The organism is Mycobacterium sp. DL99, from assembly GCF_004762045.1.
Taxonomy (GTDB): Bacteria; Actinomycetota; Actinomycetes; order Mycobacteriales; family Mycobacteriaceae; genus Mycobacterium.
The window spans coordinates 4,201,941-4,257,169 of record NZ_SJOM01000007.1 but is presented as its reverse complement, the minus strand read 5'-3'; the positions used below and the strand labels follow the sequence as shown (position 1 = coordinate 4,257,169).

Annotated in this window: 57 protein-coding genes (1 of these 57 only partly in view); 38 read left to right on the top strand and 19 right to left on the bottom strand. The window is 67.2% G+C overall.

Features of this window, described 5'->3' with window-relative positions:
* The 3 genes in view from EYZ64_RS20825 to EYZ64_RS20815 are tightly spaced (at most 56 nt apart) and all read left to right on the top strand, a layout consistent with a single transcriptional unit that may run on beyond the window.
* A protein-coding gene (locus EYZ64_RS20825) for a DegV family protein (RefSeq protein WP_135456287.1) crosses the window boundary here: on the top strand, nucleotides 1–759 show its 3' portion. Its footprint begins 84 nt before the window's first position; the window shows 759 of its 843 coding nt (coding positions 85–843); the start codon falls outside the window, past its left edge; its stop codon occupies nucleotides 757–759.
* Nucleotides 760–815: 56 nt separating this feature from the next.
* Nucleotides 816–1,142: an ArsR/SmtB family transcription factor gene (locus EYZ64_RS20820; protein ID WP_135456285.1), complete on the top strand. Its 327-nt coding sequence runs from the start codon at nucleotides 816–818 to the stop codon at nucleotides 1,140–1,142.
* Complete coding sequence (locus EYZ64_RS20815; RefSeq protein WP_135456284.1) at nucleotides 1,142–1,630, top strand: SRPBCC family protein; 489 nt, start codon at nucleotides 1,142–1,144, stop codon at nucleotides 1,628–1,630. The genes EYZ64_RS20820 and EYZ64_RS20815 overlap by 1 nt, the downstream gene beginning before the upstream one ends.
* A gap of 130 nt (nucleotides 1,631–1,760) precedes the next feature.
* Here the strand turns inward: EYZ64_RS20815 and EYZ64_RS20810 are convergent, their stop codons facing one another.
* Nucleotides 1,761–2,813 (bottom strand): NAD(P)H-dependent amine dehydrogenase family protein, encoded by a 1,053-nt coding sequence (locus tag EYZ64_RS20810; RefSeq protein ID WP_135456282.1) that lies wholly within the window; start codon nucleotides 2,811–2,813, stop codon nucleotides 1,761–1,763.
* 170 nt (nucleotides 2,814–2,983) lie between these two features.
* On the opposite strand from EYZ64_RS20810, the gene EYZ64_RS20805 reads away from it, so the two are divergent.
* From EYZ64_RS20805 to holA, 4 genes are all read left to right on the top strand, one after another.
* Nucleotides 2,984–3,778 carry an SPFH domain-containing protein gene (locus tag EYZ64_RS20805; protein ID WP_135456279.1) on the top strand — a complete coding sequence of 265 codons (795 nt, stop codon included), beginning with the start codon at nucleotides 2,984–2,986 and terminating at the stop codon, nucleotides 3,776–3,778.
* A gap of 87 nt (nucleotides 3,779–3,865) precedes the next feature.
* Nucleotides 3,866–4,702, top strand: a complete 837-nt coding sequence (locus tag EYZ64_RS20800; protein WP_135456278.1) for a ComEA family DNA-binding protein — start codon at nucleotides 3,866–3,868, stop codon at nucleotides 4,700–4,702.
* A gap of 46 nt (nucleotides 4,703–4,748) precedes the next feature.
* Entirely contained in the window at nucleotides 4,749–6,281 is a 1,533-nt protein-coding gene (locus EYZ64_RS20795; RefSeq protein ID WP_167858158.1) for a ComEC/Rec2 family competence protein, read from the top strand.
* 25 nt (nucleotides 6,282–6,306) lie between these two features.
* A complete protein-coding gene (gene holA, locus EYZ64_RS20790; RefSeq protein ID WP_450072210.1) occupies nucleotides 6,307–7,257 on the top strand; it encodes a DNA polymerase III subunit delta in 951 nt (316 codons plus the stop codon).
* Nucleotides 7,258–7,290: 33 nt separating this feature from the next.
* On the opposite strand, the gene rpsT is transcribed toward holA, so the two are convergent.
* Nucleotides 7,291–7,551, bottom strand: a complete 261-nt coding sequence (gene rpsT / locus EYZ64_RS20785) for a 30S ribosomal protein S20 (RefSeq protein ID WP_135456272.1) — start codon at nucleotides 7,549–7,551, stop codon at nucleotides 7,291–7,293.
* Between the two features lie 396 nt (nucleotides 7,552–7,947).
* On the opposite strand from rpsT, the gene EYZ64_RS20780 reads away from it, so the two are divergent.
* The 3 genes from EYZ64_RS20780 to EYZ64_RS20770 are packed head-to-tail and all read left to right on the top strand — an operon-like array spanning nucleotide 7,948 to nucleotide 11,278.
* Nucleotides 7,948–9,450: a circularly permuted type 2 ATP-grasp protein gene (locus tag EYZ64_RS20780; protein ID WP_286175312.1), complete on the top strand. Its 1,503-nt coding sequence runs from the start codon at nucleotides 7,948–7,950 to the stop codon at nucleotides 9,448–9,450.
* Nucleotides 9,451–9,463: 13 nt separating this feature from the next.
* Nucleotides 9,464–10,438, top strand: coding sequence for an alpha-E domain-containing protein (locus tag EYZ64_RS20775; protein WP_135456269.1), 975 nt, complete (start codon nucleotides 9,464–9,466; stop codon nucleotides 10,436–10,438).
* Complete coding sequence (locus tag EYZ64_RS20770; protein ID WP_135456268.1) at nucleotides 10,439–11,278, top strand: transglutaminase family protein; 840 nt, start codon at nucleotides 10,439–10,441, stop codon at nucleotides 11,276–11,278. It abuts the gene before it with no gap.
* Here EYZ64_RS20770 and EYZ64_RS20765 read toward each other — a convergent pair.
* Complete coding sequence (locus tag EYZ64_RS20765; RefSeq protein WP_135456266.1) at nucleotides 11,262–11,759, bottom strand: MarR family winged helix-turn-helix transcriptional regulator; 498 nt, start codon at nucleotides 11,757–11,759, stop codon at nucleotides 11,262–11,264. The two genes, EYZ64_RS20770 and EYZ64_RS20765, sit on opposite strands and share 17 nt — an antisense overlap.
* Before the next feature lie 87 nt (nucleotides 11,760–11,846).
* Here EYZ64_RS20765 and EYZ64_RS20760 point away from each other — a divergent pair, with 87 nt between their 5' ends.
* A complete protein-coding gene (locus tag EYZ64_RS20760; protein WP_210115544.1) occupies nucleotides 11,847–12,554 on the top strand; it encodes a hypothetical protein in 708 nt (235 codons plus the stop codon).
* Nucleotides 12,551–13,432 (top strand): TIGR03560 family F420-dependent LLM class oxidoreductase, encoded by an 882-nt coding sequence (locus tag EYZ64_RS20755; RefSeq protein WP_135456263.1) that lies wholly within the window; start codon nucleotides 12,551–12,553, stop codon nucleotides 13,430–13,432. Before EYZ64_RS20760 ends, EYZ64_RS20755 begins: the two co-directional genes overlap by 4 nt.
* Here the strand turns inward: EYZ64_RS20755 and EYZ64_RS20750 are convergent.
* Entirely contained in the window at nucleotides 13,399–14,259 is an 861-nt protein-coding gene (locus EYZ64_RS20750; protein WP_135456261.1) for a ribonuclease Z, read from the bottom strand. The two genes, EYZ64_RS20755 and EYZ64_RS20750, sit on opposite strands and share 34 nt — an antisense overlap.
* Nucleotides 14,260–14,362: 103 nt before the next feature.
* Between EYZ64_RS20750 and EYZ64_RS20745 the strand changes: the two genes are divergently transcribed.
* The 6 genes from EYZ64_RS20745 (at nucleotide 14,363) to EYZ64_RS20720 (ending at nucleotide 19,524) form a co-directional block, all read left to right on the top strand.
* The gene (locus tag EYZ64_RS20745; protein WP_090432202.1) at nucleotides 14,363–14,794 is read left to right on the top strand and encodes a CBS domain-containing protein; all 432 of its coding nucleotides are present in this window, start codon (nucleotides 14,363–14,365) and stop codon (nucleotides 14,792–14,794) included.
* Nucleotides 14,795–14,854: 60 nt separating this feature from the next.
* Nucleotides 14,855–15,463, top strand: coding sequence for a GNAT family N-acetyltransferase (locus EYZ64_RS20740; RefSeq protein WP_167857904.1), 609 nt, complete (start codon nucleotides 14,855–14,857; stop codon nucleotides 15,461–15,463).
* 191 nt (nucleotides 15,464–15,654) lie between these two features.
* On the top strand, nucleotides 15,655–16,692 hold the full coding sequence (locus tag EYZ64_RS20735; protein ID WP_135456260.1) for an ABC transporter substrate-binding protein: 1,038 nt from the start codon (nucleotides 15,655–15,657) through the stop codon (nucleotides 16,690–16,692).
* A 44-nt stretch (nucleotides 16,693–16,736) separates the two neighbouring features.
* Complete coding sequence (locus tag EYZ64_RS20730) at nucleotides 16,737–17,711, top strand: ABC transporter substrate-binding protein (protein WP_286175311.1); 975 nt, start codon at nucleotides 16,737–16,739, stop codon at nucleotides 17,709–17,711.
* Nucleotides 17,708–18,733, top strand: coding sequence for a FecCD family ABC transporter permease (locus tag EYZ64_RS20725; protein WP_167857903.1), 1,026 nt, complete (start codon nucleotides 17,708–17,710; stop codon nucleotides 18,731–18,733). Before EYZ64_RS20730 ends, EYZ64_RS20725 begins: the two co-directional genes overlap by 4 nt.
* Complete coding sequence (locus EYZ64_RS20720; protein ID WP_135456257.1) at nucleotides 18,730–19,524, top strand: ABC transporter ATP-binding protein; 795 nt, start codon at nucleotides 18,730–18,732, stop codon at nucleotides 19,522–19,524. The genes EYZ64_RS20725 and EYZ64_RS20720 overlap by 4 nt, the downstream gene beginning before the upstream one ends.
* Here the strand turns inward: EYZ64_RS20720 and EYZ64_RS20715 are convergent.
* Nucleotides 19,506–20,141: a type II toxin-antitoxin system PemK/MazF family toxin gene (locus EYZ64_RS20715; RefSeq protein WP_090432194.1), complete on the bottom strand. Its 636-nt coding sequence runs from the start codon at nucleotides 20,139–20,141 to the stop codon at nucleotides 19,506–19,508. The two genes, EYZ64_RS20720 and EYZ64_RS20715, sit on opposite strands and share 19 nt — an antisense overlap.
* A gap of 79 nt (nucleotides 20,142–20,220) precedes the next feature.
* Between EYZ64_RS20715 and lepA the strand changes: the two genes are divergently transcribed.
* The 7 genes from lepA (at nucleotide 20,221) to EYZ64_RS20680 (ending at nucleotide 29,398) form a co-directional block, all read left to right on the top strand.
* Nucleotides 20,221–22,095 (top strand): translation elongation factor 4, encoded by a 1,875-nt coding sequence (lepA, locus tag EYZ64_RS20710; protein ID WP_044522964.1) that lies wholly within the window; start codon nucleotides 20,221–20,223, stop codon nucleotides 22,093–22,095.
* A complete protein-coding gene (locus EYZ64_RS20705; RefSeq protein WP_135456255.1) occupies nucleotides 22,092–22,811 on the top strand; it encodes a sensor domain-containing protein in 720 nt (239 codons plus the stop codon). Before lepA ends, EYZ64_RS20705 begins: the two co-directional genes overlap by 4 nt.
* A gap of 66 nt (nucleotides 22,812–22,877) precedes the next feature.
* Nucleotides 22,878–24,182 carry an NtaA/DmoA family FMN-dependent monooxygenase gene (locus tag EYZ64_RS20700; protein WP_135456253.1) on the top strand — a complete coding sequence of 435 codons (1,305 nt, stop codon included), beginning with the start codon at nucleotides 22,878–22,880 and terminating at the stop codon, nucleotides 24,180–24,182.
* The gene (locus EYZ64_RS20695) at nucleotides 24,179–25,561 is read left to right on the top strand and encodes an LLM class flavin-dependent oxidoreductase (protein ID WP_135456251.1); all 1,383 of its coding nucleotides are present in this window, start codon (nucleotides 24,179–24,181) and stop codon (nucleotides 25,559–25,561) included. The genes EYZ64_RS20700 and EYZ64_RS20695 overlap by 4 nt, the downstream gene beginning before the upstream one ends.
* A gap of 127 nt (nucleotides 25,562–25,688) precedes the next feature.
* Nucleotides 25,689–27,164: an APC family permease gene (locus EYZ64_RS20690; RefSeq protein WP_135456249.1), complete on the top strand. Its 1,476-nt coding sequence runs from the start codon at nucleotides 25,689–25,691 to the stop codon at nucleotides 27,162–27,164.
* The gene (locus tag EYZ64_RS20685; protein WP_135456247.1) at nucleotides 27,161–28,162 is read left to right on the top strand and encodes a GNAT family N-acetyltransferase; all 1,002 of its coding nucleotides are present in this window, start codon (nucleotides 27,161–27,163) and stop codon (nucleotides 28,160–28,162) included. Before EYZ64_RS20690 ends, EYZ64_RS20685 begins: the two co-directional genes overlap by 4 nt.
* Nucleotides 28,163–29,398, top strand: coding sequence for an acyl-CoA dehydrogenase family protein (locus EYZ64_RS20680; protein WP_135456244.1), 1,236 nt, complete (start codon nucleotides 28,163–28,165; stop codon nucleotides 29,396–29,398).
* A gap of 11 nt (nucleotides 29,399–29,409) precedes the next feature.
* Here the strand turns inward: EYZ64_RS20680 and EYZ64_RS20675 are convergent, their stop codons facing one another.
* The gene (locus tag EYZ64_RS20675) at nucleotides 29,410–30,324 is read right to left on the bottom strand and encodes a zinc-binding dehydrogenase (protein WP_135456242.1); all 915 of its coding nucleotides are present in this window, start codon (nucleotides 30,322–30,324) and stop codon (nucleotides 29,410–29,412) included.
* 54 nt (nucleotides 30,325–30,378) lie between these two features.
* Here EYZ64_RS20675 and EYZ64_RS20670 point away from each other — a divergent pair, with 54 nt between their 5' ends.
* A complete protein-coding gene (locus EYZ64_RS20670) occupies nucleotides 30,379–30,936 on the top strand; it encodes a class I SAM-dependent methyltransferase (protein WP_135456240.1) in 558 nt (185 codons plus the stop codon).
* Here EYZ64_RS20670 and EYZ64_RS20665 read toward each other — a convergent pair.
* Nucleotides 30,920–31,201 carry an ANTAR domain-containing protein gene (locus EYZ64_RS20665; protein WP_135456238.1) on the bottom strand — a complete coding sequence of 94 codons (282 nt, stop codon included), beginning with the start codon at nucleotides 31,199–31,201 and terminating at the stop codon, nucleotides 30,920–30,922. The genes EYZ64_RS20670 and EYZ64_RS20665 overlap by 17 nt on opposite strands.
* Nucleotides 31,202–31,403: 202 nt before the next feature.
* On the opposite strand from EYZ64_RS20665, the gene EYZ64_RS20660 reads away from it, so the two are divergent.
* The gene (locus tag EYZ64_RS20660; protein ID WP_167857902.1) at nucleotides 31,404–31,994 is read left to right on the top strand and encodes a sensor domain-containing protein; all 591 of its coding nucleotides are present in this window, start codon (nucleotides 31,404–31,406) and stop codon (nucleotides 31,992–31,994) included.
* Between the two features lie 5 nt (nucleotides 31,995–31,999).
* Here EYZ64_RS20660 and EYZ64_RS20655 read toward each other — a convergent pair whose 3' ends face one another.
* Both EYZ64_RS20655 and EYZ64_RS20650 read right to left on the bottom strand, forming a co-directional pair.
* Nucleotides 32,000–33,859, bottom strand: a complete 1,860-nt coding sequence (locus EYZ64_RS20655) for a family 2A encapsulin nanocompartment cargo protein cysteine desulfurase (RefSeq protein WP_167857901.1) — start codon at nucleotides 33,857–33,859, stop codon at nucleotides 32,000–32,002.
* Nucleotides 33,846–34,769: a family 2A encapsulin nanocompartment shell protein gene (locus EYZ64_RS20650; protein ID WP_135456235.1), complete on the bottom strand. Its 924-nt coding sequence runs from the start codon at nucleotides 34,767–34,769 to the stop codon at nucleotides 33,846–33,848. The genes EYZ64_RS20655 and EYZ64_RS20650 overlap by 14 nt, the downstream gene beginning before the upstream one ends.
* Before the next feature lie 304 nt (nucleotides 34,770–35,073).
* On the opposite strand from EYZ64_RS20650, the gene EYZ64_RS20645 reads away from it, so the two are divergent.
* The 4 genes from EYZ64_RS20645 to EYZ64_RS20630 all read left to right on the top strand — a co-directional run bounded on the left by EYZ64_RS20645 (nucleotide 35,074) and on the right by EYZ64_RS20630 (nucleotide 38,967).
* Nucleotides 35,074–36,378, top strand: coding sequence for a thioester domain-containing protein (locus EYZ64_RS20645; RefSeq protein WP_135456234.1), 1,305 nt, complete (start codon nucleotides 35,074–35,076; stop codon nucleotides 36,376–36,378).
* Between the two features lie 626 nt (nucleotides 36,379–37,004).
* Complete coding sequence (locus tag EYZ64_RS20640; RefSeq protein WP_210115543.1) at nucleotides 37,005–37,529, top strand: ArsR/SmtB family transcription factor; 525 nt, start codon at nucleotides 37,005–37,007, stop codon at nucleotides 37,527–37,529.
* A complete protein-coding gene (locus EYZ64_RS20635) occupies nucleotides 37,526–38,587 on the top strand; it encodes a serine hydrolase domain-containing protein (RefSeq protein ID WP_135456231.1) in 1,062 nt (353 codons plus the stop codon). Before EYZ64_RS20640 ends, EYZ64_RS20635 begins: the two co-directional genes overlap by 4 nt.
* On the top strand, nucleotides 38,584–38,967 hold the full coding sequence (locus EYZ64_RS20630; RefSeq protein WP_135456229.1) for a hypothetical protein: 384 nt from the start codon (nucleotides 38,584–38,586) through the stop codon (nucleotides 38,965–38,967). The genes EYZ64_RS20635 and EYZ64_RS20630 overlap by 4 nt, the downstream gene beginning before the upstream one ends.
* A 175-nt stretch (nucleotides 38,968–39,142) precedes the next feature.
* On the opposite strand, the gene EYZ64_RS20625 is transcribed toward EYZ64_RS20630, so the two are convergent.
* The gene (locus EYZ64_RS20625; RefSeq protein ID WP_135456227.1) at nucleotides 39,143–41,173 is read right to left on the bottom strand and encodes a glycoside hydrolase family 15 protein; all 2,031 of its coding nucleotides are present in this window, start codon (nucleotides 41,171–41,173) and stop codon (nucleotides 39,143–39,145) included.
* Nucleotides 41,174–41,277: 104 nt separating this feature from the next.
* On the opposite strand from EYZ64_RS20625, the gene EYZ64_RS20620 reads away from it, so the two are divergent.
* The 6 genes from EYZ64_RS20620 to EYZ64_RS20600 all read left to right on the top strand — a co-directional run bounded on the left by EYZ64_RS20620 (nucleotide 41,278) and on the right by EYZ64_RS20600 (nucleotide 45,701).
* Nucleotides 41,278–41,481, top strand: a complete 204-nt coding sequence (locus tag EYZ64_RS20620) for a hypothetical protein (RefSeq protein WP_135456225.1) — start codon at nucleotides 41,278–41,280, stop codon at nucleotides 41,479–41,481.
* A gap of 139 nt (nucleotides 41,482–41,620) precedes the next feature.
* Nucleotides 41,621–41,713 (top strand): Ms4533A family Cys-rich leader peptide, encoded by a 93-nt coding sequence (locus tag EYZ64_RS32690; protein WP_353588723.1) that lies wholly within the window; start codon nucleotides 41,621–41,623, stop codon nucleotides 41,711–41,713.
* A gap of 131 nt (nucleotides 41,714–41,844) precedes the next feature.
* Nucleotides 41,845–42,915 carry a sulfate ABC transporter substrate-binding protein gene (locus tag EYZ64_RS20615; protein ID WP_135456223.1) on the top strand — a complete coding sequence of 357 codons (1,071 nt, stop codon included), beginning with the start codon at nucleotides 41,845–41,847 and terminating at the stop codon, nucleotides 42,913–42,915.
* The gene (cysT, locus tag EYZ64_RS20610; RefSeq protein WP_135456221.1) at nucleotides 42,912–43,775 is read left to right on the top strand and encodes a sulfate ABC transporter permease subunit CysT; all 864 of its coding nucleotides are present in this window, start codon (nucleotides 42,912–42,914) and stop codon (nucleotides 43,773–43,775) included. The genes EYZ64_RS20615 and cysT overlap by 4 nt, the downstream gene beginning before the upstream one ends.
* Nucleotides 43,772–44,593: a sulfate ABC transporter permease subunit CysW gene (cysW, locus tag EYZ64_RS20605; RefSeq protein WP_135456219.1), complete on the top strand. Its 822-nt coding sequence runs from the start codon at nucleotides 43,772–43,774 to the stop codon at nucleotides 44,591–44,593. Before cysT ends, cysW begins: the two co-directional genes overlap by 4 nt.
* Before the next feature lie 22 nt (nucleotides 44,594–44,615).
* On the top strand, nucleotides 44,616–45,701 hold the full coding sequence (locus EYZ64_RS20600; protein WP_286175074.1) for a sulfate/molybdate ABC transporter ATP-binding protein: 1,086 nt from the start codon (nucleotides 44,616–44,618) through the stop codon (nucleotides 45,699–45,701).
* 19 nt (nucleotides 45,702–45,720) lie between these two features.
* On the opposite strand, the gene EYZ64_RS20595 is transcribed toward EYZ64_RS20600, so the two are convergent.
* The 9 genes from EYZ64_RS20595 to EYZ64_RS32685 all read right to left on the bottom strand — a co-directional run bounded on the left by EYZ64_RS20595 (nucleotide 45,721) and on the right by EYZ64_RS32685 (nucleotide 53,636).
* Nucleotides 45,721–45,981: a metal-sensitive transcriptional regulator gene (locus EYZ64_RS20595; RefSeq protein ID WP_135456218.1), complete on the bottom strand. Its 261-nt coding sequence runs from the start codon at nucleotides 45,979–45,981 to the stop codon at nucleotides 45,721–45,723.
* A 64-nt stretch (nucleotides 45,982–46,045) separates the two neighbouring features.
* Nucleotides 46,046–46,906 (bottom strand): sulfite exporter TauE/SafE family protein, encoded by an 861-nt coding sequence (locus EYZ64_RS20590; RefSeq protein ID WP_135456215.1) that lies wholly within the window; start codon nucleotides 46,904–46,906, stop codon nucleotides 46,046–46,048.
* The gene (locus tag EYZ64_RS20585) at nucleotides 46,903–47,499 is read right to left on the bottom strand and encodes a rhodanese-like domain-containing protein (protein WP_167857900.1); all 597 of its coding nucleotides are present in this window, start codon (nucleotides 47,497–47,499) and stop codon (nucleotides 46,903–46,905) included. Before EYZ64_RS20585 ends, EYZ64_RS20590 begins: the two co-directional genes overlap by 4 nt.
* The gene (locus tag EYZ64_RS20580) at nucleotides 47,499–48,710 is read right to left on the bottom strand and encodes an NAD(P)/FAD-dependent oxidoreductase (protein ID WP_135456211.1); all 1,212 of its coding nucleotides are present in this window, start codon (nucleotides 48,708–48,710) and stop codon (nucleotides 47,499–47,501) included. Before EYZ64_RS20580 ends, EYZ64_RS20585 begins: the two co-directional genes overlap by 1 nt.
* Nucleotides 48,711–48,774: 64 nt before the next feature.
* Nucleotides 48,775–50,154: an MBL fold metallo-hydrolase gene (locus EYZ64_RS20575; RefSeq protein WP_135456210.1), complete on the bottom strand. Its 1,380-nt coding sequence runs from the start codon at nucleotides 50,152–50,154 to the stop codon at nucleotides 48,775–48,777.
* Between the two features lie 144 nt (nucleotides 50,155–50,298).
* Entirely contained in the window at nucleotides 50,299–51,012 is a 714-nt protein-coding gene (locus EYZ64_RS20570) for a sirohydrochlorin chelatase (protein WP_135456208.1), read from the bottom strand.
* Nucleotides 51,013–51,019: 7 nt separating this feature from the next.
* Nucleotides 51,020–51,733 (bottom strand): phosphoadenylyl-sulfate reductase, encoded by a 714-nt coding sequence (locus tag EYZ64_RS20565; protein ID WP_135456206.1) that lies wholly within the window; start codon nucleotides 51,731–51,733, stop codon nucleotides 51,020–51,022.
* A complete protein-coding gene (locus EYZ64_RS20560; RefSeq protein WP_135456204.1) occupies nucleotides 51,730–53,406 on the bottom strand; it encodes a nitrite/sulfite reductase in 1,677 nt (558 codons plus the stop codon). Before EYZ64_RS20560 ends, EYZ64_RS20565 begins: the two co-directional genes overlap by 4 nt.
* Nucleotides 53,407–53,531: 125 nt before the next feature.
* A complete protein-coding gene (locus EYZ64_RS32685) occupies nucleotides 53,532–53,636 on the bottom strand; it encodes an Ms4527A family Cys-rich leader peptide (RefSeq protein ID WP_353653686.1) in 105 nt (34 codons plus the stop codon).
* A gap of 248 nt (nucleotides 53,637–53,884) precedes the next feature.
* On the opposite strand from EYZ64_RS32685, the gene hemW reads away from it, so the two are divergent.
* Complete coding sequence (gene hemW, locus EYZ64_RS20555) at nucleotides 53,885–55,084, top strand: radical SAM family heme chaperone HemW (RefSeq protein WP_135456202.1); 1,200 nt, start codon at nucleotides 53,885–53,887, stop codon at nucleotides 55,082–55,084.
* The last annotated feature ends 145 nt before the right edge of the window (nucleotides 55,085–55,229 follow it).

Sequence of the window (55,229 nt, the reverse complement as noted above, 5' to 3'; positions counted from 1 at the left end):
CACATCCTCGACGACGGCAATGACTGGCGCGAAGGTCTTGATCCGATGCCGTCGGGCATCTATGAGCGGGCGCGGGTCACCACGTCGGGGGCCTCGCCGGCTGACCTCGCCGACACCTATCGGCAGGCGCTGGCCGACAGCGGCGGTGATGGTGTTGTCGCAGTGCATATTTCGGCCGCGCTCTCGAGTACCTACAGCACGGCTGCTGCTGTGGCCCGCGAGATCGGGCAGGCCGTCCGGGTGGTGAACTCCCGAGCGGCAGCAATGGGGGTGGGCTTCGTCGCTCTGGCCGCCGCCGAATCAGCCCGTGGCGGAGGAACACTCGACGCTGTCGAGGCCGCGGCTCGTGCCGCGGTACCGCGAGGGCAGGCGTTCATCGTCGTGCACCGTCTCGACAACCTGCGGCGCAGTGGCCGGATCGGTGCGGCGGCATCGTGGCTGGGCACCGCGCTGTCGCTCAAACCGCTGCTGCGCCTGGATGTCGATGGCCGGTTGGTGCTCTCGCAACGTATCCGGACGATTTCGAAAGCACATGCGGCACTTGTCGATCAGATCGTCGACGCGGCGGGCGACCGCGCTGTGAGCGTCGTGGTCCACCATGTCGACAACCCGGACGGGGCCGAGGAGATCGCCGCGGCGCTCACCGGCCGCCTGCCGCACCTGCGGTCGCTGTCGGTGACCGACATGGGCGCGGTGCTGGCCGTTCATGTGGGTGGTGGCGCGGTCGGTGCGTGCGTATCGGTCGACGAGCCCGAGTGAACCGGTAGTCCAAACTACCGTTGACCGTGAATATCGGTAAGTCTACACTTACCGATATGGCATCTGCTGCCTCGGTGCTCGATGCGCTCGGGGACCACACCCGTCGGTCCATTCTCGAGATCCTCCTCGAGGGGCCGATGGCGGTTGGGGTGCTTGCCGACCAGCTACCGGTCTCCCGACCTGCTGTCTCCCAGCATCTGCGGGTACTCAAGGATGCCGAGCTGGTGTTGGAGTCTGTCGTGGGCGCCCGGCGGCTATACCGAATAGACCCGGGCGGATTAGCGGTGGTGCGCAATTACCTGGACCGGTTCTGGGAAACCACGCTCGACAATTTCGCACTGCTGGCCGAGGCCGAGGCCGAGAAGAGCCGGGAGGAGAACTGATGGACACCCAATCAGCTGCTGAGTCACAGGTAGTGCGGTCGGTGACCGTGCCGTTGAGTCGCCAGCGAACATTCGAACTGTTTGCCACCCGCATGGGCGAGTACTGGCCGCGTGAGCATTCCATCGCGACCGTGCCACGAGAAGACATGGTGATCGAGCCGCGGGTGGGTGGCCGCTGTTTCGAGCTCGGCGAGGACGGCAGCGAATGTGACTGGGGTCGGGTCGCGGTGTGGGAGCCGCCGAGTCGTCTGGTGCTGCTGTGGCAGATAAACGCGGACTGGAAGTTCGATCCCGACTTCGAAACCGAGGTCGAAGTGACCTTCAGCGAGCTGGAACCGGGGCGCACCCGACTCGATCTGACACACCGGAACCTCGACCGCTACGGAGACCGTGCCGCGGAAATCCGGTCAGCACTGGACTCGCCCGATGGCTGGACCGCGATCCTCGACGCTTTCGTTCGGTGCGCCATCGGCGCTGCACCACAATGACTTTCGGTGCCGGCGGCGCGGTCGGTGCCCGGATTGCCGTGGAGGACGGGCAACGGAACGGCCCGACTCTGTGCGGGGTATGCCACGGCTCGCGCAGCGGCTGCGCCCCTGAAAACCATGGGCGCGCGTTCTAGCCGGCGAAGCGGCCGGTGATCGGCGGCAGGTCCTTGAGCGTGACGATCCCAGGTGCGGCGGCAACGACCGCGGGCACCGCATTGGTGACCGGCAGCGCGGTGTAGATCATGCCCAGCCCGTTGAGGCTGACTTCGCTCCAGTCCTTCGACGGCAGGCAGTAAACGACGGTGCGCATGTTGGGGACGCCGAACACCTGGATCACGTGACCGTGCGCCACCGGCTTCGGTGGGGTGACGTGATTTCCCATGATCCAGTTGAACCCGACGCTGACGACGTTCTTGTCGCCCACCCAGCCGCGGTGGTAGCCGTACACGCTGGCCACCGTGCCTTTGGGGATCTGCATGAAACCGAGATCGCTGTCGTCGGTGGCGGCGGTGAACTCCACGTCGAAGGTGATCCGGTCCAGCTTGGCGCCGATGGCGTCGGCCATCATCGCCGCCGACTCGGCGAACACTTCGCTTTCCAGGCGGACGTTCTCAGCCAGCCCCGGGGTGGCGGGGTCCTGGCCGAAACCCATCGCAGCCATGGTTCCGGCCGATTCGTACACCCCGCAGTCGACCGATTCGGTGATACGGATTTCGTCGACGCTCTCGCATGCGCTGGACAGCACCATGCCCATCATGTTGGTCAGGCCGGGGTGTGCGCCGCTGCCGAAGATCGTGGAATTACCTGCCTCACACGCCTTCTGGATGCGTGCCAGGTCCTCGGGGGTCTGCTTGCCGCCGGTGATCCAGGCCGCGGTGGAACACACGTTCACCCCCGCTTCCAGCAGCGCGACGAGTTCGTCGACGCTGGGCCAGATGGGGTTGTAGCAACAGGCATCGGGCTTGAGCGCGATCAGTTCGTCGATGTCGTTGGTGGCTTTGATGCCGGTGGGTTCCGGCCAGCCGGCGAGTTCCGCGGCGTCGACTCCGACCTTTTCGGCGCCGTACGCGTACACGCCGACCAGTTCCATGTCGTCGCGGCCGATGATCGCGTGCAGCGAGCGTCGTCCGATGTTGCCGGTGGTCCATTGGATGACCCGAATCGGCTTACCCGCTGCGGTCATGATCGCCTCCCTCGCTGAGCCCTGCGCTGGACTCTAGACACTATCGGGGACTTGTTCACCACCGGTAGGCACACCGCCCGGTCGCGGTTCTGGCGGGAGGCGGACCGCCGTCGCACAATCGAAGTACGGGGCACGCTCGCCCCGGCGAAGCCATGAATCGAGGTCGGATCATGGACATGCTCTACGTGGTCGCGTCAATGGGTGCCGGCGCCATCGCCCTGTTCTGGCTCGGCGTGAGCAACATCCGCGTGGTCAGACAGTACGAGCGGGGCGTCGTGTTCCGGTTGGGCCGGGTCCGGGACAACGTCAGGCAACCCGGTCTGACGATGCTGATTCCGGTCGCCGACCGGTTGCAGAAGGTCAACATGCAGATCATCACGATGCCGATCCCCGCCCAGGATGGCATCACCCGCGACAACGTCACCGTGCGCGTCGACGCGGTCATCTACTTCAAGGTGATCGACCCGGTGCGGGCCGTGGTCGACGTCCAGGACTACATGTCGGCGATCGGCCAGGTGGCCCAGACCTCGCTGCGGTCGATCATCGGCAAGAGCAATCTGGACGACCTCCTGTCCAACCGGGAGCGGCTCAATCAAGGCCTGGAACTGCTCATCGACAACCCTGCGGTGGGCTGGGGGATACACATCGACCGGGTCGAGATCAAAGATGTCGTACTGCCGGATTCGATGAAGCGGTCGATCGCGCGTCAGGCCGAGGCCGAGCGGGAACGGCGGGCCCGCGTCATCACCGCGGACGGCGAACTTCAGGCGTCAGAAAAGCTCGCCGCGGCTGCCGATGTGATGGCGGCTGAGCCGGCGGCCCTGCAACTGCGGCTGCTGGAAACGGTCGTCGAAGTGGCCGCGGAGAAGAACTCCACTGTGGTGCTGCCGTTCCCGGTGGAACTGCTGCGCTTCCTGGAGCGGGCCACGCCGCCTCCGTCCCCCAACGGTGCAGCGGGTAGGTAATTCACAGCGCGAGATTCATCCACAGCCGGCCGGTGCCGAAGGTTCGGAAGCCTGGAACCGTCGTGAACGGCACCTACCGTCGCGGGCATGGGTACCGATTTGGCGGTGGAGCGGCTCCGTCGCCTGCGTGGCGGCCGACCGGACGACGGGGATGATCGCGACGCCGAGGGCGAGGACAGGTCAGACCGGGACACCGCGTCTGAGAATGCGCTGTCGAGATGGCTGCCCGATACGTCCCCGGGGGACGGGCCCGGGTGGTTGGCCGGGGTGCGCGCCGATCCCGGCCGCGCCGGGGCGCTGGCGCTGGCCGGCGTCGGGGTACTGGCGATCCTGATCACTGTCTTCGCCCTGATCCGCCAGCGGCCACCACCGGTCGCCTCGGCGAATCTTCCACCGGTACAGATGGTTTCGTCAGCTGCCCCGACACCGCCGGGCAACGCCCCCGGAGGGCCGGTGGTGGTCAGCGTGGTCGGCCTGGTGCACAAACCGGGCCTGGTGACCCTGCAGTCCGGGGCGAGGATCGCCGACGCGCTGGAGGCCGCCGGCGGGCCGCTCGACGGAGCCGACCTGATCGGGTTGAACATGGCCCGCCGGGTCGGTGACGGTGAACAGATCGTGGTCGGCATCGACGCGCCACCTGGTCAACCGGCGACCATGGGCAGCTCGGTCGCGGGTGAGGCTCCGGTGTCCGCTTCGCGTGGTGCCCCCGCTCCTGCGTCCGGCGCGCCGTCGGGGCCCGTGGACCTCAACACCGCCACCGTCGAGGACCTTGACGCGCTGCCCGGCGTCGGCCCGGTGACCGCCGAGGCGATCGTGGCCTGGCGGGCTGCGCACGGCCGGTTCGACAGTGTCGATCAGCTCGGCGACGTCGACGGGATCGGGCCGGCGCGGCTGGAGAAACTGCGTGGGCTGGTCCGGGCGTAATGGTCAGAGCAGGGATGGTTCCGGCAGTGACGGCCCGGTCGGCGATGTGTGGGCCGAGGGGCAGTGCCTGGATCTGCGGATCGTCCCGGCCGCCCTGACCGCGTGGTCGGTCTCGGCGGCCGGAATCGTCTGGCACCCCGGTGCCGCGGTCGTGGTGGGCCTCGGCGCGGTGGGGTTGACCTGGCTGGCCGCGCGATGGGGCGGCAGGCATGACCCGGCGGCCGCTCAGCCGATCGCGGCCGCGGTTGTGGCTGTCGCGGCCGTGGCGGCCGGGTTCGCCATGGCGGTCGGACTACATGTGCATCAGGTCGAGCATCACCCGATCGGCCGGCTCTACGGCGCGGCCGTGACGGTCGAGGTGGTTCCCGGGGAGACCCCGCGGGTGATCAAAGGGGGTCGGCTGATGTTCCGCGCCGCGCTGCGTGAGGTTGACCAGGTCCCGATGTCGGGTCGGGTCCTGGTGTTCGCCCCATCGTCGTTCGGTCAGGCCGGCCCGGGGATTCCGGTGCGGTTCCGGGCCACTGTGAGACGCCAGGACCGCAAGGATCTGAGTGTGGCGGTGCTGGCGGCATCGGGTCAGCTGTCGCTGGGGGAGGCTTCAGCCGTGCAACGTGTTGCGGCGCAGACGCGTTCGCGCTTCGCGGAGGCGGCACGTGCGGTGCTGCCCGCCGACCAGGCCGCCATGCTGCCTGCGCTGGTGCTCGGGGACACCTCGGCGGTCACCGGTACGACCACCGCGCAGTTCCGCACAGCGGGTCTCACACATCTGACCGCGGTGTCGGGGGCCAACGTGACGATCGTGTGCGGCGCGCTGTTGCTGAGCGCCGCACTGGTCGGGCCGAGGGTGGCAGCGGTCCTGGCCGGGGCCGGTCTGGTCGGCTTCGTCATCGTCGTGCAGCCCTCGGCCAGTGTGTTGCGGGCCGCGGTGATGGGCGCGGTGACGCTGCTCGCGGTGTTGACCCACCGGCGGCGGCAAGCGGTGCCTGCACTGGCAGCCAGCGTGATCGCGTTGATGATCGCAGCCCCCGAACTCGCGGTCGACGTCGGGTTTGCGCTGTCGGTGTGCGCCACGGCGGGCATCGTCGTCCTGGCTCCGGTGTGGTCGCGCCGGCTGCAGGACCGGGGTTGGCCGCGCCCGGTGGCGGCGGCGGTCAGCGTCGCGGTGGTGGCCCAATTGGTCACGGCCCCGCTGGTGGCCGGGATCTCGGGAACCGTCAGCCTGGTGGCGGTGGGCGCCAACCTCGCGGTGGCCGGGGTGATTCCGCCGATCACGATTCTCGGCACGGCGGCCGCGGTGTGTGCGGATATCTGGCCGGGCGGGGCGCAGCTGCTGATCCGGTTCACCGGGCCCGAGCTGTGGTGGCTGCTGTCGGTGGCGCGGTGGGCGTCGGCGTGGCCGGCGGCCGCGCTGCCGTCGCCCTCGGGCCTGGCCGGTGTGGTGTCGGTGGCCCTCGGCGGTGTGGCATTGACGGTGCTGTGGCGGCTGCCCTTGGTGCGCCGCGGGCTGGCCGTGTTGGTGTTCGGCCTGCTGGCCTGGACGCTGGCGGGCCAGGTGGTCGGAGCTGTCGGGTCGGCGTGACACGATCATCGGTGTGACTCAACAGATCGACGGTCTGCACCTGGTTCTCGGCGATGAGGAACTGCTGGTCGAACGAGCGGTAGGGGCGGTGCTGCGGGCGCTGCGCCAGCAGGCGGGATCTGACGACGTCCCGGTGGACCGAATGCGGGCCGGCGAGGTCAGCACCAGCGAGCTCGCCGAGCTGCTGAGCCCGTCGTTGTTCGCCGAGGAGCGTCTGGTGGTGCTGGAGGCGGCCGCCGAGGCGGGTAAGGATGCCGTGGCCCTGATCGCCTCGGCCGCAGCCGATCTGCCGCCCGGCACGGTGCTGCTGGTCATCCACTCCGGTGGCGGGCGGGCCAAGGCGCTGGCTGATCAGCTGAAAAAGATTGGTGCACAAGTGCATCCGTGCGCGAAGATCACCAAGCCCGCCGAGCGCGCGGATTTCGTGCGTGCCGAGTTCCGCGCACTGCGGGTCAAGGTCTCCGATGACACGGTCACCGCGGTGCTCGACGCGGTCGGATCGAACATCCGGGAGCTCGCCGCGGTGTGCTCACAGTTGGTGGCCGACACCGCCGGCCAGGTCGACGCGGTCGCGGTGCGTCGCTATCACAGCGGCAAGGCCGAGGTGAAGGGCTTCGACATCGCCGACAAGGCGGTCACCGGAGATGTCGCGGGGGCCGCCGAGGCGTTGCGGTGGGCGATGCTGGCCGGTGAGCCGCACGTGGTGTTGGCCGACGCGCTGGCCGAGGCGGTGCACACGATCGCGCGGGTGGGGCCGCTGTCGGGGGATCCGTACCGGCTTGCCGGTGAACTGGGGATGCCGCCGTGGCGGGTGCAGAAGGCGCAGAAGCAGGCGCGCCGATGGTCGCGCGACTCGGTGGCCGAGGCCATGCGGGTGGTCGCCACCCTCAATGCAGACGTAAAGGGCGCAGCGGCAGATGCCGACTACGCCCTTGAGACAGCGGTACGCCGGGTGGCGGAACTCGCCACCCGGTGAACCGGGAAAACTACTTCGGGTGGAACCGGGGGATCAGAGCTTGTTCAGCGCCAGGGCCAGAGCCGACTTCTTGTTGGCGGCCTGGTTGGCGTGGATGACGCCCTTGCTGGCGGCCTTGTCGAGCTTGCGGCTGGTGGTCGCCAGCAACTCGGCGGCCTTGTCCTTCTCGCCCGCCTCGACGGCCTCGCGGAAGCTGCGCACAGCCGTACGCAGCGACGACTTCACGGACTGGTTACGCAGCCGACGACGCTCGTTGGTGAGGATGCGCTTTTCCTGCGACTTGATGTTGGCCACGTAAAAATTCCTTCGTAATTCTCTAGCTGGGGTTACCGAAGTCTGGGTGCGCACACCCGCACTGCGGGCAGCGACTGTTCAGGGTACCAGCGAGACGTCTGAACTCCCAAAGCGGTGCAGCCGAAACGTCAGGCGCCGATGCGCCGTTTTTCGACTCCAATACCACCTCATCCGCCCTTTGGCCTGCTGAAACGGGCTCGATCATTGACCCGGCGAAACCCGGCCAGGTGCGGCAGCATGATGAGGGTGAGCCTGAGAACTGTCCGTACGCAAGGGGCCGAGTCGAACGGGTCGAGGCGGGCCGGCCAACGTGCCGGGTCGGCGCGACGCGTCAAACATCAGGGCATCTTCGACGGCTACAACCAGCTGGGCCGTTACTCGGAGGCATACGACGAGATGTTCGACGCCGCCGGCAACGTCCGCGGCCCGTACAAGGGCATCTTCGCCGAGCTTGCTCCGTCGGACGCGTCGGAGCTGCGGTCGCGGTCGGACGCGCTGGGCCGGGCGTTCATCGATCAGGGCATCACGTTCTCGCTGTCCGGCCAGGAACGGCCGTTCCCGCTGGACCTGGTGCCGCGGGTGATCTCGGCGGCGGAATGGTCCCGGCTGGAACGTGGCATCACCCAGCGGGTCAAGGCACTCGAGATGTATCTGGACGACATCTACGGAGAACAGGAGATCCTGCGCGACGGCGTCATACCCCGCCGACTGGTCACCTCGTGCGAGCACTTCCACCGTGAGGCCGCCGGCATCGTCCCGCCCAATGGGGTGCGCATCCACGTCGCGGGTATCGACCTGATCCGCGACGACAAGGGCGACTTCCGGGTGCTCGAGGACAACCTGCGATCGCCGTCGGGGGTGTCCTACGTGATGGAGAACCGGCGCACCATGGCGCGCGTCTTCCCGAACCTGTTCGCCACCCATCGGGTGCGTGCCGTCGGCGACTACTCCTCGCACCTGCTGCGGGCGCTGCGCAACGCCGCGCCCACCAACGTCGCCGACCCCACCGTCGTGGTGCTCACACCGGGCGTCTACAACTCCGCCTACTTCGAACACTCGCTGCTGGCTCGGCAGATGGGCGTCGAACTGGTCGAGGGCCGCGATCTGTTCTGCCGCGACAACGCCGTCTACATGCGCACCACCGAAGGCGAGCGCCAGGTCGACGTGATCTACCGCCGCATCGACGACACATTCCTGGACCCGATGCAGTTCCGCCCGGACTCGGTCCTCGGGGTGGCCGGGCTGCTCAACGCCGCCCGCGCGGGCAACGTGGTGATCTCCAGTGCGGTGGGGAACGGGGTCGGTGACGACAAACTCGTCTATACCTACGTGCCGACCATCATCGAGTACTACCTGGGCGAGAAGCCGATCCTGGCCAACGTCGACACCTACCGCTGTTGGCTGGACACCGAACGCGAGGAAGTGCTCGACCGCATCGCCGAGCTCGTCATCAAACCGGTCGAGGGCTCGGGCGGCTACGGCATCGTGTTCGGCCCGGACGCCTCGGAGAAGGAGTTGGCGGTGACCGCCAAGAAGATCCGCGCCGACCCGCGCGGTTGGATCGCCCAGCCGGTGATGCAGCTGTCCACGGTCCCCACCCAGATCGACAACAAGCTGGCGCCGCGGCACGTGGACCTGCGGCCGTTCGCGGTCAACGACGGCAACGACGTCTGGGTGTTGCCCGGCGGGCTGACCCGGGTGGCGCTGCCGGAAGGGTCCCTGGTGGTGAACTCCAGCCAGGGCGGCGGATCGAAGGACACCTGGGTGCTGGCGTCGCGGACATCGGCGGCGGATCGCGAGCTGGCCGCGGCCGAGGTGGTGCGGTCGCTGCCCAAATCCGCCAAGGGGCCAAAAGCCAATGGCGCGCCTGATGGTTCGTCGTCGCAACAACAGCAGTAGGGGGTGGGATTAGATGCTGGCGCGAAATGCCGAGTCGCTGTACTGGATCGGACGTTATGTGGAACGGGCCGACGACACCGCACGGATCCTCGACGTCACGGTCCATCAGTTGTTGGAGGACTCCAGCATCGACCCGGATGTCGCGTCGCGGACGCTGCTGCGGGTGCTCGGTATCGAACCGCCCACGCGGCGCCTGGACGTGTGGTCATTGACCGACATCGTGGCGTTCAGCCGTGGCAGCGGCGGCAATTCGATCGTCGACTCGATATCGGCTGCGCGCGAGAACGCCCGCGGCGCCCGCGAAGTCACGTCGACGGAGATCTGGGAGTGTCTCAACACCACCTACAACGCGCTGGCCGAGCGGGAGCGTGCGGCCAAACGTCTGGGCCCCCATGAGTTCCTGTCGTATGTCGAGGGGCGCGCGGCGATGTTCGCCGGGCTGGCCGATTCGACGTTGAGCCGCGACGACGGTTACCGCTTCATGGTGTTGGGCCGCGCGATCGAACGGGTCGACATGACCGTGCGGTTGTTGCTGTCGCGGGTCGGGGACAGCGGGTCGTCGCCGGCCTGGGTCACGTTGTTGCGCTCGGCCGGGGCCCACGACACGTACCTGCGTACCTACCGCGGCGTGCTCGAGGCCGGCCGGGTGGTCGAGTTCATGCTGCTGGACCGGCTGTTCCCGCGGTCGATCTTCTATTCGCTGCGGTTGGCCGAACACAGTCTCGACGAGCTGCTCAACCGGCCGCACAGCCGGCTCGGGGCCACCGCCGAGGCGCAACGGCTGTTGGGCCGGGCTCGCAGCGAGCTGGAGTTCCTGCAGCCGGGCGCGGTGCTGGAATCCCTGGACGCCCGGCTGGCCGGGCTGCAGAAGACCTGCCGGGACGTCGGAGAAGCGTTGGCGCTGCAGTACTTCCACTCCGCGCCGTGGGTGGCCTGGACCGATGCCGGGCACCGGGATGCGGTTGTCATCGAGGAGGGTGAGGTCTAGATGTGGCGGCTACGGGTGGTGCACTCCACGGGATACGCCTACAAGTCGGCGGTGACCGCGTCCTTCAACGAGGCACGGCTGACGCCGCGTTCGGACTCGCGCCAGAACGTGATCCTGAACCGGGTCGAGACCATCCCGGCCACGCGGTCCTATCGGTATGTCGACTACTGGGGCACGGCGGTGACGGCATTCGATCTGCACGCCCCGCACACCGAGCTGGAGGTGTCGGGGTCCTCGGTGGTCGAGACCGAGGTCGCCGAGAAGCCCGAGGAGCTGGTGAGCTGGGATGATCTGCGTTCGGAGGCGGTGATCGACCGGTTCGACGAGGTGCTCAGCCCGACGCACTACACCCCGCGCAGCAGGCGCATCGCGCGCGTGGGGCAGCGGATCGCCAAGGAACATGACCCGTTCGAGGCGGTGACGGCCGTGGCGCAGTGGGTGCGCAGCGAGCTCGACTATGTCTCGGGGACCACCGGGGTCCACTCCTCGGGTCTGGACGCCCTGCGCGAGGGCAAAGGGGTGTGCCAGGACTTCGCCCATCTTTCGCTGATCATGTTGCGGTCCATGGGGATTCCGGCCCGATATGTGTCGGGTTATCTGCATCCTTCGCGCGAGGCGGTGGTGGGGGACACGATCGACGGGCAGAGCCACGCCTGGATTCAGGCGTGGACCGGTGGCTGGTGGCACTACGACCCGACCAATGACAGCGAGATCACCGAGCAGTACATCAGTGTCGGCGTGGGCCGGGACTACTCGGATGTGGCCCCGCTCAAGGGAATCTATTCGGGCGAGGGGTCGACCGATCTCGACGTGGTCGTGGAGGTCACCCGCCTGGCTTGACGCGGCCGCTGCCCGTGCGGCCCAGGTTGCGGAAGCCGGGGTGCACGTGCGGTGTCAGCCCCTGCTGATCGGCGAGAATCTGGAGCAGGGCGTGTAGCTCGTCGCGTTGTCCGGCGTCGAGACCGGCGGTCATGCCGTCATCGTGCCGACGCGCCAGCTCTCCGATGCGGCGTAACGCCTTCTTGCCTGCGGCGCTGAGGAACAACGCGTGCAGGCGCCGATCGTCGGGGTTGCGGCGGCGCTCGACGTAGCCGCGGTCCTCCAGATCGTCTACATAGCTGACGACGCGACTCGGTAACAGGCTCAGTTGGGTGCTCAGCGACTGCTGGCTGAGCCCGGGTTGCGCTCCGATGGCGCGCAGGATTCCGGCGTGCGGCGGCGTGAGCTCGATCGTCGCCATCTGCTCGGCGAACTGCGTCGCGGCCCGGTGGCCGAGCTGCGCCAACAGAAATGCCACGGTGTCGGGCCGTCCGTTCTCCACGGTCAAACCGTATCACGGCGAAATCGTTCAAAAATGAAAATATTCAGAGGGTTGAGTTCGATGCCGACCGGGCATATCGTTCAAGTCATGAACGATTCAACGGGAGATCGAATTCGCACCGACCGAGCGACCGGAAGGCAGAGTGGACCGCCCTTGGCTCCCGTAGCGGCCGTATCCCTGACGCTTCTGCTGGCCGGACTTGCCGTCGGTGTTGCACTCGGCGGGGTGATGCCGTTGCCCTACGGCGAGGCGGCCGAGATCGTCCGATACATCCACGACAACCACTCCGCGGTGCAGGCCAGTGCGGTGGGCACGTTCGCCGCCTCGGTACCGCTGGCGATCTACGCCGCGACCGTGAGCACCCGTTTACGACAACTGGGTGTGACGGCGCCCGGTGCCACGATCGCCCTGGCGGGCGGCATTCTGGCGGCCGGGGCACTCGCGTTGTCCGGGCTGATCTGCTGGACCATGTCTCGGGCCGAGGTGGTCGTCGACGACGGTCTGATCCGTGCGCTGTACTACCTGGTGTTCCTCACCGGCGGTGTCGGGCACATCGTCGCGCTCGGCTTGCTGCTCGCCGGGATCGCGGTGCCCGGCCTCATCCTCGGGCTGCTGCCGCGGCCGGTGGCCTGGACCGGCTTGGCGATCGCCGCATTGGCCGAACTGGCCACGTTGGTGTTGATCTGGCCGGAATCCGCGGTGATCCTGCCGATCGCGCGGTTCACGGGTCTCATCTGGCTCATCGTCGTCGGCGCACTCCTGCCGGCGCGTCGGGCCGCGCGGAGCCGGTCGTGAAACTGAGCGTGAGCGTCACCAACTACTCGTGGCCGGACCCGATTCACGCGCGGTTGGCCTCCATCGCGAGCTTTCTCGACGGCACCGCTGTCGACACGCTGTGGGTGGCCGATCATCTGCTGCAAGCCGACCCCGCCAGTCCCATCGACGAACCGATGTTGGAGGCGTATACCGCGCTGGGGTTCCTCGCCGCGGCGACGCGCCGGATTCGGCTGGGCACCATGGTGACAGCGGCGACCTTCCGCGCGCCTGCCTTGTTGATCAAGGCCGTGACGACGCTCGACGTGCTGTCGAACGGCCGCGCCTGGCTCGGGCTCGGCGCGGGTTACAACGCGGCCGAGGCGACTGCGATGGGGCTGTTCCTGCCGGGTGTCACAGAGCGGTTCGAGCGGATGACCGAGCTGCTGCAACTGGCCCAGCACATGTGGCGCGGTGACGAATCGGCCTTCCGGGGAGAACATTTGGCACTGCAACAGCCGGTCGGCAGTCCACGTCCCGTCACGCTGCCACACCCTCCGGTGTTGATCGGCGGCACCGGTGAGCGCCGCACACTGCGGCTCGTCGCGCAGTACGGCGACGCCTGCAACCTGTTCGACGTTCCCGACGGTGGCCGAGCCATCCGTCGTCAGCTCGAGGTACTGGACCGGCACTGCGCCGACATCGGGCGACCAGCCGACGCGGTGCACCGCACCGTCACCACCGGGCTCGAACCCGGTGAAACGGTGGCACAGCTGGTGCAGCGGTGCCGGGCGCTCACCGAACTCGGCCTGCAGCACGTCGTGCTGATCACCCGCGGACGTCCCTGGGCCGGTGCGGATCTCGACGTCGCTGCCAGGGCGGCCGATCAGCTGCGCGAGCGGGTACACACCCCGGGATGAACTTCGACCCGGTGCAGGTCGTCGCCCAGTTCGATCTGGCGGTCGAACACCGATGCGGCCAGCGCGCGCCAGTCGTCCTCGGTGCCCGCGGCGATCCCGGGAACATAGTGGGTGAGGATCAGGATCCCGACGCCGGCGCGGGTGGCGGTCGCCGCCGCCTCCTGCACCGAGGAGTGATAGTCGCAGATGTCGCGGATCCGTTGCTGCGGAAGCAATTCGATCAGGTCCTTGCGGATCACTGTGTGCACCAAGCCTCCTGCGCCGGCAGCCAGCGCATCCAGGCTGGGACACGGCACGGTGTCACCGGCCGCCACCACCGAGGCCCCGCCGTGTTCGATCCGAAACGCGATGGTCGGTGTCACCGGCCGGTGATCGGTAGGGGCGACCCGGATCTGCACACCGCCGTGGTCCCACACCACCGCGTCGGTGTATTCGTGGACCTCCACCCGCGGTGGACCGGTGAGGTCGGCGTGGTGGGCGATGCGATAGCCGATGTCGTGTCCGAATGCGCGCAGCGTCGCATCGACCACTTCGGCGGTTCCCGGCGGGCCGATGATCGGCAGGGGCGCTGCCTCCGGGGTGAACGTGCTGACCCAGCGGGTGATGATCACGTCGCCCAGGTCGGCGATGTGATCGCTGTGCAGGTGGGTCAGCAATAGCGCGCTGAGCTGGTTGGCGCCCGAGCCGACGGCGGCCAGACGCTGCAGCACCCCGCGGCCGCAGTCGATCAAAAACATCTGGTCACCCGCGCGCGCCAAGGTGGACGGTCCGGCCCGCTCCGGATCAGGAATCGGGCTACCGGTGCCGAGCAGCGTGACCTCGATCATGTGCTCATTCCTACTCGTCCCGGCACAAACAGGCGTGGCTTCTTTCTTACTGACCGTCACCGACCTAGCCTTATGTGAGGTGGATCACGATCGGAGGCTGCCGATGCGAATCGCGGACGTGCTGAAAAACAAGGGCACGGCGGTGGTGACGATTTCGCCGGAGACAACGGTGACCGAACTGCTGGCCGGGCTGACCGAGCTGAACATCGGTGCCATGGTGGTCATCGGACCCGGCGGGCTGGCCGGCATCGTCTCGGAACGTGATGTGGTGCGCAAGCTGCACGAGCGGGGGAGCAGCCTGCTGGCGCAGCCGGTGTCGGAGATCATGACCACGGTGGTGGCGACCTGTACGCCGCGCGACACCGTGGATCATCTGAGTGCACTGATGACGGAGAACCGGGTACGCCACATCCCGGTGCTGGACGGTGGCCGGCTGGCTGGCATCGTCAGCATCGGCGACATCGTCAAGACCCGGATGGAAGAGCTGGAGGCCGAGCAGGAACAGCTGCAGGCCTACATCACCCAGGGCCGTTGATCGCGCCGGGACGACGATCTCTGTCGCGAAACGGTCTGAGGCGTGTGCGATCGTGGGTTGGTGGCTGCCGTCGATGTCCGTCCCCCGAACAAGTCTGACGTGAAGCGGCTCGCCGCGGTGCTGGGCCGGGCCTTCCACGATGACCCGGTGATGGCATGGATCCTGGCTGACGACGCCCGCCGCGCCAAGGCCCTGCCCCGGCTGTTCGCGGCCATCACCCGCCATCATTTCCTCTCCGGCGGTAGTGCCGAGGTGGCCGTCCAGGACGGCGAGATCGGCGCGGCAGCGTTGTGGGACGGCCCGGGCCGCTGGAAACAGACGCCGAGCGAAGAACTGCGCATGCTGCCCACGATGGTGCTGGCCTTCGGCAGCACCATGCGGCGTGGACAGCAGGTCGTCGAGCTGATGAAGAAGCAGCACCCGGAGGAGCCGCACTGGTATCTGGCGGTGATCGGCAGTGACCCCGCGGTGCGCGGCGGCGGGTTCGGGCACGCCCTGATGCAATCGCGCCTCGACCGGGTGGACGCCGAGCATGCACCCGCCTACCTGGAGTCGAGCAACCCCGACAACGTCCCGTACTACATGCGTTTCGGGTTCGAGGTCACCGGCGAGATCGTGCTGCCCGACGGCGGACCCACCATGACGCCGATGTGGCGGGCGCCGCGCTAGCCAATGCGCGCGGGCAATCGCCGAAACGTCGTGGCTGTTACAGTGCGAAGGCCGACCAACAGGGGAATCCGGTGAAAAGCCGGAACTGACGCGCAACGGTATGAGGCAGCGCCTCGAGTCCGACTACCTGTGGCCGGGAATGACCGTTGACGGCTCCGCGACCGGGCCCTGGATCAAAGGGAGTCTTGTTCGTGCGTGTGCTCACCGCACTGTTGTCCCTCGTGTCTGTGACGTTGTCGCTCACGGTGGCTTGCGGGCATCGAGAGTCCGGCGCCGACAACCCCGCCGCCGAGGCCACCGCGGGCCCGACCAGCTATCCGCTCACGATCGAGAACTGCGGTGTGACAGTCACTTTCGATGGGCCGCCGCAGCGTGCGGTGTCGCTCTACCAGTCCTCGACCGAGATACTGCTGGCGCTCGGTCTGGCTGATCGGATGGTCGGCACGTCGACCTGGTTTGATCCGGTGCTGCCCGAGCTCGCGGCCGACAATGCCACCGTGCCCCGGTTGGCGGACAACGACCCGGGGCTGGAGACGGTGCTCGATGTCGAGCCGGACCTGGTGACCTCGGCCAGCGCTCACACCTTTACCTCCGCGGTGGTTGCCGACCGGTCAAAGTTTGCCCAGCTGGGCATCCCGACGTATCAATCGCCGTCGGTGTGTACCGGGGCGAAAGTCGACGGTGAGACCGTCACCCGCATCGAACCGCTGGCCCTCGACACCCTGTTCCGGGAGATCGGTGAGCTGGCCCAGATCTTCGATGTGCAGGAGCGCGGCCGCGACCTGATCGACCGGCTCACCCGGCGGCTGGACGACACACCGTCGATCACGGAGCCGGATACCAGCGTCGCATTCTGGTTCTCGGGGCTACGGACGCCCTATCTGGCCGGCTGCTGCTCGGCGCCCGGGTTGTACGCCACCGAACTCGGCGTCACCAATGTCTTCGCCGACACCCGCGAGGACTGGCCGGAGGTCAGCTGGGAGGCCCTGGCCGACCGCGATCCCGACGTGCTGGTGCTGGCCGACCTCAATCGAAGGCGCGTCGACGGGGACGCTCTGGATGCGAAAGTGAAGTTCCTGGAATCGAATCCAGTGACCAGGAACATGACCGCGGTGCGCGACAAACGCTATGTCGTGCTGTCCGGATCCGAACTCGACCCCGGAATCCGCGAGGTCGATGCCCTGGAGAAGCTGGCTGCCGGTTTCAGGGCGTTCGGGCTGGCCCGGTGACGGGACGGGTCCGGCTGATGGCCGGAATGATGGGCGCGCTGCTGATGGCCGCCTGCGGCCAGGCTGCCGACCCGGCAGCGCCTCCCGGGGCGGCGCCCGGATATCCGGTGACGGTGCAGAATTGCGGCAGGCAGGTGGTGATCGATGCACCGCCGCAGCGGGCGGTGTCGTTGAACCAGGGCTCCACCGAGATTCTGCTCTCGCTGGGCTTGGCGGACCGCATGGTCGGCACCGCGACGTGGACGGACCCGGTCCGGCCCGGCCTCGAGGCCGAGAATGCCCGGGTGCCGCGCCTGGCGGTGAACAAGCCGTCGCTGGAGACGGTTCTCGACACCGAACCCGATTTCGTGTCGGCGTCTTTCGGCGGCACCCTGGGACCCGGTGGTGTCGCCGACCGCGACCAGTTCGCACAGCTGGGCATACCGACCTATCTGGCACCGAGTGACTGCGAGGGCAAGACCTCGGTCAACGGCGACGGCGCGCGCAGCACCCCGTTCAGCATGGATGCCGTCTACACCGAAATCCGGGACCTGGCGACGATATTCGGTGTCGTCGAACGCGGCGATCGGCTCATCGCGGAGTTGAGCCGACGGATGGACACGGCCGGTGGGGCTGCCTCCGGAGTCGACATGGCCTTCTGGTTCTCCGATGTTCGTGCCCCCTACTTCGCCGGCTGCTGCGGATCCCCCGGGGTGATCGCCGGGACCGTCGGGGCACGCAACGTGTTCGCCGACACCACAGATGAATGGCCGCAGGTGAGTTGGGAGAGTGTGGCCGACCGTGATCCGGATGTGCTGGTGCTGGGTGACCTGAGCCGCCGCACGATCGACGGTGACGCGCTGGAGACCAAAGTCGAATTCCTGGAATCGAATCCGCTCACCCGGGGCCTGACCGCCGTGCGGCACCGCCGCTACATCGTGGTGAATGGGGCTGATCTCAACCCGTCGATCCGCACCGTGGACGGCGTCGAGAAGGTGGCGAAGGGCCTGGCCGAACTCGGTTTCGGCTCACCGCGGTGAGTCTGCGTACCGGATGGCTCGGCGGATTATGGGCCGCCGGCCTTGTCCTTCTGGTGTTCTCGGCCGCGGTGGCCATCACCATCGGACCCGCCGCGTTGTCGGTGGGTGACGTCTACCGCATCGTCGGCGACCGTCTCGGCGCGGGGCCCTCGGGGGCGACCCGACTGCAGGAGAGCATCGTCTGGCAACTGCGCCTGCCGAGAGTCGTCCTGGCGGCCATCTGTGGAGCCGGGCTGGCGCTGTGCGGGGCGATACTGCAGTCGCTGCTGCGCAATCCGCTGGCCGACCCGTTCGTGCTGGGAGTCTCGTCGGGTGCCTCTACAGGCGCGGTGCTGGTCGCGGTGCTCGGCGTCGGCGCGGGCACGCTGACCTTGTCCGGCGGCGCCTTCGCCGGTGCGGTGCTGTCGTTCGCCGTGGTGCTGCTGCTCGCCTACGCGGCCGGCGGCGGGACCGACCGGGTGGTCTTGGCCGGAGTGGCCGGAACCCAGCTGTTCTCGGCACTGACGTCCTTCATCGTGTTGTCGTCGGCCGACGCCGAACAGACCAGGGGAGTGCTGTTCTGGCTGTTGGGGTCGCTGGCCGGGGTGTCCTGGTCGGATGTCCTCACCTGCGCGGTCGTCGTAGGCGTCGGGCTGGCGGTGTGTTTGGCCTATGCGCGTACCCTCGACGCCTTCGCCTTCGGTCAGGATGCGGCCGCGACGCTGGGCGTCGCGGTGGCCCGGGCACGCGTCGTGTTGCTGGTCATGACCGCGTTGGTGACGGCGGCCCTGGTCAGTGCGGCCGGGGCGATCGGATTCGTCGGGCTGGTGCTGCCGCACGCCGCGCGTTTCGTCGTCGGGCCCGGCCATCGGCGCCTGTTGCCGACCGCGGTGATCCTCGGCGCGATCTTCATGGTGTGGGTGGACACCCTGGCCCGGACCGTCTTCGCTCCACAGGAGTTGCCCACCGGGGTGGTCACAGCACTGCTCGGCGTCCCTGCATTCGCGTTGATCTTGTTGCGGCGCAGGGGGATACGTCGATGAGCCTGCGGGCTTTAGAGGTGTGCTGGACCCGTTCGGGACGGGTCGTACTCGACTGTGTCACGGTCGACCCGGCTCCGGGCAGCACTGTCGGTTTGTTGGGCCCCAACGGATCCGGCAAGTCTTCACTGCTGCGGCTGTTGGCCGGGATCGACCGGCCTGATTCCGGATCTGTGGAGCTCGACGGTCGTGAGCTGCACACGATGTCGCGGCGCGCGGTGGCACGCCGGGTGGCGATGGTCGGGCAGCATGCCGACACCGATCTGGACATCGCGGTCCGCGACATCGTCAGGCTGGGACGCATCCCGCATACTCCGGTGTTCGGGGCCGGCCGCGACGACACCGCAGCTGTCACCGCGGCGATGGCAGCCACCGGCTTGCGCAGCATGGCCGACCGGCTGTGGCACACGCTCTCGGGTGGGGAGCGTCAGCGCGTGCAGATCGCCCGGGCCCTGGCCCAGGAACCCAGCGAGCTACTGCTCGACGAGCCGACCAACCATCTCGACATCGCCCATCAACTGGAGATCTTGGCGATGATCCGCGCGCTCGACGTCACCTGTGTGGTGGCCCTGCACGATCTCAACCTCGCGGCGATGTTCTGCGACCACGTGGTCGTGCTGTCGGCGGGAACCGTGGTGGCCACCGGCACCCCGGCCGAGGTGCTGACGGAGGAGCTGGTGGCCGACGTCTACGGAGTACGGTGCCGGATCACTGTCGACGACGCCGGACCGTACGTGCGATTCGAACGCGGCGGCCCGACCCGCGGCACGGGTGGTCAGCTCCAGGAGTACTGAGCGCGCAGCCGTAGCGCGACCGCTTCGAACCGGCCGCGATCCAGGATCGCGCCCTCACGGCGGATGCCTTCCTCTGGAACGTCGAGCACCCGGTCCAGCCGGACCCAGCTCGGCCTGCCGTCGTAATCCCAGGTGCCGGTGCCAATGGCGATCCAGTCCGGATCGTCTCGGTGGTAGTCCTGGCTGGACAGCATCAGCCCGAGCAGGGTGCGCTGATCGCGGCCCACCACCAGGACCGGCCGGTCCTTGCCCTGGGTCGGATCGTCCTCGTAGACCACCCAGGTCCAGACGATCTCGCCGGGATCGGCCTGCCCGTCAAGATCGGGGGCGTAGACGACTTTGCGGGCCCGGTGTGCGGTTGGCACGCTGTTCTTCGATACCGGACGGCCGGCGGTGATCGCCTGCGGCGGCGGGGCGGCCGCACCGGCAAGCACGCCCAGACCCAGCCTGAGGCCCTGCTGAAGGCCCTGTTGGATGCCTTGCTGCACGGTCCGCGGCACGTTGTCCGTGGTCTGTAGCTGACGCACGAACTTCGGTGCCTCGTTGAACACCAGGTTCTCGGCGCCATCCACTACGCCCCTGAGAACCTGTTGGAACGCCTTCCACTGCGACGCCATGGTGTCGAGCATATGCGAGCGGACCCCTGGCGATTGTGTCGCGACGGTGGTTGCTCGATACCCTTAGGGAGCACAGCACGTGCTGGACACCCACGCTCACCAGGAGATTCCCATCAGCAGCTTCGCCGACAAGACGTTCACTGCGCCGGCGCAGATCCGGAACTTCTGCATCATCGCCCACATCGACCATGGCAAATCGACGTTGGCCGACCGGATGCTGGGGATCACCGGCGTCGTCGCCGACCGCGATATGCGGGCTCAATACCTCGATCGGATGGACATCGAGCGCGAGCGCGGCATCACCATCAAGGCTCAGAACGTGCGGCTGCCGTGGCAGGTCAACGGTGAAGACTTCGTGCTGCACCTGATCGACACCCCGGGCCACGTCGACTTCACCTACGAGGTGTCCCGCGCGCTGGAGGCCTGTGAGGGCGCCGTACTGCTGGTCGACGCCGCCCAGGGCATCGAGGCGCAGACTCTGGCGAACCTGTACCTGGCGTTGGACCGGGATCTGACCATCATCCCGGTGCTGAACAAGATCGACCTGCCCGCTGCCGACCCGGAGCGCTACGCCGGTGAGATCGCCCACATCATCGGCTGCGAACCGAGCGATGTGCTGCGTGTCTCCGGTAAGACCGGCGAGGGCGTGGCCGAACTTCTCGACGAGGTGGTGCGACTGATCCCGGCGCCGGTCGGCGACGCCGACGCGCCCGCGCGGGCGATGATCTTCGACTCGGTCTATGACATCTACCGCGGTGTGGTCACCTACGTCCGGGTGGTGGACGGCAAGCTCAACCCGCGCGAGAAGATCAAAATGATGTCCACCGGGGCGACGCACGAGTTGCTCGAGGTCGGCATCGTCTCACCGGAGCCGAAGGCCTCGGACGGACTGGGCGTTGGTGAGGTCGGCTACCTGATCACCGGCGTGAAGGATGTTCGCCAGTCCAAGGTGGGTGACACCGTGACCTCGGCCCGCAACGGCGCCACCGAGGCGCTCACCGGATACCGCGAACCCCGGCCGATGGTGTATTCGGGCCTCTACCCGGTGGACGGTTCGGACTATCCGGTGTTGCGGGAGGCGCTGGACAAGCTGCAGCTCAACGACGCCGCGCTGACCTACGAGCCCGAGACCTCGGTGGCGCTGGGCTTCGGGTTCCGCTGCGGCTTCCTGGGTCTGTTGCACATGGAGATCACCCGGGAGCGCCTGGAACGCGAGTTCAACCTGGACCTGATCTCGACCTCACCCAACGTCGTGTACCGGGTGATCAAGGACGACAACTCCGAGATGGTCGTCACCAATCCGTCGGATTGGCCAGAAGGCAAGGTGCGCAGCGTCTTTGAGCCGGTGGTGAAGACCACGGTGATCGCGCCGAGCGAGTTCATCGGCACCATCATGGAGCTCTGTCAGCAGCGTCGCGGTGAGCTCGGCGGCATGGACTACCTGTCGCCCGAGCGCGTCGAGCTGCGTTACACCATGCCGCTGGGCGAGATCATCTTCGACTTCTTCGACTCGCTGAAGTCCCGTACCCGCGGCTACGCCAGCCTCGATTACGAGGAGGCCGGTGAGCAGGAGGCCGATCTGGTCAAGGTCGACATCCTGCTGCAGGGCGAGGCGGTGGACGCGTTCAGCGCCATCGTGCACAAGGATTCGGCGTCCGCCTACGGCAACAAGATGACCACCAAGCTCAAAGAGCTCATCCCTCGCCAGCAGTTCGAGGTGCCGGTCCAGGCTGCGATCGGATCGAAAATCATTGCCCGCGAGAACATCCGGGCGATCCGCAAGGACGTGTTGTCCAAGTGCTACGGCGGTGACATCACCCGTAAGCGCAAGCTGCTGGAGAAGCAGAAAGAGGGCAAGAAGCGCATGAAGACCATCGGTCGCGTGGAGGTTCCTCAGGAGGCGTTCGTCGCGGCGCTGTCCACCGACGCGGCCTCGGACAAACCAAAGAAATGACCGTCCCGGGCTGGGCCCGGCTGTACGCCACCGGGGTCGTGGCGGCGGCGGTGTTGGCGTTGTCGCTCGTGCTGTCGGGTTGTGTGAGCACTGTCGCCGGTGTGGCGTCGCGTGCCCCTGATGAGCCGAGGTGGGAGCCGATGCTGATCGAAGCCGACCTCGATGGCCTACTGCTGGGTGTCGATGACCTCAACGACATCGTCGGGTCGTCGGATCTGCAGGTGAGCTTCGATTCCAGTACCTTGAACGACAATTCGGAAGCGGTATCGGATCGGGATTGTCTTGCCGCCGCGTTCGGTGCTCAGGAGCTTGTTTATCAGGACAGCGGGTGGACGGCCGTGCGCGACCAGATCGTGCGCGAGCCTGGCGAGGGCAACCCGCATTGGATCGAACAGGTCGTGGTGCTCCATTCCTCGGCCGAACAGGCCCAGGCATTCGTGAAGCACTCCCAGGCGATCTGGGAGAGCTGTGCGGGAACGATTGTCGCCTTTGACTCCGAGGACATACCCCAGCTCTGGTCGGTCAGCGAAGTCACTGCAGAGGATTCCTCGATAAGCCAGATGTCGACCCCCGAGGACAGTCCCAGCGGAGGATGCCACCACGTGCTGTCGGCGGCGTCCAATGTGGTCGTCGAGGCGTGGGTCTGTGGTGACGACATAGACCAGCAGGCAATCGAGGTCGTCGAGGAGATCGTCGCCCACGTCCGCAGCAAGTAGGCTCGGATTTCTTCGCGCTGAGTGCAACTCTCGGCGCGGGCCGACCGCGACCGTAGTGTCGGCGCAGTGTCCAGAGAGCTGCATCTGCTGGCCTTCGGCAATACCCGGTCTACCGGGCCGTGGCGGCATCCCGATATCGACAACAGCACCGCCGGGGTACGCCGGCGGCTGATCAGCTATGCGCAGACCGCCGAGGCCGGCACGTTCGACGCGCTGTTCTTCGCCGACGGCCTGAACTACGGCCCGCCGGCGACGTGGCCGTACAAGATCACCGAAGACTTCGAACCGCTCACCGCGACGGCCGCGCTGTCCTCGGTGACCGACCGGATCGGGCTGGTGGTCACCGGATCGGCCACGCTGGCCCATCCGTATCACCTTGCCCGCCAGTTGCTTTCACTCGATCACCTCAGCGGCGGCCGGGCCGGCTGGAATCTGGTGACCAGCTTCGCGCAGGCCGCCGCCGACAACTTCAGCGCCCGCGGTGTGGTGGCCCACGACGAGCGCTACCGGATTGCCGAGGAAGCGCTCGCGGTGGTGCGCAAGCTGTGGGACGGCTGGGGCGAGGACACCATCGTCGAAGACCGCGCTGCGGGGATATTCAACGACGTCACCAGAATTCAACCGACCGATCACCACGGGCGCTACTTCGACGTGGCCGGTCCGCTGGGTGCGGCCCGGTCGGCGCAGGGGCAGCCGGTGATCTTCCAGGCCGGATCATCGGAAACCGGAAGGGGTTTCGCGGGCCGGCACGCCGAGGTGATCTTCACCAGTCACGGCAACCGGGCGCGGGCGCAGGAGTTCTACACCCAGATCCACGAGGAGTCACGGCGGTCGGGACGAGCGAGGCCGCCGCTGATCACCCCGTCGCTGCGGTATCTCGTCGGCTCCACCGAGGAAGAAGCCCGGCACGCGCAGCAGCAGGAGTACGAGTACTTCAGCCCGCAGTACCAAGCCGGTTGGCTGCTCGAGGTCGACGTGGACGTCACCGGTGCGGACCTGGACGGTCCGGTTCCGGAGTCAGCCTTTCCGGTGCACACCGAGACCCACCAGACCGCGTTGGCCGGCTACCGGCTGCTGGCCACCGACGGAAACCCGACGGTGCGAGAGTTCCTGTACCGCACGGTCAACGGTTGGGGCGCGGCGGTCGTGGGCACGCCCGAGCAGATCGCCGACGAGATCGAGCAGTGGTTCACCACCGGTGCCGCCGACGGGTTCGTGCTTCGGGATTCCGGGCTACCCGGCCAGCACGAGATTTTCGTCGAGCAGGTGGTGCCGGTGCTGCGCAAGCGCGGGCTGTTCCGCCACGAATACGCCGGCACCACACTGCGGTCCCATCTGGGGCTGGACATACCGCGACGGGAGCTGTCATGACCGAACCGTATGTGCTGTCGGCGTTCACCATGTCGACGGTGTCGCACGGCAATTTCGGGCTGTGGCGCCACCCGCAGGACCGCACGGCCGACTACACCGATGTCCGGTATTGGGTGGAACTGGCGAAGCTGCTCGACGACGGCGGATTCGACGTGCTGTTCATCGCCGATGCGGTCGGGCAACTCGACGTGTTCGGCGGTGACGCCAGTGCCGCACTCGCGCGGGCCGTGCAGACGCCGGTGACCGATCCGCTGTTGGCGGTATCGGCGATGGCCGCGGCGACCCAGCGCCTGGGATTCGGCATCACGGTGTCCACCACCTACGAGAGTCCGTACCTGTTGGCCCGCAAGTTCAGCACCCTGGACCACCTCACCGGCGGCCGGATCGGCTGGAACATCGTCACCTCTCTGCTCGACAGCGCGGCGCGCAACATCATCGGCCGCGACCGGCAGATCCCGCACGACGAGCGTTACGCGATGGCACAGGAATTCGTGGAAGTGACCTACAAGCTCTGGGAAGGTTCGTGGGAGCCGGGCGCGGTGCTGCGCGACGCCGAGCGCGGGGTGTACACCGACCCGGCGAAGGTCCATGGCATCGGCCACCACGGCCGGTACTTCACCGTGCCCGGGGCACACCTGGTCGAACCGTCGCCGCAACGCACCCCGGTGCTGTTCCAGGCGGGTACGTCACCGGCCGGCCGGGAGTTCGCCTCCCGCAACGCAGAACTGGTGTTCGTCAGCGATCCGCGGCCCGAGGTCCTGCGCAACCACATCGAGGACATCCGGCGCCGGGCGGTCGGGCACGGCCGCGACCCACAATCGCTGAAGTTCATCACCTCGGTCGAGATTGTCACGGACAGTACCGATTCCGCGGCCCAGGCCAAGGCGCGCGAGCTCGCCGACTTCCACGACCTGGAGGGCGGGCTGGTGCTTTTGTCGGCACTGTCCGGTGTGGACTGGTCGACGTATGGGGTGGACCGCCCGATCGGACAGTTCGACACCGACGCCAGCCGGTCGATCTTGGCCGCGGTCACCGATTCCGGCGTCCGTGAGCGCCTGACGTTGCGGGACTACGTCGGGGGACTCGGCGGGTTCGGCGGCGAGTTGTTCGTCGGGTCGGCCACCACGGTGGCCGATGCCCTGGACGCGTATGCGCACCGGACCGGGGTGGACGGGTTCAACATCGCCTATCACCTCACGCCCGGCAGTTTCGCCGACGTGGCGGAGTACCTGATCCCGGAGCTGCGCCGGCGTGGCCGCGCCCGCGAGGCTTCCGATCCGACCACGTTGCGGCAGAAGCTGTTCGGCGGCGACGACGGTTTACTGGCTGCCGGGCACCCGGCCGCCGCATTTCGCAGGAATTCCGTTCATTCGCAATAGAATCCCGCCGATTCCATAGCTGACGGCGCGAATCCGATTGCGGCAGTGTGGCACTACATACCGACATATCAACCACCCGTACCGGTTCCCGGACGGGAGGCGTCGCGGTCCAGAAAGGGACATTGCCGTGACTACTACAGACGATCCGAAGACGACGGCTACCGGCCGCACCCTGATTTCGGCGGAATCGACCGGGCTGGAATCAGGGGCGCTGGGCCCGTGGGGGGTGTTCGCCCAGGGCCTGGCGGCCGCCGCACCCAGCGTGGCCCTGGCCGTGGTGCCGTTCTCGCTATTCGTGGCGGCGGGCAAGGGCGCGGCGTGGGCGGCGGTGATCGGTCTGTCCATCGTGGTGCTGGTCGCCATCACGATCAGTTTCCAGGCCAAGCGCACCGTGTCCTCCGGATCGCTGGGCACCTACACGGGTAACGGTCTGGGACCTGGCTTCGCTTTCGCCGCCGGGTTCAGCCTGCTGTTCGGTTACATCGGTTTCGCCACCACCGGAACCCTCGGCGGCGTGCTGTACCTCGATGCGTTCCTGGAGTCGATCGGCCTTGGCTCCCAGGCAGTCTGGTTCCGCCTGCTGCTGGTGATCGTGGTGGTCGGGGTCGCGGTGTACCTGCCGTACCGGGGAGTTTCACTGGCCGCGAAGTACGAACTGGCCTTCGAGTTGCTCGCCATCGCGTCGATCCTGGTGATCATCGTGGCCTCCTACATCGGTTACGGGTTCCGCATCGACTGGGAGCAGTGGAACCCCCAGCACCTCGGCTCCAGTGCCACGTTCATCGCGGCGGTCACCGCCGTGGGTTCCTATGCCGGTTTTGAGAGTGTCGCCTCGCTCGGGGCCGAGGCCAAGGACGCCCACCGCAACATCGCCAGATCCCTGCTGCGCGTGGTGATCCTGATCGGCGCCCTGTACATCTTCGCGACATACCCCCAGATCCTGCACTTCGGCGAGATCGACGGTGACAAGGCGGTGCTGCCGCAGCTCGCCACCAGTGTCGGGGTGGAGTGGGTGAACCAGATCGTCAGCGGTGCTGTCGCGATCGCATTCATCGTGTTCGTCACCGCGGTCACCACCGCCGCCGCGCGCTCGCTGTTCACCTTCGCCCACGAAGGCGCGCTGCCGCAGGTGTTCACCAAGGTGCACCCGACCTACAAGACGCCGTGGGCCGGTGTGGTGTTCGTCGGGATCCTGGCCCTCGCGTTCTCGATCACGGCCACGTTCAGCTCCGCGGGCCGGCTGGTGTTCGACGTCTACGGCGGCTACGTGGCCAACTGGGGCTTCCTGGTGAGCTATCTGCTGGTGGTCATCGCCACGCCGATCTGGCTGCGCAAGATCGGCGCCCTGACGCCGCAGCGACTCGCCGTGGCGGTCGCGGCCGCCATCGGCCTGGGGTACGTGATCGTCAGCAACTTCTACCCGGTGCCTGAGTTCCCGTTCAACATCCTGCCTTTCGTGTTCGGCGCCATCCTGCTGGCCGGACTGTCCTGGTACTGGTACCTCAAGCGGACCCGACCCGAGGTGGCCAAGCGCATCGGCACCATCCAGAGCATCTCGGATGAGGAACAGCAGCGGCTGCTCGATGCGGGTGTGACGCCGTGACGCTGACCCAGGACGCGTTGACTGCGGCGTCGGACGTGACCGGTTGGACCGTCGCCGAGGTAACCCCACGACACCACCCGCTGATCGCCGACTTCCTGGCCACCACGCCGGGGCTCGGCGGTCGCAAGTTCGCCGCCGATTCCCGCGATATCGCAGAACAACTCGGCGGTGTGTACCCCGGCTCGGCCGTCGTTCTCCTCGATGAGGCCGGCGCGGTGGCCGGATACGCAGCCCTGCACCGGCCGGACGGCGCTGAACCGGAGGTGTTGGGGAACTTCGTATTCGGTCCCCATGCCCCGACGGAGGCGGTGCGGGCGATCGTCGGCGACAGTGTCGAACGGTTCGGCCGGGTGGCCGTGCCCGGCGAGTACCTGCGGGTTTTCATCGGTGCCGATCAGGACGTGGCGATCGATGCGCTGGCTACCCGCGGAGCCCACCGGGAACGCCAATTCGCCAGCACCCGAAAGTCATTGCGTAACGAGGACGCCGTCGCTCTGGCCAATGCCCGGATCGAGTCGATCACGATCCTGTCGTGGCCCGAGGTCGTGGCGGAAGGTCTCACCGAACAGGTCAGGCAGGTGCAATTCGACACGTTCCGCGAGCATTTCGGGAACATGTCGAAAACCCCGCAGCGCTGGGAACATCATCTGGCCAGCCGGGCATTCACCCCGGATTTCAGCCTGGCCGCCGTGGATGACGGCGGTGTGGTGGTCGGCTATGTGCTGGGTTCCACCTACACCTCGGGAACCGGTGCGGACGAGATCCGCAGCGCCCACACCGACTACATCGGTGTGCGCGCGGACCGCCGCAAGGCCGGAACCGCGGAGCTGCTGCTGCGCAAGCTCTGGCTGGCGGCGCTGCGGCGGGGTTTCACCCATGCCTCGTTGGGCACCGACATCGCCAATGTCAGCAATGCCCATCTGCTCTATGCCCGGTTGGGGTATCGCACTGTCCGCGACGAGTACGCGTACCGGATCGACGCCGAGGAGAACGCTTAAATGTCCACCGAAACCACATATCTGAAGCGCCCCACAGGTTATGACGCCGAATTGCGCTCGGTGTTCGGGCCGATCTTCGAGCAGATCGCCGAGGGGAATCGGCAGCGCGAGGCCGACCGGGTGTTCCCGCACGAGCAGGTGCGCTGGCTGAGTGACGCCGGATTCGGCACCTTGCGGATCTCGGCAGAACAGGGCGGTTTCGGTGCGTCGCTGGAGCAGACCTTCCTGCTGCTGGCGGACCTGGGGGAGGCCGATCCCAACGTCGCCCACATCTGGCGCAACCATCTGGCCTTCGTCGAGGACCGGCTCAATGCGCCGGCGTCGGAGGACAACACCACCTGGATCAAGCGGTTTCTGGCCGGCGAGTTCGTCGGCGGTGGCTGGACCGAGGCCAACAATCTGACCCTGGCCAATCTGGCTACGACGGTGACCGAGGGGGACGGGCACTGGTTGGTCTCCGGCTCGAAATACTATGCGACCGGCAGTCTTTACGCCGACTGGCTCGATGTTCTCGGGCGCGGTGAGGACGGCGAGCTGTGGACGGCTCTGGTGCGTGCCGATGATCCCGGCGTCACTCTCATCGACGACTGGCGCGGGTTCGGCCAGCGCACGACGGGCAGCGGTTCGGCCCGCTACGAGCGGGCCCGGGCCGAGCGCGGCAACGTGTTCCCGGCGACCGAACGCTTCACCTACCAGGCGCACTTCTACCAGATCGCCATGCTCGCGGTGCTGACCGGAATCATCAGGGCGGCACAGCGGGACGGCTCGGCCGCGTTGACGGCCCGGCAGCGCAATTACCCGCAGGGGCTGGCCGAGGTGCCGGCCGCGGATCCGCAGTTGCTGCAGGTGATCGGCGAGGTGTCGGCGGAGGCGTTCGGCGCGACGGCCGCACTGGGGCAGAGCGCACGCAGCCTGGATCGGATCGTGGCCGGCCGGCTCGCGGGCAGTGATGGCCAGGCCCGCCAGTTGCTCGTCGACGCCGAGGTGGCCGTCACCCAGGCGCAGTTGGTGATCGTGGCCGCGGCGCTGCGGGCCACCACGCGGGTGTTCGATGCGCTCGGCGCCTCGGGCGTCTCCGAAGAGCTTGGCCTGGACCGGCATTGGCGCAACGCCCGCACGCTGGCTTCGCACAATCCGGTGGTCTACAAGGCGCGCATCCTCGGTGACTGGTTCATCAACGACAAGGATCCGGTGGCCGACCTGGTGTCACGGGGGCGCGGCGGGCAGGGCAACTGAGCCCGCCGGGGTCAGGCGACCTGTAGCACCGCCTTGCCGGCGACCTTGCGGCCCAACAACGCCAGGGCGGCGTCGGCGGTGTTCTCCCACGAGTCCCGCAGGCCGATCTGCGGATCGAGTTCACCATCGGCCAACAGGGTCAGTAGGTAATGCAGATCGGCCTGGAAGGGTGCGCGGACGGTGAACGGCTCCAACCGTTTCCGGTTGCCGATGCGGCGCTCCTGCTCGAAGTTGATCGTGGTGGGCTCGTTGGAGGCCATCCCGATGGACTGCACCGAGCCGCCGTCGGACACCAGGCTGAAGGCCTGCGCCAAGAGTCTCCCGCCGACGTTGTCGAGCACGCCGAACACCGGTTCGGTTACCGCATCGAGGCCGACCACGACTTCGGCCGCGCCGAGCTCCTCGAGCCCCTCACCCCGGGCCGGGCTGCCGACCGCGGCCACCACGTGAGCGCCGGCCCGGACGGCCAGCTGCACGGCGAATCGTCCGACGCCGCCTGAGGCGCCCGTGATGAGAACCCGTCGTCCCACCACCGGGCCGAGGGCCCGCAGTGCCTGCAGTGCCGTCACCCCGGCAACCGGCAGCGCGGCAGCCTCCTCGAACTCGACGAACTCGGGCAGCTCGGCCAGATTGTCGGTCGCGACGACGCGTCGTTCGGCCCAGCCGGCCTCGCCGCTGAATCCGACCACCCGGGCACCGACCGGGGGGCCGGAGCCGTCGGCGGCGGCCCGCACCACGACGCCCGCACTGTCCCAGCCGGGAACCTCGCCCGGGCGGCGCATCTGGTCGATGAAATGCAGCTCACCGAAGTTCAGCGCAATCGCGTGCACGTCGATCAGGGCCTGCGATTCGGCGGCCGAAGGTTCGGCGACGTCGTCGAACCGGAGATTCGCAGGAGCGTGCGGGTCATAGACGAGGGCTCGCATGAAGGGGCTAACCCCGGAGGGTGTTCCGCTATTCCCTCCCATAAGGTGGCGCACGTGAGCGAGAAGGACCGCATCCGCTGGGACGCGGCCTATGCCGATAGGGAGCCGGAAGCGGAGCCGGCGCTGCCGCAGGTGTTCAGCGGCCAGGCTGACCGGTTTCCCGTGGCAGGTTCGGCACTTGACGTCGCATGCGGAACAGGCCGGGGCGCGGTGTGGCTGGCTCAGCGCGGGCTACACGTGTGGGGCCTCGACGTGTCCGCCGTGGCGATCGCCCAGGCGAGACAGTCGGCCGTCCGCCATGGGGTGGCGGAACGCTGCCGTTTCGAGGTCGGGGATCTCGACCAGGGTCTGCCGGCCGGACCTCCGGTCGACGTGGTGCTGTGCCATCGCTTCCGCGATCCCGGGCTCTACCCGGCATTGGCCGTCCGTCTGCGACCGGGCGGCCTGCTGGCCATCTGTGTCCTGAGCGAAGTCGGCGCGGAGGTGGGTCGATTCCGCGCCGCTGCGGGCGAACTGGAGACGGCCTTTGCCGGTCTTGAGACGCTGGCCGCCTCCGAGGGTGACGGCCAGGCCTGGCTGGTCGCTCGGGCGCCCGCTACGGCGCGGCATTGACGGGCACCCGACGCGCCTGTGCGAGCAGCTCGCCCCAGGCGTTGAACGCCTCGGCGTATTCGGCCGAGGTCCCCGAACTACCGCCGGCGAGGTCGACCAAAGCCCTTGCGATGCTGCCGATTCCGATGCCGGTGCGCTGCACCACCCGCACCAGCTCGGCGAAGGCCTGATCCGGCGCGCAACCGCGCAGCGCGACCAGAACACCGATCGCCACGTCGATCTTGATGCGTGAAGTGTCGTCTGCGCGGAGGCGGTTGTAGCTCATGGTCCGAATGGTGCTCGCGCGGCGCCGCCGGATCCAGAGATCGGCGCACCGTGATTGTGTCCGCCGAGTGTCGTCGGTCGGCCACAATGGTGATATGTCCTGCCGAACCGCGATGTCAGTAGTGGCCACCGTGTCTGTGCTGACGGCGGGATGCGCACAGATGGCGGACGGGAGCGCGCTGAGAGCACAGAACTCTGTCCCTGTGGTCGACGAGACCTTCACCGATTCCGGACTCGAGGATGTCCTGATGCCGACCGGTGAAGCTGATGAGGTCATCGGTGTGACCGGACTGGAACCCATGGAATCCCGCGACACCAGCGACACGATGAACGTGAATGTCAATGAGGTGTCTGACGAGGATTGTCGCGCAGCGGTTTTCGGGGCACAGGAGGCGGTGTACGCGGGTTCAGGTTGGACTGGCGTGCGTGATCAGGTGCTGACGACGCCGCAATCCAGGCAGTCTGTGGAACAGACGGTGGTGCTGTATCCGTCGGGTGAGGCGGCTCGCAGTTTCTTCGACTCGGCGAGGCAGACCTGGCAATCCTGTAGCGGGCGCACCATCTCGATCGGTACCGGAATCGCGGAGACGCGTTGGGATATCGCTGACGTCGTCGCCGAGGAGTCGCTGTTCACCCAGTTCTCGTCTGCCCAGGAGCAGCCCGAGTGGCCATGTGATCACGCGCTCGCCGTTGCCTCGAATCTCGTATTCGAAACTTGGGCCTGCGGAGTGGGCATCAGTTACCAGGCCGCCGCCATGGCCATACAACTGGCGAACAGGGCGGCGGCCCAGTAGCTGGTCTAGGCGCTCCCCTCGGCGAACCGGCGCACCGCATCGATGAACACGTCGATCTCCTCGAAGGTGTTGTAGAACGCGAATGACGGCCGCACCGTGGCTTCCAGACCTAGACGGCGCAGGATCGGCTGGGCGCAATGATGCCCGGCCCGCACCGCAATGCCCTCGGCGTTGAGTGCCTTGCCGACTTCCAGCGGTTCATGCCCGGCCAGCACGAACGACAACACGCTGGCCTTCTCGTCGGCGGTTCCGACCAGTCGCACGCCCGGAATGGCAGCCAGTCGCGGGGTGGCGTACTCCAGCAAGGCGTGTTCGTAGGCCGCGATGCGATCGATGCCGACCCGCTCCACGTAGCGCAGTGCCTCACCGAGCCCGACCGCGTCGGCGATGTTGCCGGTGCCGGCCTCGTACTTGTTCGGCGGGCCCTGGTACAGCGACCGGTCCAGGGTGACATCGGCGATCATGTTGCCGCCGCCCTGCCACGGCGGGGTCTCGGCGAGCACGTCCTCGCGGCCGTACAGGGCGCCGATTCCGGTGGGCCCGTAGATCTTGTGGCCGGAGAACACGAAGAAGTCGGCCCCGAGTTCGGCCACGTCGATCGGGATGTGCGGGATGGACTGGGCCCCGTCGATCAGCACTCTGGCGCCGTAGCGGTGGCCGAGTTCGACGATGGTCTTGACCGGGGTCACCGTGCCCAGCGCATTGGACACCTGGGTGGCGGCAACGAGTTTCGTGCGGGGCCCGAGCAGATCCTCGAACTCACTGAGCAGCAGGTTGCCCGCGTCGTCCACCGGCGCCACCTTCAGCACTGCGCCGGTCTGCTGTGAGATCAGCTGCCACGGAACGATATTGGCATGGTGCTCGAGGTGGGTGATGACGATTTCGTCGCCCGGGCCCAGATGCTTGCCGCCCCACGCGTAGGCCACCAGATTGATCGCCTCGGTGGTGCCGCGGACGAAGATGATTTCCTCGACCTTCGATGCCCCGATGAAGCGGCGCACCGCTTCGCGCGCATCTTCGTACGCATCGGTGGCGCGGGCCGCCAGTTCGTGGGCAGCGCGGTGGATGTTGGAGTTCTCGTGCGCGTAGAAGTACGACAGCCGGTCGATGACCGACTGGGGCTTCTGGGTGGTGGCCGCGTTGTCGAACCAGATCAGCGGCTTGCCGTTGACGGTCTCACGCAGGATCGGGAAATCCGCGCGGATCGCGTTGACGTCGAAGACCTCGTGGTCATCACGCACGAACGGGACCGGCTCGGCTGCAACAGGATCGGTGGCAGGAGCCTGCAGGAAGTAGTAGCTCCCCGCATCCGCCGATGGTGCCGGCGATCCCGACCAGCCCAGATCCGGCACCGCGGGGACCGCGCCCGGCCAGGTCGGAGCCGACCCGCGTTCCTGGGGCGAGCGAAGCGACGGGGAGGGAGTGGGTGCCACCGGTGCCGGCGGGGGAGCGCTTGCCAGCACGCCGGGCACCGTCGGGACCAGACCCGTGGGGATCGCGAACGCCTCCAGGCCGCCGATGGGTGCGATAGGACTGGCCGCACCACCTCGGGGCGCGACCGGGACCACACCCGGAATACCTTCCGGCTCAGGCGTACTCGGTGCCGGTACGAAGACCTCCGGCACCGACACGAATTCGGCCGGAGTCGCCGGATGGGCCAGGCCGGCCGCAGCGGTGCCCGCTGATGACGCCGAGGTCGTATCCGGCGCCACCCCGCGCGGGGCGACCTGACTCGTCGCAGGTGGACTGTCTGGACCCGGCCGGAAGCTCGTCGCGAACAGCTGTGACGCCAGCGCGGTCAACTCGGCCGCGCTGATCGGCAGGTCACCTTCGGCGTCTACCGATCTGTACTCACTTGTACTCATGGAAGTGGTCCACTCCGACGTCCTCGAGGACCGCCAGCGCGTCGTCGGTGAGCACAGCCAGCGACGAGTACAGGGTCACCAGGTAGGACGCGATCGCCGACCGGTTGATGCCGGTGAACCGCACCGACAGGCCGGGGGCCTGCTCACCGACCAGCCCCGGCTGGAACAGGCCGACCACCCCCTGGCGCTCCTCACCGGTGCGCACCAGGATGAACTTGGTTTTGCCATCCTCGACGGGGACCTTGTCCGAGGGCACGATCGGGATGCCGCGCCAGGTGATGAACTGGGCGCCGAACAGGCTGACGACTGGCGGGGGCACGCCGCGGCGGGTGGCCTCGCGGCCGAATGCCGCCACGCCCAGTGGATTGGTCAGGAAGAACGCCGGGGTCTTCCACACCTTCGTGATCAGCGAATCCAGGTCGTCGGGGGTGGGAGTGCCGCGCAGGGTCTGGATGGTCTGCTCCGGCGTCACCTGCGACAGCAACCCGTACTCGGGGTTGTTGACCAGCTCGAACTCCTGGCGCTCCTTGATCGTCTCGATGGTCAGCCGCAGCTGCTGGGCCACCTGGTCGTGCGGGCTGGAGTACAGGTCGGACACCCGGGTGTGCACGTCGAGCAGCGTCGAGATCGAGCGCAGCGTGTACTCGCGCGGACTGGTCTCGTAGTCCACGTAGGTCTCGGGCAGCGGCTCTTCGGTACCCGCGCCTTCCTCCGAGTGGATCGCCACCCGGTCGGGGTTGACCACCCGGTTCACCCGGTAGAGGCCCGCCTCGACCGGCACCCAGCTCAGCAGATGCAGCAGAAACCGCGGGGTGATGGTGGAGAGCTGGGGAACGGTCTTGGTCGCATTCGCCAGCTGACGGGCGGCGAGATCGCCGAGTGCCTGTGATTCGTTCTGTGCGGACGTCACGGGTCCAACCTCCAACTGGTCAAAGTGGGTGTGGGCGGCAACGATACGGCCGAAACGTGTCCACGACAGTGTTTAGCGCGTGGACGATTCAAACTCGTCACCAATGTGTGAACTGGGCATTGCTGCCCACTTGCCGTATGGTGGGCCGCATGCAACAGGTCGAATCGCTGCGCGCCGCCATCGTGCGCTGCCTCGACGTGCGTTGTTGTTGTTGATTTTCTGACGCCCTCCTCTGCGTCGTCCGCCCGCTTTCTCGCGGTGCGTTGATGTGCGCGTATCCGGCCTTCAAGAAAGTCAACCCGTCATGTCTGTCCTGTCTGTAGCCGATTCCCGAGTCGAACTCCCGGCTTCCGGCCCGGTCGCCGTGCGCACGCGGATCCGTCCCCGCCGGACCGACCCGACGCCGATGACGCGTTACCGCGGTGGCACTTATTCGCACACCGTGGACACCGTGGTTTTCACCGACGGAACCTCGGCGCGCACCGACCTGATCAGGCTGAATCCAAATGTCGAGGCCTACTCGCTGGACTTCGCCGGCATCGCGCCCACCCGGCCGTCGCGGTATGAGGCCGCCACCTGGTCAGCTGTGCCCAACCTGCGCGCCCGGTCCTATGAGGCTGAGGTGGACTGGATCGTCCGCAACTCGTTTCCCACCCTCGGCACGGCTGAACTGAGCCGCCGGGTGCGGGCGGCCGGGGTGCCGCTGGGAGCGGCCAACCTGGCCGAACATGAGGCGATCGCGGCCACTCAGGCGGCCATCTGGTTGTTCACGAACGGACTGGCGCTGGACAACCGGCCGCGCAACGAACCGACGAGGGCTTACCCCGATGCCGACGCCATCGTGTTCGAGTTCGACGGGGCCCCCCAGTTGGGCGGCTACACGGTCGAATTGGAATCGACCGCCGCGGTGTCGTTGGTGCTGCAGAAGTCGCACGACGGCGAGCGGTGGGAGGACGTGGCGGCCTCGGGACTCAATGTCGCCGCGGGCCGTGGCACACATCGCAGGACCCTCGGGGTCGGCAGCACCGTGTCCTCGACCCGGCCCGGCCGTGGCCCCCAGGGCTACCGGTACTACCGGCTGGCCGTCCTGGCTGACCGTGACGCGCTGGTTCGGTTCACCGATATTCGGTTCTGGCTCAACGGATCTGGCGTGTATGCCAACTCCGACCGCGTCGTGCACCTGTACAACTACCTGACTGCCGGGGCCCGGGCGGCCCGGCGCGCCACGACACCTACCGCATTGTCGGCCGACGACGCGGTGGTCGAGGCCGGGCTGATCGGGCCGTTCCGGTTGCGGGCCACCGACAGTGCGGCGCTCGCGGTGTCGCACGGGTCGGTCGTCGATCCCGCCGGTCGGGAATTGAGCGGCGCGGTGCAACCCGGTGACGAGTTCTTTCTGCGGGTGCCCCCGGGCGTCGGTCAGCTCACGGTGACCGTGCGCGTCCCGGCCACCCCGGCCGGCTTCGGCGGCCGCGTGATCACCGGAGTCGCCCAGGGCGGTACGAGCGGACTCACCCCGGTGGTCCTGGTGACCCCGGCCCAGTTGGAGGTCGAGTTCGATGTCCAGTTTGACGCCGCCTGGGCGGATCCGCTGACCCGAACCGCCTAGCTGTCGTGACCCGGGAGGTTGTTGACGGCGTGCCTGCTTGAAAGTGGGAGGACCTCCTGACGGAGTGGATGTGTCTGGCATTCACCCGTAGGAGGTTCGCCGCCTGACAACAACGTGTCAGGTCACGACATTTAGACGTCGCCGACTGCGGCCCGGTTCCCTCACATGGCGGCCGCGGCCGTCGTCGCGAATGGTGAGCCACCACATGCCATCCTGGCGGTCGGTCGTGATCGTGATGGACCGGTGGCAGCGCAAACCCGTTCTCGTGTAGGCCCGCGTCGGACGCGCAATAGCGCTGGGCGCCATCCCGGTCCTATGGCTTCTCGGCGCATTGCCGATCTGGATGGTGGTCATCGCGCTCCTGACGTTTGGGCGTTCTCCGTCTTCGGGGTCGCCGCGACCCAGTGACTGCTTCTCTGCCTGGTTCCGCGCACACCTGGTCCGAGCCAACGCAAGCCTCGATGAAACAGACGCTGCTGCAGCGACACTGGGCCTCTTGGCAGTCTCAACCCATATCTGGTTTCTCGCCCCGGAGCGCCCACACCGCACGGATCGCGTCGTCATCATGGTGAGCCGCCTACCAGCAGATATCCGCTATTACGTAATTATGTACTACCGTCACTTGTGTGGAGAGCTTCGAAGAACGGTTCGCACGCATCGAGCAACGTCTCGCCGTCATCGAGGAGCGCGTCGTTGTGGAGCGCGTCGCCGACGGGTCCGCCAGGGAGGAGGAGCGCACCCGACCGGGTGCGCTCGCAGCGCTGGAGGACCTCAAATCGCGACTCGACCCGCCCGGCGGTGTGACCTATGCCGGCTGGATCGAACGCGGCGGGCAGCCGTTGCAGTGGCAGTTCGGTCACACCCTCACTGACCTCGAGGAGAATGACTGGACGTCTCTTGCAGAGCGGTTCGATGCGCTAGGCAACCCCGTACGACTGAAGCTGCTCCAGTTGGTGTGGGCAGGCCATGAGACCGTGGCCGATCTCACCGGGCAGGAGGGGATCGGCACGACCGGACAGGTCTACCACCACCTCAACGCGTTGGTCGCCGTTGGTTGGCTGATCCAGAGCACACGAGGTCGGTACACGGTGCCGGCAGATCGGGTGGTACCGCTACTCGTGATCCTCTCCGCGGCGCGGGGTATCGCATGAGACTGCCGCCGCGCACGTGTGCCGCCGCCCTCGGCGCGATGATCGTCCTCGCGGTGGGAATCGTCAGCCGTCCCACCCCGCCCACACTCGGTCCGGCCACTGGCGACCCCGAACTCATCGCCCGGGTTGCACCTCTCCTGCACGGGCTGCGCGACCGCGTTAGCGTCGTGTACATCCGCGACCGTGCATTGACAGAGGCACACTTCGGCGCCGATTCGAACACCGTCTACGAGATCGGATCGATCACGAAGACCATGACCTCTCTGGTCTTTGCAGAAGCCGTGGAGGCGGGTGAGCTGACACCCGACACCCCGCTGGGGAGCCTGCTCGACCTGGGCGGCAGTGCGGTAGCCGACGTAACGCTCGAGGAACTTGCCAGCCACCGGTCGGGCCTGCCGCGGATCGCCAACCGGCCGCGAGATCTGGCCGGCGCCAGTCTTGCCGTGCTGCGGCACCGCAATCCCTACACAGCCGACGCCGCGACGCTGCTCACCCAGGCGCGCTCAGCGAATCTCTCTGGGCGCGGCTCCTTTTCGTATTCGAACCTGGGCGTAGCCCTGCTCGGCGAGGCGCTCGCCGAGCACGCCAGGACCAACTACCCGGCAATGCTCGACCGCCACCTGTTCCAACCGCTCGGGATGACACGCTCCTTCACCCCACTCTCCGCATCAGAGTTGTCCTCGGATGCGCCGACCGGTTGGAGCGCGAAAGGCCAACCCGAGCAGGCGTGGCCCCTGAACGCGTACGCGCCCGCCGGCGGGGTGCGCTCGACACCGGCGGACATGGCGCGTTACGCACAGGCCCTGCTCGACCGCCGCGCACCGGGCCTCAGTGCGCTCGACCCACGCTGGGAGGTGGGCAATGACATCCGGGTGGGCCGCGCATGGTTCACTCACCGGATCGGCGACGTGGACCTCACTTGGCACAACGGCGGCACAGCAGGGTTCTCCAGCATGCTCGCTCTCGACCGCGAGCACGCCGCGGCGGTGGTCGTCCTGGCGAACAGTGCCGTCGGCGTAGATGAGATCGCCATCCGCATCCTGGTCGACGCGGCATGACAGATACCGTCACCGTGGTGGTAAACCTCGCCGTAGCGGCCTCGTTGCTGGCGATCCCCGCGGCATACACCCTCACCGCCTGGCGCGAACGCGCGCGCGAACAGAGAAACCGACGCGGCACCGATGACCGGTTGACTGTGCTTACGACGAGCAGCGCCGCCGTCGCCGTCCTGGCGCTGGCGCGCGCCCAGGCCGACTGGAGTCAGTTGCCCGTAGCAATCTGGATCGGCGCCGTGGCCACCCTTGCGCTCGGGGCCGCCGGCAGGATTCGGCGGCTGCCGGATCTGCCCTGGGTCGCACGGCGTTCCAGCTGGCGGCTTGCCAAAATTACGATAACCGCTGTGATTTCGATTGCACTCCTCGCGCTGACCGTAAGCTGAGCCGTCTCCTAGTGACTAGCGGGCAGCGACGATGGTAACGCCGCCAGGCTCCCATCTAGCTGTGGCCCAACAGGATTCGGAATGCCGGGCCAGGATGGCGAATGCGTGCGCCTGACAACAACGTGTCAGGTCACGACAGCTAGCCGCCCACATCTGTAGAACGTAGGCCTCCGGCCTACATCGGCGCGTTGGCGGGCTGGAAGACCCCGGAACTGTCGGATTCCTCCTCGGCGCGGATGACGTGCACCACGGCGTTGATCTGGGCCAGGTGGGTGAACGCCTGCGGGAAGTTGCCGAGGTGGCGACCGGTGCGCGGCTCGATCTCCTCGGCGTACAGATGCAGCGGGCTGGCGAACGACAGCAACCGCTCCAGCAGGTGCTTGGCCCGGCTCACCTCGCCGATCTCGACCAGCGCGGACACCAGCCAGAACGAACAGATGGTGAAGGTGCCCTCTTCGCCGGACAGGCCGTCGTCGGTCTCCTCGACCCGGTAGCGCAGCACCAGGCCGTTCTCGGTTAGCTCGTCGGCGATCGCCAGCACGGTCGCCCGCACCCGGGGGTCGTCCGAGGGCAGGAACCGCGTCAACACCGCCAGCAGCAGCGACGCGTCCAGCGCGGGATCGCCGTAGCGCTGGGTGAGCACGCCGCGGGAATCGACCCCGCGGGCCAGGATGTCGGCCTTGATCTCCTCGGCGGTCGCCCGCCACTGCTGCGCGTAGCTCTTCTCGCCCTGCAGCTCGGCCAGCTTCGAACCGCGATCCAGCGCCACCCAGCACATGATCTTGCTGGAGGTGAAGTGCTGCGGTTCGCCACGCACCTCCCAGATGCCGCGGTCTGGTTCCTTCCAGTGCTTGATGGCTTCCTCGACCTGGTTCTTCAGCACCGGCCACAGCGCCTCGGGAATCTGCTCCCGTGATTTGGCGTGCAGGTACACCGAATCGAGCATGGTGCCCCAGATGTCGTGCTGCATCTGGTTGTAGGCACCGTTGCCGATCCGCACCGGCCGGGCGTTGTCGTAGCCCGACAGGTGGTGGAGTTCTTCTTCGACGAGGCTGCGCTCGCCACCGACCCCGTACATCACCTGCAGTGGGTGGCGTTCGCCGTTGTTGGCACCGGACACATCGGCGATGAACGAGAAGAAATCGTCGGCTTCCCGGTCCAGTCCGAGCGTGTACAGGCCCCACAGTGCGAATGTGGAGTCGCGAATCCACGAGTAGCGGTAGTCCCAGTTACGTTCGCCCTGAGGGGTTTCCGGCAGTGACGTGGTGGGTGCGGCCAGCAGGGCTCCGGTCGGCGAGTAGGTCAGGCCCTTGAGCGTCAGCGCGCTGCGCTGCAGGTACGACCGCCACGGATGATCGGGGAAGTCGCCGATGTTGATCCACTGCCGCCACGACTCACTGGTCTTCCACATCTTCTCGGCGGCTTCGTCGAAGGTCTGTGGGGCCGGGTGCTTGGACCAGCTCAGCGCGACGAACACGTTGTCGCCCTCGGTGAGCCGCGTGCGGGCACGGGCCTCACGGCCCTCGATACCGATCCGCAGATTGGAGGTGAGCCGCAGCGTGGGGTGCGAATCCGGGTTGCGGCTGGCGCGCGCGATGGCTTCGCCGTAGGCCGGGCCGGAGTACTCCCATGACGCACCGACCCGGTGGTAGTCGAACGCCGGTTCGCAATTCATCACGAGTTCGACGGTGCCGCTGACACAGCGCACGGTGCGCAGCAGGATGTGCTCGGCGTCCCAGTCCATCGGGGTGCGCCGATGCGTGCGTGAGCGGGAGTCGATGTCGTGCCATGGGCCCATCACCAGCGCGTCGCGCACGATCAGCCAGCCGGTGTGGGTCTGCCAGGTGGTCTCCAGGATCAGGCTGCCCGGCAGGTAGCGCCGCGCCGAGGGAACGGTCACACCGTAGGGACCGAGCCGGAAGTGGCCCGCGCTGCGGTCCAGGATGGCGCCGAACACGCTGGGGGAGTCTGGCCGGGGGACACACAGCCATTCCACCGAGCCGGCCGAGGAGATCAGGCAGGTGTTCTCGCAGTCGGACAGGAAGCCGTAGTCGGCGATCGGTGGGAACGGGTTCCGCAGCGACCCGGCCGACGTGTAGGGCACCGGGGCGGTCACCGTCAGCGGTGCCTCGGGTGCCTTGGGAGTGTCAGATGTCTTGTCGAGTGCCGCGACGACATCCGTGGGCTCGGTGTGTTGCAGGACCATCCGAACATCATCATCTGCGGATACAGGTGTCGTCTACCCAAGCGACGCGTGTCGAATGTTACGGGCGGGACGGGGCCGATCAGGTGATCGCCTAGGCTTGCCCCATGGCGGCAATCCTGAACTGGTGGGACGGCGTCGAACTGTGGCTGACCGGGCTGCCGTTCGTCGTACAGACCGCTGTGGTGATGCCGGTGGTGTTGGCATTGGCTTATGGCAGCGCAGTGGTGCTCGACGGCGCGCTGGGCTGGGGAATCACGGGGTTGCACCGGCTGCGCCACGCCCCGGTAGACGAGGTGGAGTCCGAGTGAACGGTATGCCGCGCTCACGTGTCACGTTGATCTTGATTCTGTTGGTCGTCCTGGTCATCGTGATGTGGTTGCTGACCCGCTAGCCGCGAGACACATCGCTCGACGGGCGCGACGCCGGAATTCTGTTATTCTTCGCGCCATGCATTCAGCGTCCGGCAAGACTGAGAGCCATGTCTTGGCTCTCATTGCCGTGGGTTCACGCGCTGTTGCAGACGTCGCCTGTTGTCGCTGACTCCAACCCGTCCGCGGTTTGGTGTCGGTGGCGGTTCTGTGCCCGGATGCTCCTCTCTTGCCTCCCTCGCCTCCATTGCCTTTCCGCCTGACGGACCTCGCAATGTCCGCTGTCCGCAAGAAAGGTCATCAGTGCCCGTTTACAGATCCAACCTCAGCCGGTTCCTACGGTCCTCCTCGCGTGCGGGGCTCTGGCGAACTGCCACCGTCCTCGCCACCACCGGCGTGCTCGCCGTCGGCTGCGGCGGCGGTGCCAGCGATGTCGCCGGCGGTGACCAGGGCGCCGCAGGTGCCGACACCACGCTGACGCTCGTCGCCTACGCAGTGCCCGAACCGGGCTGGAGCAAGATCATCCCGGCATTCGCCGCCACCGAAGAAGGCAAGGGCGTCGCGGTGCGGACGTCGTACGGCGCCTCGGGCGACCAGTCCCGGGCCGTGGCCGACGGCAAGCCGGCCGACATCGTCAACTTCTCCGTGGAGCCCGACGTCACCCGGTTGGTCAAGGCCGACAAGGTGGCCGACGACTGGAGCGCAGGCAACACCAAGGGCGTCCCGTTCGGTTCTGTGGTGTCATTAGTGGTGCGCAAGGGTAACCCCAAGGGCATCAAGGACTGGGATGACCTGCTGCAGCCCGGGCTCGAGGTGGTCACCCCGAGCCCGCTGAGTTCGGGTTCGGCCAAGTGGAACCTGCTGGCGCCGTACGCGGCAAAGAGCAACGGAGGCAAGGACTCCGCGGCCGGTCTCGACTTCGTCAACAAGCTGGTGACCGAGCACGTCAAGACCCGTCCGGGTTCGGGCCGAGAGGCCACCGACGTGTTTCTGCAGGGCACCGGCGACGTGCTGATCAGCTACGAGAACGAGGCGATCAACGTCGAGCGGCAGGGCAAGGATGTGGAGCACATCAATCCGCCTCAGACCTTCAAGATCGAAAACCCGGTGGCCGTCGTCAAGACCAGTCCTCACGCCGACAAGGCCAAGGCGCTGGCGAACTTCCTGCTCACCCCCGAGGGGCAGAAGTTGTGGGCCGAGGCCGGATTCCGTCCGATCGACCCCGCGGTGGCGGCGGACTTCGCCAAGGACTTCCCGACGCCGGAGAAGCTGTGGACCATCGCTGATCTCGGCGGATGGAAAGAGGTCGACCCGGCGTTGTTCGACAAGGAAAACGGCTCGATCACCAAGATCTACAAGCAGGCGACTGGATGACTTCTGTAGCCCAGCCCGATTCGGCTGTGCCCGCGCCGGGGGATTCCACCCCCGGCGCGCGGCCCGGCCGCTACGGCAGCACCTCACTGCGCGTGGGTGCAGCTTCGATCTGGTTGAGCGTCATCGTGCTGCTGCCGTTGGCGGCCATCCTGTGGCAGGCGGCCGGTGGCGGGTGGAACGCCTTCTGGCTGGCCGTCACGTCCAACGCGGCGATGGAATCTTTCCGGGTGACGCTGACCATCTCGGCCGGCGTCACCGTGGTGAACCTGTTCTTCGGGCTGGTAGTGGCCTGGGTACTGACTCGCGATGACTTCCCCGGTAAGCGGTTGGTCGACTCGGTGATCGACCTGCCGTTCGCCCTGCCGACGATCGTGGCGAGCCTGGTGATGCTGGCGCTGTACGGCCCGGCCAGCCCGGTCGGGCTGCACCTGCAGCACACCAAATGGGGTGTGGGCGTCGCGTTGCTGTTCGTCACGTTGCCGTTCGTGGTGCGCTCGGTGCAGCCGGTGCTGATCGAGCTCGACCAGGAGACCGAAGAGGCGGCCGCCTCGCTGGGCGCCAACAACCGGGTGATCTTCGTGAAGGTGATCCTGCCGGCATTGCTGCCGTCTCTGCTGTCGGGTGCGGGCCTGGCGTTCTCCCGGGCCATCGGCGAGTTCGGCTCGGTGGTGCTGATCGGTGGTGCGGTACCCGGCGAGACCGAGGTGTCCTCGCAGTGGATCCGGACCCTGATCGAAAACGACGACCGCACCGGTGCCGCGGCGATCTCCATTGTGTTGCTGCTGATCTCGTTCGTGGTGCTGTTCGTGCTGCGCGCGGTGGGTTCGCGTGCGGCCAAACGTCAGGAGCTTTCGGCATGACGCTCTCACCGTCGGTGCGTTACCTGCTGCGCTTTCTGGCCCTGGCTTATGTGGCGGTGCTGGTGGTGGTCCCGGTCGGGCTGATCCTGTGGCGGACCTTCAGCCCTGGTGTCGGAGCGTTCTTCGCTTCGGTGGGCACACCCGCGGCCATCTCGGCGCTGCAACTGTCGCTACTGGTGGTGGCAATCGTGGTGCCGCTGAACGTGTTGTTCGGCGTTCCTACGGCCTTGGTGTTGGCGCGCAACCGGTTTCGCGGCAAGAGTGCCCTGCAGGCCGTCATCGACCTGCCGTTCGCGGTGTCACCGGTGGTCGTGGGTGTTGCGCTGATCCTGCTGTGGGGTTCAGCGGGACTGCTCGGCTTCGTCGAGAACAACCTCGGACTCAAGATCATCTTCGGTTTCCCCGGCATCGTGCTGGCCAGCATCTTCGTCACGGTCCCGTTCGTGATCCGTGAGGTCGAACCGGTGTTGCATGAGATCGGCACCGATCAGGAGGAAGCCGCCGCGACGCTGGGGTCGACCTGGTGGCAGACGTTCTGGCGGATCACGCTGCCGTCGATCCGGTGGGGCCTGACATACGGGATCGTGCTGACAATCGCCCGCACGCTGGGGGAGTTCGGTGCGGTGATCATGGTGTCCTCGAACTTGCCGGGCACCTCCCAGACGCTGACCCTGCTGGTGGCCGACCGCTACAACCGCGGCACCGCCGAATCGGTGTACGGGGCGTACGCCATCTCGACTTTGCTCATGGCGGTTGCCGTGGTGGTCCTGGTTGTCCAGGTGATCCTCGACCGACGCCGAACCAAGGCCGCGCAGTAGGCCCGAGAAGGAGACAAGAGCTATGACCGACGCGATCGTGGTTCGGGGCGCCAACAAGCATTACGGCGAATTTGCGGCGCTCGACAACATCGACTTCGAAGTGCCGTCAGGTTCGTTGACCGCGCTGCTGGGCCCGAGTGGTTCGGGCAAGTCCACGCTGTTGCGCGCCATCGCGGGCCTGGATCAGCCTGACAGCGGCACCATCACCATCAACGGGCACGACGTCACCGGGGTGCCGCCGCAGCGCCGCGGGATCGGGTTCGTGTTCCAGCACTATGCGGCGTTCAAACATCTGACCGTCCGCGACAACGTGGCATTCGGCCTTAAGATCCGGAAGCGTCCCAAGGCCGAGGTCAAGGAGAAGGTCGACAATCTCCTGGAAGTGGTGGGGCTGGCCGGTTTCCAGACCCGCTACCCCAACCAGCTCTCCGGTGGTCAGCGTCAGCGCATGGCGCTCGCGCGGGCGTTGGCAGTGGATCCGCAGGTGCTGTTGCTCGACGAGCCGTTCGGGGCGTTGGACGCCAAGGTTCGTGACGATCTGCGCACCTGGTTGCGCCGTCTGCACGACGAGGTGCACGTCACCACGGTGCTGGTGACCCACGACCAGGCCGAGGCGCTCGATGTGGCGGACCGGATCGCGGTACTCAATAAAGGGCGTATCGAACAGGTCGGCTCACCGACCGAGGTCTACGACGAGCCCGCGAACGCGTTCGTGATGTCGTTTCTGGGTGCGGTGTCGGAGCTGAACGGAATCCTGGTGCGTCCGCACGACATTCGTGTCGGCCGTAACCCGGAGTTGGCCGTCGCGGCAGGCGATGGCACCGCCGAGGCCACCGGGGTGCTGCGGGCCACCATCGACCGGATCGTGATGCTCGGATTCGAGGTGCGGGTCGAATTGACCGGCGCCGCAACCCATGTCCCGTTCACCGCGCAGATCACCCGCGGTGACGCCGAGGCGCTGGGGCTGCGGGAGGGCGACACGGTCTATGTGCGCGCGACGCGCGTTCCTCAGATCGCCGGGGGCGTGCAGATTCCGGCGCGTGGCGAAGAGCCATCGACGGACTCCGAGAAGACCACCGACGAGGATGAGGCGCTGACCGTCAGCTGAGACGGTCAGGCCCACCCGGTCAGGCCAGGGTCAGGAACAACTTCTCCAGCTCGGCGACGTCCATGGTCTCGTCGCTGTTGCCGTTGATGCATTCGCGCAGACTGGTTGCGACGATCTTGAATCCGGCACGGTCCAATGCGCGGGACACCGCGGCGAGCTGGGTGACGACGTCCTTGCAGTCGCGGCCCTGCTCGATCATGGCGATAACGCCCGAGAGCTGTCCCTGGGCACGGCGCAGCCGGTTGAGGATGGCGGAGATCGATTCCTCGTCGCAGATCATGTTGTACCCCTTCAAAGTTGGGCTTGTTGACTACCATCATACCCACGGGGGTATGTGTGTATGGTCATGTTGTCGTAGCGGGTGAGCCGAAAAGCCATCGCAGCGGACACCACCCGAGGCGGGCGCAGGTCAGGTTGCCGAGGCCGGCCAGTACGGTCAGACCGGCCGCGGTGAGCCCGACGACGGGGTGGACTTCCTGGCCGAGGATCAGCGACGCCATCAACAACACGAACCAGCCGAAGGCCCGGCGTACCGCGTCGGGGTCGACGCGCGTGGTCAGGCGGGTGCCCAGCAGGCTGCCCAGCACCGCCGCGGCGGTGATTGCGCCGGCGATCGTCCAGTCGATCGGCACGGTGCTCAGATGTCCGGCCAGACCTGCGGCCGAGTTCATCGTGATCACCAGCAATGAGGTTCCGACCGCGACGGGCATCGGCAGGCCGCCCAGCAGGGCAAGGGCGGGCACCACGAGGAATCCGCCGCCTGCCCCGACGGCGCCGGTCACCACCCCGACCCCGAGCCCCATCAGCAGAACCTTGGCGACCGGCATCGTCTGCGTCGTCGGTGCGCACGCCTTGCGGCCCTTGATCATTGCGATCCCGGTGGCGGCCATCACCACCGTGAAGGCGATCAGCAATACCGAACCGGCGACGACATAGCTCAGCAGCCCGCCCAGGTACGCGCCGACCATGCCGGCCGCCCCGAACATCAGGCCACTACGCCACTGCACGCGGCCGGCGCGCGCATGCGACAGGGTGCTGACCGCGCTGGTGACCCCGACGACCAGCAGCGAGGTGGCGATCGCCTGCTTGGCCTCCATGCCGGCCACATATGCCAACAGCGGAACGGTCAGGATCGAGCCGCCCCCGCCGAGGAGCCCGAGGGACACCCCGACCAGGACGGCCAGCGCGACAGCGACGGCGATCATGCCAACGCGCCGGAAGGTGTTTGTTTGGAACCGATCAGCTGCTCCACGATGCTCTGGGCATCACACGACGCGCCCCGGTTGTACGGCAGCTTCGCCAGCATCATGCCCATCGCGCAGGTGTTCGTCAGCGCCGCGGTCGTCAATCCGGTCCCGATGGCAGCGGCGACCCATTTCAGCTTGGGTGCCGCAATGCTGCCCAGGACGCTGCCGAGCACGATCGACCCCGCAACCAGGCGGACCTGACGTTCCAGATCCCACCGCTGCGCGCCGCGGCGAACCCCGAATCCCTTGTCCTGCCAGGCGGTCATGCCGCCCTCGAGGATCGAGACATTCGGCAGGCCGGCGTCCCGCAGGGTCTGCCCGGCGGTGCTTGCGCGCTGCCCCGAGCGACAGATCAGCACGACGTCCTCGTCCAGATGCTGGGCGATCTCGTCGCGGTGTTCCTGCAGCAGATCCAGCGGCACGTTGTAGGCGCCCGGGATATGGGCGGTTTCGAACTCACCGGGGGTGCGGACGTCGATCAGCCGCGGGCCGGCACCGGCCTGCCTGAGTTCATTCAGTTCGGCGGCATCGAGGATTGACGAGGCGGACATCAGGCAAGACCTTTCAGCATCAGGTTCCAGTACATGGCGGGCAGCCCGTACTTCTTCAGCAACCAGTACGGCCGGTGCGGTTTCACCGGATCGAGTAGGGGGAAGGAGGGTTTGAGTGCGAAGTCGTAGTCGAACTCTGCGAGCAGCATCTCGCGTGAGGACGTGACGATCGGGCAGGACGCGTAGCCGTCGTACGACCCGGTGAGCGGGCGTCCGCGCAGTACCGCATCGATGTTCTCCACGACAGCGGGCGCCTGCTTACGAATGGCCGCACCGGTTTTCGAGTTCGGCGACGATCCCGCATCACCGAGTGCGAACACGTTCGGGTAGCGGACGTGCTGCATCGTGTGCTTGTCGATGTCGACATACCCGTTGGCGTCCCCGCCGACATGGCTCGTGGACAGCGGGCTGGTCTTGATCCAGTCCGGTGCCGACTGATGCGGGACCGCGTGGAGTACGTCGTAGGGGAGGACGGCGTCCGTGCCATCCGCCACGCTGGTCATCGTGACCTTGCGGGACGCCGAATCGATGGACCGCACTTCGCTTCCGGTGTGCAGGGTGATGCCGTAGTCGGCGATGACCTTGTCCAGGTTGTCGGCGATCGCGGGGATGCCGAAGATCCGCGGGGTCGGGACCACCAGGTGCACGTCGATCTTGTCGAGCACACCCTGCCGCTGCCAGTGGTCGCAGGCCAGGTAAGCGATCTTCTGAGGTGCGCCGGCGCACTTGATCGGCCCGGACGGCATGGTGAACACCGCGGTGCCGGACCGGGTGTTGCGGATGAATTCCCATGTGCGCGGGGCGAGATCGAAGCGGTAGTTGGACGACACACCGTCCTTGCCCAGCGTGTCGGTCAGACCCTCGGTGCGCTCCCAGTCGAGCTGGATGCCCGGGCATACGACCAGCACGTCGTAGGAGTAGGTCGCACCATCGGTACACGTGACCGTGTTGGCGTCCGGATCGACGGCTGTCACCGCGCTCTTGATCCAGGTGGCGCCCCGCGGCATGACCGAGGCTTCGGCACGCTCGGTTTCGGCGGCCGTGGCCTGGCCGCCGCCGACCAGCGTCCACAACGGCTGGTAGTAGTGCTTGTCGGACGGCTCGATGATCGCCACGTCGGTGTAGTGCTTGCGTAGCAACCGGGCCGCCACGGTGATTCCGGCCGTGCCGCCGCCGATGATCAGGACCTCATGCTTGCGTGAGGTGGACATACCTGTTCTGTCTTCCTATCTCTCAAACGGGTTGTACTGCATCCAGATTGGGCGGGATGTTGGCTCAGGCGGTTTGGGTGCTTTCCGCCCAGGCGCCGTAGCCACCGAGGATGTCGCTGACATCGGCGAAACCGCGCCGGCGCAGCAGGCTGGCCGCCACCGATGAGCGGTAGCCGCCGGCGCAGTAGACCACGGTCGGGCGGGCGGGATCCAATTCGCCGGTCCGGTCCGGCAGCTGGCCCACCGGAATGTTGACCGCGCCCGGGATCATGCCCGCCTCGGTCTCGCCGGGATTGCGCACGTCGACGATCTGCAGATCCGCGACCGTGGCAGCGCGCTCGCCGAAGGCGGTGGCGGTCAACCGTGAGGCGACCGTCACATCGTCCTGGTGCTCGAACATCGTCCGCTCCGGGTTGTCGATGTAACCCAGCACACGGTCGAATCCGATGCGGGCCAGCCGGTTTTTGCCTTCACGTTCTTCGCCCGGGTCGGTGACCAGCACGATGTCGGCGTCGGGTTTGACCACCGAGCCGGCGAATTCGGCGTAGCGCCCGGCGAGTCCGATGTTGATCGCGTTGCGCAAATGGCCCAGCGCGAAGTCCTCGGGGCTGCGGCCGTCGATCAATATGGCTCCGTTTGCGACGGCGTCGGTGGCCCGGTCGTAGTCCAGTGCCTCTGGCGTGGCCTCCTCGTCCAGCAGCGCGCGGTCCTTGCGGTTGAGGATCGCGTCGTACACGAAGTAGCCCGGGGCGGGCGGCTGGCCGGCGGTGACCAACTCGACGAAGGACTCCTTGTCGGGTGCGCGCAGCGCGTAGTTGGTCTGCTTCTGCTCACCCATGGTGGACGACAGCTCGGTGGACAGGTTCTTGCCACAGGCCGAACCCGCTCCGTGTGCCGGGAAGACCCGGGTGGCATCGGGCAGCGGCAACAGCTTCTCGTGCAACGAGTGGTAGAGCTTGTCTGCCAGCTCGTCTCGGGTGAATCCGATCGAGGCCAGCAGGTCGGGCCGGCCGACATCGCCGATGAACAGGGTGTCGCCGGTCAGGACACCGTAGGGCACTGCGTCGTCGGCGTGCTCGTAGACCACGATGCTCATCGACTCGGGGGTGTGGCCCGGGGTGTGGCGGAATTCCAGGACCACCTCGCCCAGTGAAATGCGTTGGCCGTCTTCGACTCCCATGTGATCGAACTCCGGCTTGGCGACTGACGAGTACACGATCTTGGCGCCGGTGGCTTCGGCCAGCTCGAGGTGGCCGGACAGGAAGTCGGCGTGGAAGTGGGTCTCGATCACGAGGGTGATCTGCATGCCGAGCTTCTCGGCATCGGCGACATACTCAGAGACGTCGCGCTGCGGGTCGACGACCACGGCGCGCCCGGATGACTCATCGCCGATCAGGTACGACGCGTGCGACAGGCAGTCCAGGTAGTACTGGATGAACTTCATTGTTCGACTCCTCAGTGAGCGGTCTGCATACCTAGGGGGGTATACCAACAAGTTCGAATATACCCCTTGGGGTATAGGAGTCAAGCCGACGAAGACGCCCCCGGGGTGGTGTCCGGGGGCGTGACTGCTCTGAGAATGGCGGGGTCAGGCGGCGAAGCCGGTGCTGCGTGCGGCCAGCGCCTCTTCGTAACGGTCCAGCACCGTGGCCGCCACCAAGCGGTGCGGCCCGAGTGGTTCGGCCATCGGAATGCCTGCGGCGCAGGCGAATTCGGCAACCCGGTCGGTGATGCGACCGTGCGCCAGGAACCAGGGGGCGATCACCAGGCGGCGGGCGCCGCGTCGGCGCAAGCTATCGGCGGCCTCGGGCACGGCCGGCGTCTGCCCTGTGGCGAACGCCACCTGGGTACCGGCCCAGCGGGTGCCCTCGGCCAACGCACCGGCCAGGGCGGCGGTACGCGCATTGGCGGCCGGGTGGGACGAGCCCACCCCGACCAGGATCACGCCGAGGTCGGCGTCGAACCGGGACACTCCCACCGATGTCAGCCGCTCCCGCGCCACCTGCAGCAGCCGGGGGTCGTCGCCGAGCACATCGGCCTGCGTCACCTCGGCGCCGGAGTTGGCGATCAGCTCGGGAATGTCGACCCGGGCGTGATAGGCGCTGCCCAGCAGCAGTGGCACCACCACGGCGCCCGGCTCGACATCGGGCAGCACCTCGGTGAGGTTGGGCGCGTTCTGTTCGCAGAACGCGACCCGTACCTCGGTGTCCGGCAGTAGGCGGCGCAGATGTCCGCCGATGGCGTGCGCGTTCGCCGACGAACGCGGGTCCGCGCTGCCGTGTGCGGTGAGAACGAGTGTCACGGCTTCCTCACGAGGCGTGCAGCCCGCACTCCGTCTTGGTCTGACCGGCCCACCGGCCGCTGCGCGGATCGGCGCCCTCCGCCGGCTTGCTCGTGCACGGTGCGCATCCGATGGACGGATAGCCCTCGTGGACCAGAGGATTGACCAGGATGTCGTTGGCCTCGATATAGGCCTGCATCTCGTCGTCGGACCAGGCCGCGATCGGGTTGATCTTGACCAGGCCGAAAGCACTGTCCCAGCTGATCAGCGGGGCGTTGGCGCGGGTCGGCGCCTCGACCCGGCGGATACCGGTGACCCAGGCGGTGTAGCCTGCCAGTGCCTTGCCCAGCGGCTCGACCTTGCGCATCCGGCAGCAGGAGGCGGCGTCGCGGGCGAACAGGTCCTTGCCATGCAGGTCATCCTGCTGGGCAACCGTGTTCTCCGGGCGGACGTTGACCACGTTCACGCCGTACACCTGCTCCACGGCGTCACGCGTGCCGATGGTCTCGGCGAAGTGGTATCCGGTGTCCAGGAACAGCACGTCGACGCCCGGGCGCACCTTGGCCGCCATCTCGACCAGCACCGCATCCTGCATGTTCGAGGCCACCACGTAGTTGCCACCGAAGTGCTGGTCGGTCCAGCGCAACAGCTCCTCGGCGCCGGCGTCGGCCAGCTCGGCCGCGCCCTGCTCGGCCAGTTCCTTCAGCTCGGTCTCAGTCAACCCACTCACCTCTGCACTCATCGCAAATCAGCCTCGTCGGCACGAACGGCCCACTGGGCGAAACGCTCGCCGTCCTCGCGTTGTTTCACGAAGTTGCGAACGAGCCGCTCGACGTAGTCGCCGAGTTCGCTGGACGACACCTTGTGCTGGCGCAGTTTGCGTCCGAAGCCGCTGTCCAGGCCGAGGCTGCCGCCCAGATGCACCTGGAAACCTTCCTCGGGTCCGTTGCCGTCGTCGATCATCTGCCCCTTGAAGCCGATGTCGGCGATCTGGATGCGGGCGCACGAGTTCGGGCAGCCGTTGAGGTTGACGGTCACCGGCACGTCCAGCGTCGAGTTCAGGTCGGCGAGGCGCTCCTCCAGATCGGGCACCAGGCTCTGCGCCCGGACCCGGGTCTCGGCGAAGGACAGCTTGCAGTACTCGATACCGGTGCAGGCCATCACGTTCTGCCGCCAGCGCGACGGGGTCGAGGACAGCCCCAGCTCATCCAGGCCGGCGCGCAGTTCGGCCAGTTTGTCGTCGGGGACGTCGAGCACGATCAGCTTCTGGTAGGGGGTCAACCGGATCCGATCGGAGCCGGCGGCCTCGGCCAGATCGGCGACCTTGGTCAGGATGGTGCCGGACACCCGGCCCGCGATCGGTGCGACACCTACGGCGTTGAGGCCGTTCTTGAGCTTCTGCACGCCGACGTGGTCGATGTTGTGGGGCACCTGCTCGGGCGCAGGGCCATCGATCAGCTTGCGCTTGAGGTACTCGGTCTCGAGAACCTCCCTGAACTTCTCTACGCCCCAGTCCTTGACCAGGAACTTCAGCCGGGCCTTGCTGCGCAGCCGGCGGTAGCCGTAGTCACGGAAGATCGAGGTGACGCCCTCCCAGACGTCGGGCACCTCGTCCAGCGGCACCCAGACGCCCAGTCGCTGGGCCAGCATCGGGTTGGTCGACAGGCCACCGCCGACCCAGACATCCAGGCCGGGGCCGTGCTCGGGGTGGTTGACGCCGATGAACGCCACATCGTTGATCTCGTGCGCAACATCCTGCAGGCCGGAGATCGCGGTCTTGAACTTGCGCGGCAGGTTCGACAGCAGCGGGTTGCCGATGTAGCGGCGGACGATCTCCTCGAGCGCGGGAGACGGGTCGAGCACCTCGTCGAGGGACTCACCGGCCAGCGGTGAACCCAGGACAACGCGGGGGCAGTCGCCGCACGCCTCGGTGGTCTGCAGTCCGACCTCTTCCAGCCGGCGCCAGATCTCCGGAACGTCCTCGATGCGGATCCAGTGGTACTGGATGTTCTCCCGATCGGTGATATCGGCGGTGTCGCGGGCGAACTCGATCGAGATCTCGCCCAGGGTGCGCAGCGACTTCGCTGTCAGCGCGCCGCCGTCGGAGCGCACCCGCATCATGAAATACGGAGCCTCCAGCAGGTCGGCATTGTCGTCACCGGTGAAGGTGCCGTCGTAGCCCTGCTCACGCTGGGTGTACAGGCCCATCCAGCGCATCCGGCCGCGCAGGTCGGTCTTGTCGATGCTGTCGAAGCCCTGCTTCGAGTAGACGTCAAGGATGCGGGCCCGCACGTTGAGGGCGTCGTCCTCTTGTTTGAACACCTCGTTGGGGTTCAGTGGGTCGCGGCTACCCAGCGCCCACTGGCCCTCATCACGAGTCTTCGCTGGGCGCGGTGTGGCTTGAACCTCGGTCATGGCTTTGGCTCCTCTTATGGAACCGGCCGCTGGAATGCGCTGATCACCGGGTGGGCTGTCCGGCGGCGCAGATCCGGCGGCCAGCTGAATGTTTTGGGCGGGCGGGTTCCGAAATCAACGCGGGATCAAGGCAGACAGCAACAGCTACATACGCGCTTGAAATCGACGTGCCGACGAGCCACCAGCGCAATGCGGGTGGAGCTGTTGTGGGCGGCAGTCACGCCCGACATTCTGCCACGATTGTCGCCACCTGCCCTAACCGGGCCATATTTGCGCTCAGGGTGAGCAAAAGTCGTCGCTGCTCCTGGCACAGGCGTTGTCCGGCGTGCATGGCTCTCCTCGGGTGGGTGATGGAACTTCGTGGTACCCACGGTGGCCCGGATCGCCGGCGGTGTCGTTGGTGCTGTCATCCATTTCTCGACCCCGCCAGCTGGAATCCGGGTGGTCCTGTCCGCCGCCGCCGAGTCACACTGGGGGGATGACGGTTCATGCCGAGTCGGCCCACCTACCGCCGGCTTCGTCGGACCGGGAGCGGCCGTTCGGCATCTACATTCACGTGCCGTTTTGCGCGACTCGGTGCGGATACTGCGACTTCAACACCTATACGCCGGCCGAATTGGATTCTGCCGACGTGCCCGGCCCGCCCGGGGGTGCAACCCCGGCTGGCTGGCTGGCTGCGTTGCGCGTCGAGCTTCGGTTGGCCGCAGCAACGGTCGGTTCCGTGCCGGTGCAGACGGTGTTCGTGGGCGGTGGCACCCCCTCGTTGCTCGGTGGTGCCGGCCTCGCCGCGGTGCTGGGCGCGGTCCGCGACAACTTCGAACTGGCCGTCGACGCCGAGGTGACCACCGAGGCCAACCCGGAGTCCACATCCCCGGAAATGTTCGCGACGTTGCGTGAGGCCGGCTTCACCCGGGTGTCTCTGGGCATGCAGTCGGCCGCGCCGCAGGTACTGGCGGTGCTGGACCGCAAGCACTCCGCGGGCCGGGCGCCTGCGGCGGCGCTGGAGGCCAGGGCCGCGGGATTCGAGCACGTCAACATCGACCTGATCTACGGCACGCCGGGGGAGACCGACGACGATCTGCGACGGTCGATCGACGTCGCGGTGGGTGCCGGTGTGGACCACGTGTCCGCGTACTCGTTGATCGTCGAGGACGGCACTGCGCTGGCCCGCCGGGTGCGCCGGGGCGAGATCGCCCGCCCCGACGACGACGTGCTCGCGCAGCGCTATGAACTGCTCGACGCACGGCTGGCGGCGGCCGGTCTGCACTGGTACGAGGTGTCCAACTGGAGCCGCGAGGGTGGGGAGTGCCGGCACAACCTCGGCTATTGGGACGGTGGCGAGTGGTGGGGCGCCGGACCGGGGGCGCACGGCTTCCTGGGTGCCACCCGGTGGTGGAATGTCAAGCATCCCAATGCTTATGCGCAAGCGTTGACCGATGAGCGATTGCCCATCGCCGATTCTGAGGAGCTCGACGAGACCGACCGGCATCTGGAGGACGTGATGCTGCGGCTGAGGTTGCGGCATGGCCTGGCACTGGCCGACCTCACCGAGGATGAGCGTTCCCGGGTTCCCGAGGTGCTCGCCGGTGAGTTGGTGGCAGTTCACGGCGATCGGCTGATTCTCACCGATCGCGGGAGGCTGCTCGCCGATGGAGTGGTGCGCACTCTGCTCGGATAGCCATCGGGCGGGTGTGGCGGCACCGTGGGTGACCTTGCTCACCCGGGACTGGCGAGGCGCGCGGACGTCCCAATGCCTTGCATCGTTATGCGAGCATGGTGCGCATGTCGCTCCAAAACTTAGGCAAGGCTAGCCACTCTTGGTT

Bases quoted from the DNA above. Each gene is read 5' to 3' on its own strand.
- EYZ64_RS20675 (WP_135456242.1), bottom strand. From the start codon at position 30,324: ATGCGAGCCCTCGTCTATGACCCGCACGCTCCTGCGAATCTCCGGTTC.
- EYZ64_RS20695 (WP_135456251.1), top strand. From the start codon at position 24,179: ATGACCGAACCGTATGTGCTGTCGGCGTTCACCATGTCGACGGTGTCG.
- EYZ64_RS20635 (WP_135456231.1), top strand. From the start codon at position 37,526: ATGAGACTGCCGCCGCGCACGTGTGCCGCCGCCCTCGGCGCGATGATC.
- EYZ64_RS20780 (WP_286175312.1), top strand. From the start codon at position 7,948: ATGTTCGACGCCGCCGGCAACGTCCGCGGCCCGTACAAGGGCATCTTC.
- EYZ64_RS20720 (WP_135456257.1), top strand. From the start codon at position 18,730: ATGAGCCTGCGGGCTTTAGAGGTGTGCTGGACCCGTTCGGGACGGGTC.
- EYZ64_RS20665 (WP_135456238.1), bottom strand. From the start codon at position 31,201: ATGAGCTACAACCGCCTCCGCGCAGACGACACTTCACGCATCAAGATC.
- EYZ64_RS20800 (WP_135456278.1), top strand. From the start codon at position 3,866: ATGGGTACCGATTTGGCGGTGGAGCGGCTCCGTCGCCTGCGTGGCGGC.
- cysW (WP_135456219.1), top strand. From the start codon at position 43,772: ATGACGCTCTCACCGTCGGTGCGTTACCTGCTGCGCTTTCTGGCCCTG.
- EYZ64_RS20625 (WP_135456227.1), bottom strand. From the start codon at position 41,173: ATGGTCCTGCAACACACCGAGCCCACGGATGTCGTCGCGGCACTCGAC.
- EYZ64_RS20565 (WP_135456206.1), bottom strand. From the start codon at position 51,733: ATGAGTGCAGAGGTGAGTGGGTTGACTGAGACCGAGCTGAAGGAACTG.
- EYZ64_RS20820 (WP_135456285.1), top strand. From the start codon at position 816: ATGGCATCTGCTGCCTCGGTGCTCGATGCGCTCGGGGACCACACCCGT.
- EYZ64_RS20760 (WP_210115544.1), top strand. From the start codon at position 11,847: ATGAACGATTCAACGGGAGATCGAATTCGCACCGACCGAGCGACCGGA.
- EYZ64_RS20775 (WP_135456269.1), top strand. From the start codon at position 9,464: ATGCTGGCGCGAAATGCCGAGTCGCTGTACTGGATCGGACGTTATGTG.
- EYZ64_RS20750 (WP_135456261.1), bottom strand. From the start codon at position 14,259: ATGATCGAGGTCACGCTGCTCGGCACCGGTAGCCCGATTCCTGATCCG.
- EYZ64_RS20630 (WP_135456229.1), top strand. From the start codon at position 38,584: ATGACAGATACCGTCACCGTGGTGGTAAACCTCGCCGTAGCGGCCTCG.
- EYZ64_RS32685 (WP_353653686.1), bottom strand. From the start codon at position 53,636: ATGTCGGGCGTGACTGCCGCCCACAACAGCTCCACCCGCATTGCGCTG.
- EYZ64_RS20645 (WP_135456234.1), top strand. From the start codon at position 35,074: ATGTCTGTCCTGTCTGTAGCCGATTCCCGAGTCGAACTCCCGGCTTCC.
- EYZ64_RS20580 (WP_135456211.1), bottom strand. From the start codon at position 48,710: ATGTCCACCTCACGCAAGCATGAGGTCCTGATCATCGGCGGCGGCACG.
- EYZ64_RS20590 (WP_135456215.1), bottom strand. From the start codon at position 46,906: ATGATCGCCGTCGCTGTCGCGCTGGCCGTCCTGGTCGGGGTGTCCCTC.
- EYZ64_RS20655 (WP_167857901.1), bottom strand. From the start codon at position 33,859: ATGAGTACAAGTGAGTACAGATCGGTAGACGCCGAAGGTGACCTGCCG.
- EYZ64_RS20715 (WP_090432194.1), bottom strand. From the start codon at position 20,141: ATGGCGTCGCAGTGGAAGGCGTTCCAACAGGTTCTCAGGGGCGTAGTG.
- cysT (WP_135456221.1), top strand. From the start codon at position 42,912: ATGACTTCTGTAGCCCAGCCCGATTCGGCTGTGCCCGCGCCGGGGGAT.
- EYZ64_RS20705 (WP_135456255.1), top strand. From the start codon at position 22,092: ATGACCGTCCCGGGCTGGGCCCGGCTGTACGCCACCGGGGTCGTGGCG.
- hemW (WP_135456202.1), top strand. From the start codon at position 53,885: ATGACGGTTCATGCCGAGTCGGCCCACCTACCGCCGGCTTCGTCGGAC.
- EYZ64_RS20620 (WP_135456225.1), top strand. From the start codon at position 41,278: ATGGCGGCAATCCTGAACTGGTGGGACGGCGTCGAACTGTGGCTGACC.
- EYZ64_RS20680 (WP_135456244.1), top strand. From the start codon at position 28,163: ATGTCCACCGAAACCACATATCTGAAGCGCCCCACAGGTTATGACGCC.
- EYZ64_RS20585 (WP_167857900.1), bottom strand. From the start codon at position 47,499: ATGTCCGCCTCGTCAATCCTCGATGCCGCCGAACTGAATGAACTCAGG.
- EYZ64_RS20730 (WP_286175311.1), top strand. From the start codon at position 16,737: ATGGCCGCCTGCGGCCAGGCTGCCGACCCGGCAGCGCCTCCCGGGGCG.
- EYZ64_RS20595 (WP_135456218.1), bottom strand. From the start codon at position 45,981: ATGATCTGCGACGAGGAATCGATCTCCGCCATCCTCAACCGGCTGCGC.
- EYZ64_RS20770 (WP_135456268.1), top strand. From the start codon at position 10,439: ATGTGGCGGCTACGGGTGGTGCACTCCACGGGATACGCCTACAAGTCG.
- EYZ64_RS20745 (WP_090432202.1), top strand. From the start codon at position 14,363: ATGCGAATCGCGGACGTGCTGAAAAACAAGGGCACGGCGGTGGTGACG.
- EYZ64_RS20600 (WP_286175074.1), top strand. From the start codon at position 44,616: ATGACCGACGCGATCGTGGTTCGGGGCGCCAACAAGCATTACGGCGAA.
- EYZ64_RS20805 (WP_135456279.1), top strand. From the start codon at position 2,984: ATGGACATGCTCTACGTGGTCGCGTCAATGGGTGCCGGCGCCATCGCC.
- EYZ64_RS20575 (WP_135456210.1), bottom strand. From the start codon at position 50,154: ATGAAGTTCATCCAGTACTACCTGGACTGCCTGTCGCACGCGTCGTAC.
- EYZ64_RS20560 (WP_135456204.1), bottom strand. From the start codon at position 53,406: ATGACCGAGGTTCAAGCCACACCGCGCCCAGCGAAGACTCGTGATGAG.
- EYZ64_RS20815 (WP_135456284.1), top strand. From the start codon at position 1,142: ATGGACACCCAATCAGCTGCTGAGTCACAGGTAGTGCGGTCGGTGACC.
- EYZ64_RS20810 (WP_135456282.1), bottom strand. From the start codon at position 2,813: ATGACCGCAGCGGGTAAGCCGATTCGGGTCATCCAATGGACCACCGGC.
- EYZ64_RS32690 (WP_353588723.1), top strand. From the start codon at position 41,621: ATGCATTCAGCGTCCGGCAAGACTGAGAGCCATGTCTTGGCTCTCATT.